At 69.9% G+C, this 55,900-nt stretch carries 50 protein-coding genes (2 of these 50 running past the window's edge); 16 read left to right on the top strand and 34 right to left on the bottom strand.

Annotated elements, in window-relative coordinates; genetic code table 11:
- Together ABVN73_RS23690 and ABVN73_RS23685 are read right to left on the bottom strand one after the other, a co-directional pair.
- Positions 1-687 carry the 5' portion of a response regulator transcription factor gene (locus ABVN73_RS23690; protein WP_353861041.1) on the bottom strand. The gene continues 186 nt to the left of window position 1, outside the view, so the window shows 687 of its 873 coding nt (coding positions 1-687); the start codon lies at positions 685-687; its stop codon lies beyond the left edge, outside the window.
- A gap of 355 nt (positions 688-1,042) precedes the next feature.
- Positions 1,043-2,560 (bottom strand): right-handed parallel beta-helix repeat-containing protein, encoded by a 1,518-nt coding sequence (locus ABVN73_RS23685; protein WP_353861040.1) that lies wholly within the window; start codon positions 2,558-2,560, stop codon positions 1,043-1,045.
- Positions 2,561-2,765: 205 nt separating this feature from the next.
- Between ABVN73_RS23685 and ABVN73_RS23680 the strand changes: the two genes are divergently transcribed.
- Positions 2,766-4,562, top strand: a complete 1,797-nt coding sequence (locus ABVN73_RS23680) for a glycoside hydrolase family 15 protein (protein ID WP_353861039.1) — start codon at positions 2,766-2,768, stop codon at positions 4,560-4,562.
- A 72-nt stretch (positions 4,563-4,634) separates the two neighbouring features.
- On the opposite strand, the gene ABVN73_RS23675 is transcribed toward ABVN73_RS23680, so the two are convergent.
- Complete coding sequence (locus tag ABVN73_RS23675) at positions 4,635-5,948, bottom strand: BON domain-containing protein (RefSeq protein ID WP_353861038.1); 1,314 nt, start codon at positions 5,946-5,948, stop codon at positions 4,635-4,637.
- A gap of 531 nt (positions 5,949-6,479) precedes the next feature.
- Between ABVN73_RS23675 and ABVN73_RS23670 the strand changes: the two genes are divergently transcribed.
- Both ABVN73_RS23670 and ABVN73_RS23665 read left to right on the top strand, forming a co-directional pair.
- Positions 6,480-8,090 carry a ribonuclease J gene (locus ABVN73_RS23670; protein ID WP_353861037.1) on the top strand — a complete coding sequence of 537 codons (1,611 nt, stop codon included), beginning with the start codon at positions 6,480-6,482 and terminating at the stop codon, positions 8,088-8,090.
- Positions 8,091-8,215: 125 nt separating this feature from the next.
- A complete protein-coding gene (locus tag ABVN73_RS23665; protein WP_353861036.1) occupies positions 8,216-8,545 on the top strand; it encodes a hypothetical protein in 330 nt (109 codons plus the stop codon).
- A 46-nt stretch (positions 8,546-8,591) separates the two neighbouring features.
- Here the strand turns inward: ABVN73_RS23665 and ABVN73_RS23660 are convergent, their stop codons facing one another.
- A complete protein-coding gene (locus tag ABVN73_RS23660; protein WP_353861035.1) occupies positions 8,592-8,921 on the bottom strand; it encodes a hypothetical protein in 330 nt (109 codons plus the stop codon).
- A gap of 146 nt (positions 8,922-9,067) precedes the next feature.
- On the opposite strand from ABVN73_RS23660, the gene ABVN73_RS23655 reads away from it, so the two are divergent.
- The gene (locus tag ABVN73_RS23655) at positions 9,068-9,682 is read left to right on the top strand and encodes a class I SAM-dependent methyltransferase (protein ID WP_353861034.1); all 615 of its coding nucleotides are present in this window, start codon (positions 9,068-9,070) and stop codon (positions 9,680-9,682) included.
- A 45-nt stretch (positions 9,683-9,727) separates the two neighbouring features.
- Here ABVN73_RS23655 and ABVN73_RS23650 read toward each other — a convergent pair whose 3' ends face one another.
- The 3 genes from ABVN73_RS23650 to ABVN73_RS23640 all read right to left on the bottom strand — a co-directional run bounded on the left by ABVN73_RS23650 (position 9,728) and on the right by ABVN73_RS23640 (position 14,276).
- A complete protein-coding gene (locus ABVN73_RS23650; protein ID WP_353861033.1) occupies positions 9,728-10,690 on the bottom strand; it encodes a hypothetical protein in 963 nt (320 codons plus the stop codon).
- Between the two features lie 174 nt (positions 10,691-10,864).
- A complete protein-coding gene (locus ABVN73_RS23645) occupies positions 10,865-11,053 on the bottom strand; it encodes a hypothetical protein (RefSeq protein WP_353861032.1) in 189 nt (62 codons plus the stop codon).
- A 157-nt stretch (positions 11,054-11,210) separates the two neighbouring features.
- Positions 11,211-14,276, bottom strand: a complete 3,066-nt coding sequence (locus ABVN73_RS23640) for a PAS domain-containing protein (protein WP_353861031.1) — start codon at positions 14,274-14,276, stop codon at positions 11,211-11,213.
- On the opposite strand from ABVN73_RS23640, the gene ABVN73_RS23635 reads away from it, so the two are divergent.
- Positions 14,217-14,354, top strand: coding sequence for a hypothetical protein (locus ABVN73_RS23635; RefSeq protein WP_353861443.1), 138 nt, complete (start codon positions 14,217-14,219; stop codon positions 14,352-14,354). The two genes, ABVN73_RS23640 and ABVN73_RS23635, sit on opposite strands and share 60 nt — an antisense overlap.
- 189 nt (positions 14,355-14,543) lie before the next feature.
- Here ABVN73_RS23635 and ABVN73_RS23630 read toward each other — a convergent pair whose 3' ends face one another.
- Together ABVN73_RS23630 and ABVN73_RS23625 are read right to left on the bottom strand one after the other, a co-directional pair.
- Positions 14,544-15,944: an amidase family protein gene (locus ABVN73_RS23630; protein ID WP_353861030.1), complete on the bottom strand. Its 1,401-nt coding sequence runs from the start codon at positions 15,942-15,944 to the stop codon at positions 14,544-14,546.
- Complete coding sequence (locus tag ABVN73_RS23625; RefSeq protein ID WP_353861029.1) at positions 15,935-17,164, bottom strand: MFS transporter; 1,230 nt, start codon at positions 17,162-17,164, stop codon at positions 15,935-15,937. Before ABVN73_RS23625 ends, ABVN73_RS23630 begins: the two co-directional genes overlap by 10 nt.
- 29 nt (positions 17,165-17,193) lie before the next feature.
- Between ABVN73_RS23625 and ABVN73_RS23620 the strand changes: the two genes are divergently transcribed.
- Entirely contained in the window at positions 17,194-17,550 is a 357-nt protein-coding gene (locus ABVN73_RS23620; RefSeq protein WP_353861028.1) for a hydroxyisourate hydrolase, read from the top strand.
- 16 nt (positions 17,551-17,566) lie between these two features.
- On the opposite strand, the gene ABVN73_RS23615 is transcribed toward ABVN73_RS23620, so the two are convergent.
- From ABVN73_RS23615 to ABVN73_RS23595, 5 genes are all read right to left on the bottom strand, one after another.
- Positions 17,567-18,382, bottom strand: a complete 816-nt coding sequence (locus tag ABVN73_RS23615) for an ABC transporter permease (protein ID WP_353861027.1) — start codon at positions 18,380-18,382, stop codon at positions 17,567-17,569.
- Positions 18,375-19,265, bottom strand: coding sequence for an ABC transporter permease (locus ABVN73_RS23610; RefSeq protein WP_035679668.1), 891 nt, complete (start codon positions 19,263-19,265; stop codon positions 18,375-18,377). The genes ABVN73_RS23615 and ABVN73_RS23610 overlap by 8 nt, the downstream gene beginning before the upstream one ends.
- 137 nt (positions 19,266-19,402) lie before the next feature.
- Positions 19,403-20,449, bottom strand: coding sequence for an ABC transporter substrate-binding protein (locus ABVN73_RS23605; RefSeq protein WP_353861026.1), 1,047 nt, complete (start codon positions 20,447-20,449; stop codon positions 19,403-19,405).
- A 43-nt stretch (positions 20,450-20,492) separates the two neighbouring features.
- The gene (locus tag ABVN73_RS23600; protein ID WP_353861025.1) at positions 20,493-21,680 is read right to left on the bottom strand and encodes an ABC transporter ATP-binding protein; all 1,188 of its coding nucleotides are present in this window, start codon (positions 21,678-21,680) and stop codon (positions 20,493-20,495) included.
- 263 nt (positions 21,681-21,943) lie between these two features.
- Positions 21,944-24,364 carry a protein arginine N-methyltransferase gene (locus ABVN73_RS23595; protein WP_353861024.1) on the bottom strand — a complete coding sequence of 807 codons (2,421 nt, stop codon included), beginning with the start codon at positions 24,362-24,364 and terminating at the stop codon, positions 21,944-21,946.
- A gap of 232 nt (positions 24,365-24,596) precedes the next feature.
- Between ABVN73_RS23595 and ABVN73_RS23590 the strand changes: the two genes are divergently transcribed.
- The 3 genes from ABVN73_RS23590 to ABVN73_RS23580 are packed head-to-tail and all read left to right on the top strand — an operon-like array spanning position 24,597 to position 27,348.
- The gene (locus tag ABVN73_RS23590) at positions 24,597-25,778 is read left to right on the top strand and encodes an OpgC domain-containing protein (RefSeq protein WP_353861023.1); all 1,182 of its coding nucleotides are present in this window, start codon (positions 24,597-24,599) and stop codon (positions 25,776-25,778) included.
- Positions 25,775-26,536: a hypothetical protein gene (locus ABVN73_RS23585; RefSeq protein ID WP_353861022.1), complete on the top strand. Its 762-nt coding sequence runs from the start codon at positions 25,775-25,777 to the stop codon at positions 26,534-26,536. Before ABVN73_RS23590 ends, ABVN73_RS23585 begins: the two co-directional genes overlap by 4 nt.
- Positions 26,533-27,348: a GDSL-type esterase/lipase family protein gene (locus ABVN73_RS23580; protein WP_353861021.1), complete on the top strand. Its 816-nt coding sequence runs from the start codon at positions 26,533-26,535 to the stop codon at positions 27,346-27,348. Before ABVN73_RS23585 ends, ABVN73_RS23580 begins: the two co-directional genes overlap by 4 nt.
- 55 nt (positions 27,349-27,403) lie before the next feature.
- Here the strand turns inward: ABVN73_RS23580 and ABVN73_RS23575 are convergent, their stop codons facing one another.
- The 7 genes from ABVN73_RS23575 to ABVN73_RS23545 all read right to left on the bottom strand — a co-directional run bounded on the left by ABVN73_RS23575 (position 27,404) and on the right by ABVN73_RS23545 (position 35,204).
- Complete coding sequence (locus tag ABVN73_RS23575) at positions 27,404-28,819, bottom strand: amidase (RefSeq protein WP_353861020.1); 1,416 nt, start codon at positions 28,817-28,819, stop codon at positions 27,404-27,406.
- A 31-nt stretch (positions 28,820-28,850) separates the two neighbouring features.
- Positions 28,851-30,287 carry a dihydropyrimidinase gene (gene hydA, locus ABVN73_RS23570; RefSeq protein WP_353861435.1) on the bottom strand — a complete coding sequence of 479 codons (1,437 nt, stop codon included), beginning with the start codon at positions 30,285-30,287 and terminating at the stop codon, positions 28,851-28,853.
- A gap of 144 nt (positions 30,288-30,431) precedes the next feature.
- Complete coding sequence (locus ABVN73_RS23565; RefSeq protein WP_353861019.1) at positions 30,432-31,163, bottom strand: aspartate/glutamate racemase family protein; 732 nt, start codon at positions 31,161-31,163, stop codon at positions 30,432-30,434.
- Positions 31,164-31,180: 17 nt separating this feature from the next.
- Positions 31,181-32,512 (bottom strand): amidohydrolase family protein, encoded by a 1,332-nt coding sequence (locus ABVN73_RS23560; protein WP_353861018.1) that lies wholly within the window; start codon positions 32,510-32,512, stop codon positions 31,181-31,183.
- On the bottom strand, positions 32,509-33,291 hold the full coding sequence (locus tag ABVN73_RS23555; protein WP_145673763.1) for an ABC transporter ATP-binding protein: 783 nt from the start codon (positions 33,289-33,291) through the stop codon (positions 32,509-32,511). Before ABVN73_RS23555 ends, ABVN73_RS23560 begins: the two co-directional genes overlap by 4 nt.
- 3 nt (positions 33,292-33,294) lie before the next feature.
- Entirely contained in the window at positions 33,295-34,101 is an 807-nt protein-coding gene (locus ABVN73_RS23550) for an ABC transporter permease (RefSeq protein WP_353861017.1), read from the bottom strand.
- Between the two features lie 89 nt (positions 34,102-34,190).
- Entirely contained in the window at positions 34,191-35,204 is a 1,014-nt protein-coding gene (locus ABVN73_RS23545) for an ABC transporter substrate-binding protein (protein ID WP_353861016.1), read from the bottom strand.
- A 225-nt stretch (positions 35,205-35,429) separates the two neighbouring features.
- On the opposite strand from ABVN73_RS23545, the gene ABVN73_RS23540 reads away from it, so the two are divergent.
- The 3 genes from ABVN73_RS23540 (at position 35,430) to ABVN73_RS23530 (ending at position 37,828) form a co-directional block, all read left to right on the top strand.
- The gene (locus ABVN73_RS23540; protein WP_353861015.1) at positions 35,430-36,194 is read left to right on the top strand and encodes a GntR family transcriptional regulator; all 765 of its coding nucleotides are present in this window, start codon (positions 35,430-35,432) and stop codon (positions 36,192-36,194) included.
- 581 nt (positions 36,195-36,775) lie between these two features.
- Positions 36,776-36,943: a hypothetical protein gene (locus ABVN73_RS23535; RefSeq protein ID WP_353861014.1), complete on the top strand. Its 168-nt coding sequence runs from the start codon at positions 36,776-36,778 to the stop codon at positions 36,941-36,943.
- Between the two features lie 150 nt (positions 36,944-37,093).
- Positions 37,094-37,828, top strand: coding sequence for a proteasome-type protease (locus tag ABVN73_RS23530; RefSeq protein WP_353861013.1), 735 nt, complete (start codon positions 37,094-37,096; stop codon positions 37,826-37,828).
- An 11-nt stretch (positions 37,829-37,839) separates the two neighbouring features.
- Here ABVN73_RS23530 and ABVN73_RS23525 read toward each other — a convergent pair whose 3' ends face one another.
- From ABVN73_RS23525 to ABVN73_RS23465, 13 genes are all read right to left on the bottom strand, one after another.
- The gene (locus ABVN73_RS23525) at positions 37,840-39,954 is read right to left on the bottom strand and encodes a molybdopterin oxidoreductase family protein (RefSeq protein WP_353861012.1); all 2,115 of its coding nucleotides are present in this window, start codon (positions 39,952-39,954) and stop codon (positions 37,840-37,842) included.
- A gap of 27 nt (positions 39,955-39,981) precedes the next feature.
- Positions 39,982-41,124 (bottom strand): class I SAM-dependent RNA methyltransferase, encoded by a 1,143-nt coding sequence (locus tag ABVN73_RS23520; protein ID WP_353861011.1) that lies wholly within the window; start codon positions 41,122-41,124, stop codon positions 39,982-39,984.
- Between the two features lie 42 nt (positions 41,125-41,166).
- The gene (locus tag ABVN73_RS23515) at positions 41,167-41,844 is read right to left on the bottom strand and encodes a GDSL-type esterase/lipase family protein (protein WP_353861010.1); all 678 of its coding nucleotides are present in this window, start codon (positions 41,842-41,844) and stop codon (positions 41,167-41,169) included.
- Complete coding sequence (locus ABVN73_RS23510; protein WP_353861009.1) at positions 41,841-43,049, bottom strand: hypothetical protein; 1,209 nt, start codon at positions 43,047-43,049, stop codon at positions 41,841-41,843. The genes ABVN73_RS23515 and ABVN73_RS23510 overlap by 4 nt, the downstream gene beginning before the upstream one ends.
- Positions 43,050-43,205: 156 nt before the next feature.
- Positions 43,206-44,246, bottom strand: coding sequence for an SIS domain-containing protein (locus ABVN73_RS23505; protein WP_353861008.1), 1,041 nt, complete (start codon positions 44,244-44,246; stop codon positions 43,206-43,208).
- Between the two features lie 65 nt (positions 44,247-44,311).
- Complete coding sequence (locus tag ABVN73_RS23500; protein WP_353861007.1) at positions 44,312-45,511, bottom strand: peptidoglycan bridge formation glycyltransferase FemA/FemB family protein; 1,200 nt, start codon at positions 45,509-45,511, stop codon at positions 44,312-44,314.
- Between the two features lie 70 nt (positions 45,512-45,581).
- A complete protein-coding gene (locus tag ABVN73_RS23495; protein ID WP_353861006.1) occupies positions 45,582-46,703 on the bottom strand; it encodes an acyltransferase in 1,122 nt (373 codons plus the stop codon).
- Between the two features lie 437 nt (positions 46,704-47,140).
- A complete protein-coding gene (locus ABVN73_RS23490) occupies positions 47,141-47,881 on the bottom strand; it encodes a beta-ketoacyl-ACP reductase (RefSeq protein ID WP_174440711.1) in 741 nt (246 codons plus the stop codon).
- Positions 47,882-48,172: 291 nt separating this feature from the next.
- Entirely contained in the window at positions 48,173-48,742 is a 570-nt protein-coding gene (locus tag ABVN73_RS23485) for a hypothetical protein (RefSeq protein WP_353861005.1), read from the bottom strand.
- 70 nt (positions 48,743-48,812) lie between these two features.
- Positions 48,813-49,664: a hypothetical protein gene (locus ABVN73_RS23480; RefSeq protein WP_353861004.1), complete on the bottom strand. Its 852-nt coding sequence runs from the start codon at positions 49,662-49,664 to the stop codon at positions 48,813-48,815.
- 76 nt (positions 49,665-49,740) lie between these two features.
- The gene (locus ABVN73_RS23475) at positions 49,741-50,211 is read right to left on the bottom strand and encodes a hypothetical protein (RefSeq protein ID WP_353861003.1); all 471 of its coding nucleotides are present in this window, start codon (positions 50,209-50,211) and stop codon (positions 49,741-49,743) included.
- Between the two features lie 132 nt (positions 50,212-50,343).
- Positions 50,344-51,201 carry a ParB/RepB/Spo0J family partition protein gene (locus ABVN73_RS23470; protein WP_353861002.1) on the bottom strand — a complete coding sequence of 286 codons (858 nt, stop codon included), beginning with the start codon at positions 51,199-51,201 and terminating at the stop codon, positions 50,344-50,346.
- Positions 51,191-52,219, bottom strand: coding sequence for an AAA family ATPase (locus ABVN73_RS23465; RefSeq protein WP_353861001.1), 1,029 nt, complete (start codon positions 52,217-52,219; stop codon positions 51,191-51,193). Before ABVN73_RS23465 ends, ABVN73_RS23470 begins: the two co-directional genes overlap by 11 nt.
- 216 nt (positions 52,220-52,435) lie before the next feature.
- On the opposite strand from ABVN73_RS23465, the gene ABVN73_RS23460 reads away from it, so the two are divergent.
- The 4 genes from ABVN73_RS23460 to ABVN73_RS23445 form a co-directional block, all read left to right on the top strand.
- Positions 52,436-53,071 carry a methyltransferase domain-containing protein gene (locus ABVN73_RS23460; RefSeq protein WP_353861000.1) on the top strand — a complete coding sequence of 212 codons (636 nt, stop codon included), beginning with the start codon at positions 52,436-52,438 and terminating at the stop codon, positions 53,069-53,071.
- Positions 53,072-53,197: 126 nt separating this feature from the next.
- The gene (locus ABVN73_RS23455; protein WP_353860999.1) at positions 53,198-54,469 is read left to right on the top strand and encodes an ABC transporter substrate-binding protein; all 1,272 of its coding nucleotides are present in this window, start codon (positions 53,198-53,200) and stop codon (positions 54,467-54,469) included.
- Between the two features lie 65 nt (positions 54,470-54,534).
- On the top strand, positions 54,535-55,368 hold the full coding sequence (locus tag ABVN73_RS23450; protein WP_353861434.1) for a sugar ABC transporter permease: 834 nt from the start codon (positions 54,535-54,537) through the stop codon (positions 55,366-55,368).
- A gap of 4 nt (positions 55,369-55,372) precedes the next feature.
- A protein-coding gene (locus tag ABVN73_RS23445) for a carbohydrate ABC transporter permease (RefSeq protein ID WP_353860998.1) crosses the window boundary here: on the top strand, positions 55,373-55,900 show its 5' portion. 306 nt of this gene lie beyond the right edge of the window; the window shows 528 of its 834 coding nt (coding positions 1-528); the start codon lies at positions 55,373-55,375; its stop codon lies off the right edge, out of view.

Below are 55,900 nucleotides of genomic sequence, written 5' to 3'. Positions count from 1 at the left end.
GGTCAGGTGGGGCTTGCCGTTGACCGCGGGCGCCGGCACGGATAACGCGGCGTGAAGCAGCGGCTCCGTCACCGTGCCCTGCTCCAGGATCAGCCGGTGCAGGATGGTCGCCGGAACGAAGATGCCGCCGGCCGCCACCAGACGGATCGCCTCCAGCGCCATGGTGAGTCCGACGGTGGTGGAGATGTAGCCGTGCGCGCCCTGCCGGATGGCCTCCAGCGCGGTCGCCGTCTCGTCGGAATCCGACAGCATGATGAGCGGAATGCCGCCCAGCACCTCCAGAAGCTCGGCCAGCCTCGGCCGGAACTCCGGATCGGAGGCGAGCCGCCCGCTGAAATTGGCCAGCGCCACGTCCGGCGCGCCGTCCCGCCGCACCACGCTTTCCAGATCGGCCAGGGACGCCGCCGTCAGCACCCGTACCCCCCGGCCGCACAGGTTCAGGCTGGTGGACAGGCTTTCCCGGGTGAGCGGCGTCTCGTCGTGCAGGATGGCGGTGACGATCTGATCCTCCCCCAGGGGCCGTCCGCCGCCGGACATCCGGTAATAGGAGCCGAGCGGGCCGGAATCGTTCATCGGGGCGGCGGCCAGGGGAAAGGCGGCCAGGATGCGGTTGGGCGTGATGGTCGTGAAGGATGGGGTGCGGCGGGCGGCGTCGGGCGAGCGCGCTCCGTCTTTGCACGGCAACATACAAGACCTCCTTCTGCCACACGCCATGGACACGCCGAACCGCGGAGCTGGCCAGGACCGCCGCCAACATCGCCGTCAACATCACTGTTGCGAAGACTTTGGCCCTGTTCGGTCAAGTGAACCGGATCGCGAGGGAAAGCGATGCCGCGAGAGGATCTTGCGACTGCTTCCATGCTATAACATCCCAGGAGTTTTTGACCGTCAATCGCAAACAAGATCATAATACTGTACGCTGATATCCGCAAAATACCTCCAAATTAGTAAGTTTTTCAAAATTGTAACAGTGCTTTGCGGATTTTTGATTGATGGGTCCTGATAGACTTTCTCTCTATGGAAGTAAAATGGAGGCGCTCGATCAGCGTTTTCCTTCCGTCAGCATCCCCGAGGGGCAGGCCAGCGGCGTCTTCGGGGGAAGGCCGCCCTGGACGACGCTTGCCGTCTCCTGCCCCTGGGCGCGGATGGCGTTCCAGTCGGCCTCCGCGTCGTTCCAGAACCAGACCCGCTCCCCCGGATCGGCCAGATGGTAGCGGTTGCCGTAGAGCCGGTTGCCGGCGGCGACCGCCGCGTTGTCGGTGTCCACGTCGGTAACGGCGCCAACGCGCGCGTCGGCGTTGCGGATGACGATGCGGTTGTCGAAAATCTCGTTGCCGACCGCGGGGGTGTAGGGCGCGCGGTCCTGGGACACCACCGTCACCGCGTTGCCGTAGCCGGCCGGCACGTCGATGTCGTTGCCGTAGACCTTCACGCCGCGCGCGCTGGAGATTAGGATCTGGGCCCCCCAGAACCAGCCCTGGCCGCGCTGCCCGTTGTCGGCGACCCGGTTGCCGCGGATCACCCCGTCGTAGCTGATTTCGTAGGTGATGCCGTTGTCGGCGTTGCCGAAGACCAGATTGTCCTCGATCACCAGCCGGTGGACATCAATGTCGGCCCAGAGTCCGGCCCCCACATTGTCGTGGACGCAATTGCCGCGGAGGAGCCCGCCGCCAGCGGATTCGGTGATCTTGCCGCCGCCGCCCTCCCAATGGAAATCGACGCCGGCATAGCCGTTGCGGGCGATCTCGTTGCCGGCGATCAGAAAATCCGTCCCCGAACCGGAAAAGCCGGCGTGGCCGTTGTCGAGGATGCGGTTGCCGAGGATGCGGCTGCCGTTGCCGGCGTTGACGCCGACCCCGTGGTTCAGGCGCAGGACGCTGTTGCGGACGGTCCAGCCGGGGCCGAACTCCGCGTCCACGGCGGCGGCCTGGATGGGGGCGGCGTATTTCTCGATGGTCAGCGCCTCGATCACGACGCCCGACGCCGTGCCCCCGAAGGCGCGGGGGGTGACGCTGGTCTCGACGGTGCGCCCGGCGGGATCGTCGCCGATCACGATCTCGTCGGCGCCGTAATCGAAGAACCAGCGTCCCGGCCCGACGGCGGCCCGGCTGCCGACATGCAGCAGCGGCGCGTCGTCGATGAACAGGTCCTCCGGGCGGGCGCAGCGGGGGAAGCCCGGGCGGCAGAACTCCGCCGCGTTGACCCGGCCCTCCTGGGTCTGTCCGCGGGCGATCCAGACGGAGCCGTGGCGGACGAAGGCGGTGAGCCGCCGCGCGCCGCTCAACACGGCGCCGGGTGCGCCCGAGAAGCGGTTGCCGTCCTTCGGAACGATGGATTGCAGGCGGTGGACGCCGGCCTCCAGCCGGAAGCGCGTGCCGGGAGGATGGCGGTCCACCGCCGCCTGGATGTCGGCGCCGGGCCGCAGGGAGACGGTGGGAGGCTCCGTTCCCGCCGCCGCCGTCGCAAGCCCGGCCAGCACAAGAGCGGCACAGAGAGGAATCGTCGCGAGGCGGGCAGGGCGGGGTGCGTGCCGCCGGGCTGTGGCGCGTCCGGTGTCCATGATGGCCTCGCGGCGTCGTCCGCGGCGAGGCGGATCGGAGGGGCGGATCGGAAAGGCGGGCGAAAACGCTACCACGCGGGACCGGCGGCCAGAATCGTCAAACCGGATGACCGACCTTGGTCTGGGCGGGGCCTCGGCCGAAGGGAACCGGAACCGCCGCGGGCCGTTGCCCAAGAGCACATCCCCAATCGTTCGAGAGCGTGCCATGGCCTCCCGCATCGAGGATTATGCCCTTCTGGGAGACTGCGAAACCGCAGCCCTGCTGTCCGCCGAAGGTTCCATCGACTGGCTGTGCTGGCCGCGCTTCGATTCCGACGCCTGCTTCGCGGCACTTCTCGGCACGCCGGAGAACGGGCGCTGGCTGCTGCGCCCGAGCGACCCCGACGCCCGCACGACCCGGCGCTACCGCGGCGACAGCCTGATCCTGGAGACGGAGTTCGAGACGGCCGAGGGCGCCGTCACCATGATCGACTTCATGCCGCCGCGCGGCGAGGCGTCGGATGTCGTGCGCATCCTGCGCGGGCGGCGCGGGCGCGTCGCCATGCGGATGGACCTGACCCTGCGCTTCGGCTACGGGCACGTCGTGCCGTGGGTGACGCGGATCGGCCCGAGCACGCTGCGCGCCATCGCCGGGCCGGACATGGTCGTCCTGCACACCAGCGCCCCGATCCACGGCGAGGATCTGAGCACGGTCGCCGATTTCACCGTGGCGGATGGCGAGAGCCTCAGCTTCGTGATGACCTATTCTCCCTCGCACCTGCCTTTGCCTGAGCCGGTCGACGCCGAGCAGGCCCTGGCGGAGACCGAGCGGTTCTGGGAGGAGTGGAGCGGGCGCTGCGCCTACGGCGGCCCCTGGCGGGACGCGGTGGTGCGTTCCCTGGTCACGCTGAAGGCGCTGACCTACCGGCCGACCGGCGGCATCGTCGCGGCGCCGACCACCTCGCTTCCCGAGCAACTGGGCGGGGTGCGCAACTGGGACTACCGCTATTGCTGGCTGCGCGACGCCACCTTGACGCTGCTGGCGCTGATGAACGCCGGCTATCTGCAGGAGGCGCGCGACTGGCGCGACTGGGGCATGCGCACCATCGCCGGCAGCCCGCAGCAGATCCAGATCATGTACGGCATCGCCGGAGAGCGGCGCCTGCTGGAATGGGAGGTGCCGTGGCTGCCGGGCTACGAAGGCGCCAGCCCGGTCCGCGTCGGCAACGCCGCGGCCCCGCAGCTCCAGCTCGACGTGTATGGCGAGATGATGGACGCGGCGCACCAGGCGCGGATGCGCGGCATCGAGATCCAGCCGGAGGCCTGGCACGTCCAGTGCGCCTTGCTCGACCACATGGAATCGGTGTGGGACCAGCCCGATGAGGGAATCTGGGAAGTGCGCGGCGGGACGCAGCATTTCACCCATTCCAAGGTGATGGCCTGGGTCGCCGTGGACCGCATGGTGAAGAGCGCGGAGAAGTTCGGCCTGGACGCCCCGTTGGAGCGCTGGAAGGCGCTGCGGCAGGCCATCTTCGAGGATGTCTGTGCCCACGGCTTCTCGAAGGAGCGAAACAGCTTCGTTCAGCATTACGGGGCCAGCCATGTCGATGCGGCTCTGCTGATGCTGCCGATGGTCGGCTTCCTGCCGGTGGACGATCCCCGAATCCAGGGCACGGTCGCGGCCATCGAGGAGGAATTGCTTCAGGACGGGCTCGTCCTGCGCTACCGGACGGAGAGGACCGACGACGGGCTGCCCAACGGGGAAGGGGTGTTCCTCGCCTGCTCCTTCTGGCTGGCCGACGTCTATGTGCTGCAGGGGCGCAAGGCGGAGGCCGAGGCGCTGTTCAACAGGCTGCTCGCCCTGCGCAACGATCTGGGGTTGCTGTCGGAGGAGTACGACACGTCGGCGAAGCGGCTGGTCGGCAACTTCCCGCAGGCCTTCTCGCACATCGCGCTGATCAACACCGCCTTCAACCTGACCCGCGCCGAGAAGCCTGCGGAGCAACGCCAGGACGGCGACTGACGCCGGACAGGAAAAGCCCCTCCCGCCGGTGAAGGCGGGAGGGGCGCGTCGGGTACGGTCAGGCGGGAACGGTCAGCGGATGTTGCTGCCGGTCGTGCTGCTGCCCGTGGTGGTGCCCGTGGTGGTGCTGGAGGCGCCGGTGCGGCTGGTGCTGTCCGAACTGCCGGAGGTTCCGCTCATCCCGGTGCCGGACATGCCGGTCCCGGAGGTGCTCGACGTGCCCGTCGTGGACCCGCTCATGCCGGTGCCGCTCATGCCAGTGTTCGAGGACCCGGTGGTGCCGAGCCCGGCCATCGCCGACGCACCGGCGGTGGTGCCGGTGCCGCCGAAGGTCTGCTCGCGGACGCGCAGGTTGTTCTGCACGTGGCGGACGCCGGAGATGGTCTCGGCCATGTCCTCGGCGCGGCGCTTGGTCCGGCGGTCGCCCACCGTGCCGCTCAGCGTGACCTCGCTGTTGCTGACGGTCACGTCGATCTCCGACGCGTCGATGTAGGGATCGTCGGTCAGGCGGTCGTTCACATCCTCGCGGATGCGGTCGTCGGAGCGGGTGTAGCCGCGCGGCCCGCGGCCCCGGTGGTGCTGGGCGCCGGGATCGTCGTTGCGGGCGTCCATGCGGCGGCGGCGTTCCGCGTCCTCGTCACCGAACCAGGAGGCCACCTCGTCGCCCGCCCGTTCGAAGAATCCGCGGTCCTCGTTGCGGCCGTAGCCGCTTCCGCCGCCGTAGCCCATCCGGCCATAGTCGCGGTTGCCGTAATCGCGGCTGCTGTAGTCCCGGTTCCCATAGCCGCGGGAGCCGGAGCCGTAGTCCATGCCGCCGTAGTCGCGGCTGCCGTAATCGCGGCCGCCATAGGCCCCGCTGCCGTAATCGGAGCGGCCGAAGCCGCCGCGGTAACCGAAGTCCTGGCCGTAGTCGCCACGGTCTTCGTAGTTCTGGCGGTCATCGCGGGAGCGCCAGTCGCGCTGGCCCTGGCCGAAGGAGCCTCGGGACCCGTAGTCGCGGCCATAATCGGAGCGGCCATAATCGGAGCGCCCGTAATCGCGGTTGCCGGAGCCCTGACCATAGGAGCCCTGGCCATAGGAACCCTGGCCGTAGTCGCCCCGGCCTTCCTGCTGGCGCCAATAGTCGCGGCCGTAATCGAAGCCTTCGCGGCCCTGGCCCTCATAACCATAGCCCGGCTGGCGGCCGCCGCCCATCATGCCGGAACGGCCGGCCTGACCTGATCCGGATTGGCCCCAATTCGATTGACCGAACTCGTCCCGGCCGCGGTTCTGGTGGGAACCGGCGCTCCACTCGCGGCTTTCGCCGCGTCCGCGGTCGCGCTCCCACCGGTCGTCGTCGCGGCGGGCGCCCTGGTCGTTCCTCCACCTGGATTCATAGTCGGACATGGGATGCTCCCCATTTGGACAGTGCCCGTTCGCCGGGCGTCCGCAAACAACAGGGCAGGCGCCGAAGGATCGCGGGCCGGCGCTGGCTTTGCCATCTCTTTGCCATGCGCTCCGCACAGGCCAGCCAACCGGAAGCCGTCCGGGAGCCCGCAACCCCGCAATCCGCGCGGCCCATGCCGTTTCGCGCCGACGCGGCGATTTCCGCGCGCGAACCGTCTCCTGAACGGCCCCTTGAACGCCGCCGCGAAGGAAACATATGTGCAACACCGCCGGCGGATGGCCGTAACCTTCGGGTGACCGACCGGCGAAGCCCTTTCCGGGTCGTGATTCAGCGGTTGACCGGCGTCGCCATCTGGATTACTGGCTCGAACACCGCTCTCCCTGGCCGGTTCGGCCGGCTGCCTCGACCCATCCCCACGGTCCTGGCGCCGCCGATGGCCGGGGAGACCCCGAGATCCGCATCGACACGCGATGCACGCCCGTCCGGCAGCGTTGAATGCCGGCTGAGATGTTGTGAAGCAAGAAGGACGTATGACGTTTGATAACAAGCGCCGCCGCGCGGCGCCCAAGGGCGGCAACCGCCCGAACTCGAATTTTGGCGGCAACCGCCCGAACACGATTGTTGGTGATGTGCGCAGCGGCAAGTCCGGCGGCCCGCGTTTCCAGAAGAACCAGAACCCCAAGCCCTACGAGCGTCCCAAGGCGACCCGTCCGCCGGGCGCTCCGGTTCCCGGCCCGGTGCCGGGCCACGACGAGATCCTGTTCATCCCGCTCGGCGGCTGTTCGCGCATCGGCATGAACATGGCGCTCTACGGTCATGCCGGAAAATGGCTGATCGTGGACGCCGGCGTCGCCTTCATGGGCGACGAGGCGCCGGGCATCGACAGCCTGATGGCCGACCCCTCCTTCATCGAGGAGCGGATGGACGAGGTGGTCGGGCTGGTCGTCACCCACGCCCATGAAGACCACATCGGCGCCATCCACCATCTGTGGCCGGGGCTGGAATGCCCGATCTACGCGACCCCCTTCGCCGCGCACGTCATCCGTGACCGGCTGAAGGAGACCGGCGGCCTGCGCCATGCCCGCATCCGGGTGTTCGAGCCGGGCGCCTCCTTCGAGATCGGCCCCTTCGGCATCGAGACCATCACCGTCACCCACTCGATCCCCGAGCCGGTGTCGGTGGCGATCCACACCAAGGCCGGCACGGTCCTGCACACCGGCGACTGGAAGTTCGACCCGCACCCGCTGGTCGGCCCGACCATGGACCTGGACGCGCTGAAGCGGCTGGGCGACCGCGGCGTGCTGGCGATGATGTGCGACAGCACCAACGCCAACGTCGACGGCACCACGGGGTCGGAGGCGGATGCCCGCGCCGGCCTGATCGAGGCCTTCGCCGGGCGCAAAGGCGCCATTGCGGTGACCGGCTTCGCGTCCAACGTCGCCCGCATGCAGGCGGTGGCGGAGGCCGCGGCGGCCCACGACCGCAAGGTGGTGCTGGTCGGCCGCTCGATGCTGCGCATGGAGAAGGCGGCCCGCGCCAGCGGCTATCTGGAAAAGGCTCCGGAGTTCATCTCCATCATGGAGGCCTCCTGGACGCCGCGCCGGAACCTCGTGTTCCTGTGCACCGGCAGCCAGGGCGAGGAGCGGGCGGCGCTGAGCCGGCTCGCCCGCGACGGCCACCGCGACCTGTGGCTGGAGAGCGGCGACACGGTGATCTTCTCCGCCCGCGCCATCCCCGGCAACGAGGTGGTGCTGGCCGACGTGCAGGACCATCTGAAGGCCAAGGGCGTGACGGTGGTGACCCCCGCCGACGCGCCGGTGCATGTGTCGGGCCACCCGAAGCGGGACGACCTGATCCGCATGTACGACCTGATCCGCCCGCGCTTCTCCGTGCCGGTGCACGGCACGATGGAGCATCTGGAGGCCCACGCCCGCCTCGCCCGCGCCTGCGGCGTGGAACGGGCGCTGGTTCCGGAGGACGGCGACATCCTGCGGATCGCCCGGGAAGGCACCGCGGTGATCGGGCACATGGAGGCCAAGCGCCTCGCCAACACCGGGCGCGAGCTGATTCCCTGGACGGGCCTGCCCGTCGCGGAGGACGCCGACGTCCTGGCCGACGCCGTGGAGCCGATGGCCGCCTGACGCGGCCATCTTCCCTCGCCGCCACGTTTCATCGGGCCACGAATCACCAGAAGGGGGACACCCGCCCTCCGTTCGCGCGCACCAGGGGCCGGTTCACGGCCCTGTTTTTTCTTGGAGAGTTGCCAATGGCTGGCTATCCCGCCGACCGGCTTTCCTTTCCCGACATCCTCGATCCGGTGCTGGAAGCGCCGGAGGGGGACGACACCGCCCTCGACCTGGCCATCAACGAGGTGGCCGAGGCGCTGGCCGACAGCGGGACCCTGATCGTCGACGCCCTGGGCCAAGCGGCCTATGGCGTGACCGACGAGGAGGCCGTTCTCGGCCTGATCGACACATACATCCGCGTCCTCCTGCATCTCGGCGAGGTCGAGGAGGCGGCCGACATGGGCGAAGTGATCGAGCGCATCCAGAGCTTCCAGCGCCGACGCAAGCGCCGCGGCTCGCGCGCCTCCTGACCCCGTCTCCCCTCGGACCGGCCTTCTCCGCGGACCGGCCCTTTCCTCAGACCGGCGGAACCGTCCCGCCGGTCAGCCAGCGGTTCGCCAGGGCGCGCAGCCGGGCGGTCTGCTGCCGCTGGCGGTAGACGGACACGGCGTAGCCGATTCCGATGAAGCCGACGATCACCACCCAGAAGCCGAACAGGTAGCGCCAGTCCGCCCCGGCGGTCAGCAGCACCAGCAGGACCAGAGTCACCACACCCGCCACCACCCCGCCGATGATGCGCATCCGCAGGAAGGCGGCCTCGTCGCTCTGTTCGAAATCCTCGGCCAGCGCCTGGATTTCCAGGCCGGCCTGACGGCGGGCCTCCGCCGCCGGGTTCAGCGCATCCATGCCATCTCCATTCCGTTTCGGGCTTTGGACCCCAGGCGCGATGATCCGTCACATTCGCCTGCTATGAAAGGAAGAACAGGCGAAACGCGCTTCCGGCCCTCCGCGCCATCGCTGCGGGCCGGCCGCGCCGGCGGAGGCTTCGAACCATGCAGACCGGCTATGTGCGTACCTACGAACGCATCGCCCCGCTCTACGACGCGTTGGACCTCGGCTATGAGGTGATGTGGAAGCGGCGCCTGCGGCGGGGCACGTTCCAGGGCCTGTCCGGGCGCATCCTCGACGCCGGGGCCGGCACCGGCTGCAACATCCCCTTCTACCCAGCGGGCGCCCACGTGACCGCGGTGGACGCCAGCCCGGCCATGCTGGGCCGCGCCGCCCGGCGGGCGGACCGGCTGGGGCGGGCGGTGGAGTTCCAGGTGCTGGATCTCGCGGCCACCGGCTTTCCCGATGGCCACTTCGACCATGTGGTGGCGACCTTCGTCTTCTGCGTCCTGCCGGAGGAGCTTCAGGTGCCGGTGCTGCGCGAGATGCGGCGCATCCTGAAGCCGGAGGGGACGCTGCGCATCCTCGACTACACGCAGTCGGAGCGGGCGGCGGCCCGTCTGTGGATGCGCGTGGTGTCGCCCTGGCTGAGCTTCGCCTTCGGCGCCCGCTACACCGCCGGCTACGAGGCCCATCTGCCGCGGGCCGGCATGGGGGCGGTGGAGAGCCGCTTCGTGATGGGCGATTGCGTGAAGCTGGTGGAGGCCCGCGCGGCCTGAGCCGCCGGGCCCAAGTCCGGACGCACGCTCGACGGCATCACCCGGTCAGCCGGCGCGCCGCCGCTCGTGCGCCGGGCCGCCGAAATGGTCGAGCGCCTGGGCCAGCGCGTCGTCGAACACCTCGGCCTTCTCGGTGAAATAGTCGAAGTAGCCGTAATGGCGGCGCAGCGGCAGTTCGGTCAGGGAGCGGATGCGGTAGGCCGGGTCGTTGAGCGTGCCGCGCTCCATCAGCTCGATCACCCGGCGCAGCCGCGCGACCTCCGCCTTGTAGGAGTTGGCGAACCACTGGCGGATCTTCCAGTTCTCCACCTCCAGCTGGTTGCGCGGCACCGGCCCGATCCACGAAACCGGGAAGGGGGCGGCCACCGTCACCTCGTCGAAGCCGTGCAGCTCCGACAGGACGATGCTGCGGTGATACGCGCCGTCGATCAGCCCGCCGGGCGCCTCCTCGAAGCCGTAGAGATAGAGCCAGAGGGCGCTTTCCACCGCCTCGGCGGTGATGTCCTCCAGCCCGACCTCGCCGGCCATCAGGCGGCGGGCGGCGGCGTTGCCGTGGAGCAGCCCGTTGCCGGAGCGGAAGTCGTAGGTGTTGAAGACGACGCCGACCTCGGCCTCGTTCAGGGTGCGGGCGATCTCGGCCACGGTGTCGCGGTCGCGCACCGGGGCGTATTGGCGGGCCGGCATCAGCCGCTCCAGAACCGCCGAGGGCGACAGCGGGACATCCAGCCAGCGCCGCGCATGCTCGCCCAGCACCGGACGGAACACGCCCTTGTGCCCGAACAGGGCGGTCTGCCACGCCTGGAGCAGCCCGCCGGACGCCCCCGTGTGTTCGAGAAGCAGGCGGCGCACGTCCTCGCCGCGCAGCCAGGCGGCCAGCACGACGATCTGCCCGGAGGTGACCGTGAACAGGTCGGGCATCCGCTCCAGGCGGTCGAGCGCCGTCAGCACGCCCGCGCCGTGCAGGTTGAATCCACCGAAGCCGCCCAGGGCGACCGCTCGTTTCTGCATGTCAAAAACTCCAACCGAAGAACAACCGGCCCGCGCGGCGCCGCTGTCGCGAACCGCCGCCGGGCCGGCGCCGCCGCCTTGCGCCCGCAAAAGGGGTGCGCCCCCGAAAGGGCCTCCCGGGCGTGGCGGGGCGTTACTGCCGCTGTGTCAGGGAAAAATCCGGGATGGCCGTCGTCAACCGGCGGCCCGGCCGCCACCGAGGTGGCGGGGATCGATGTCCGCCGTCCGTCCTTTGACGAACGCGGCCAGCCGGCCCAGCAAGGCGCGGAGATGGTCGGCGCGCAACCGTGCCGCCTTGCGGCGGATGCGCTGCAGCTCGCGTTCGGAGGGAAGGGCGGAAGCGAAGTTCGAAGGCGTGTTCATAAGGGACCTCCTCAAAGGATTGAGAAGGCGTCTCCCCCTGGAGAAAGGGCTTATCGTTATGTTGCAGTGCACAATATAGGGCAGCGCCACTGCCCCGTCAAGGCTGGTCCGCTTTTTGTCCACCGCCCCCGGCTACGGCCGCCGGTCGGGAAGCGGCTCAATCCCCGGTCTGGCTCAACGGGTTGTGGTTCAGGAGATCCTGGATGGCGCCTTGCAGCTGCCGTGGCGTGATCGGCTTGCGCACCACGGCGAGTCCAAGCGCCGCCGCGTCGCGGTCGCAGTCCGTGCCGATCTCGCCGGTCAGGATGATGGCGGGAACCGGCGAGCCGACCTGCCCGCGGATTTGCACGATGGCGTCCGTGCCGATCCGGCCGTTGCGCAGCCGGTAATCGGCGATGATCAGGTCGGGCCGGCGGGCCAGCCCGCGCAACCGTTCCAGCGCCTGCTCGGCGGAGCCGGCCACCACGACCTCGTACCCCCATTCTTGGAAGATGGTCCGCAAGCCCATCAGGACGATCACGTCGTCCTCGACCAGAACGGCCAGCCGGCCGTCGCCGGACGGGGCGGCCTCGGCCTCGGGGGCGGGAAGGGGCATGGCCGGGGCGGCGGCGCGCGGCGCCTCGATGGAGAAGACCGAGCCGTGGGCCGGCTCGGAGCGGACCGACACCGGATGGTTCAGCAGCCGCGACAGCCGCTGCACGATGGCCAGCCCCAGCCCGAGCCCCTGGCTGCGGTCGCGTTCCGGGTTGCCGACCTGATGGAACTCCTCGAACACCTTGGTCTGCTGCTCGGCCGAGATGCCGATTCCGCTGTCCTGCACGGTGATGCGGACGGTCCCGTTCGACGCCTGGCAGGACACGCGGACATAGCCCGCCTCGGTGTAGCGGATGGCGTTCTCCACCAGATTGCGGAGCATCCGGCCGAGCAGCAGCCGGTCGCTGCGCACCGCCAACTCCGGGGCGGGTTGGGCGACGGCGAATTCCAGCCCCTTGCTGGCGGCGATGGGGGCGTAGGCCGCCTCGATTTCCTCCAGCAACGGGCGCAGGGGCAGCGTGCCGACCTGCGGTGTGATGACGCCGGCATCCAGGCGGGAGACGTCGAGCAGGCTGTCGAGCAGATTCTTCAGCGTCTCCAGCGCCCGCTCCAGGGAGGCGAGCGGGCCGCGCCCCTTTTCGGGATCGACGTGGCGTTGCAGGACTCCGGCGAACAGCAGGGCGGATTGCAGCGGCTGGCGCAGGTCGTGGCTGGCCGCGGCCAGGAACTTCGACTTCGACACATTGGCTTCGTCGGCCTTGGCCTTGGCGTCGCGCAGAGCCTCCTCCATCGCCTTGCGCCCGGTGATGTCGAGGTTCAATCCGCTGAGCCGGACCAGACGGCCATTCTCATAGACGGGGCGCCCGATCGCCATGATCCAGCGCACCCCCTCGCGCGGGTGGAGGATGCGGAACTCCCCCCGGTAATCGGAGCGCCGGGCCTCCAGCACGTCCTTCGTGAAGCGGCGCACCGTGTCCCGGTCGGCCGGGTGGACCAGCTCAAAGAAGCTGTTCTCGCCGGGCGTGAAGGTGTCCGGGGTGACCCCGTACAGCCGGTACATGCCGTCCGACCAGGCCAGCGTCCGGTCACGCAGGTCGAAATCCCAGATGCCGGCTTCCGACGCGGCCAGCGCGATGGTCAGCCGCTCCTCGCTGCGGCGCAGCGCCTCCTCCAGCGCCTTGCGCTCGGTGATGTCGAGGTTCAGGCCGCTGAAATGCAGCGGTGTGCCGTCGGGGCCATAGCTGACGCGCCCGATCGACGAGACCCAGCGGATGGCGCCGCCGGGCTGGATGATGCGATACTCCAGGCGGATGTAGGCGCGCCGCTCGGCGAGCATTTCCGTCTGGGCCTTCAGCGTGGCGATGTCGAAATCGTCGGGATGGACCACCGACCGCCAGACGGCGCTGGTCGGCTCGTGCACGGCGGGATCGAGCCCGAAGATGAAGAAGGTCTCCTCCGACCAGTGGCCCTGGCCGGTCGTCAGGTCCCAATCGAAGGACCCCGCCCTGGCCGATTCCAGCGCGAGGCTCAGCCGGTCCTTGCTCTTGCGCAGGTCGTCCTCGGCCTGGCGCCGCCGGGTGATGTCGAGAAGATAGACGGACATGCCGTCGGCGTTGGGAAAGGCCCGCATCCAGAACCAGCGTTCGGTGCGCGCGCCCCGGAACTCGGCGTCGGTGGGCGTCTGATCGACCATCGCCTGATGGGCCTTGTGCCACAGCGGGGTGTCGACCAGCTCCGGAAAGGCGTCCCACAGCGACCGGCCGCGCAGGTCGCGGCCCTGAGCGATCAGGGAGATCGCCTTGTCGTTCAGGTAGGTGAAGCGCCAGTCGCGATTCAGCTCGATCACGCCGTCCACCGTGCTGCCGAGCACCGCGGCCATGCGCAGCGCGTTGCTGCGCGCCAACTCGTGCGCGCGCAGGAAGCGCCACAGGCTCCAGCCGACGGTCAGCCCGGCGAACAGGAAAAGCCCGCCGAAGATCACGAGGGTGCGCCGTGCCGCCTCGTTGACCGGCGTCATGGAGCGGTCCTTGTCGAGGCTGACATGGACATAGAGGTTGGGGACGCCGGCGGCCAACGGAGACACCGCGGTGACCCGCATCCGGCCGTCCGGTCCGGGCGCCTCGACCACGCGCCGCTCCCCACGGTCCAGCATGGCCTGGTAGGGCGTGGTCAATGGCTTGCCGACGGTGTCCGGCGTGTCCGGCTGGTGCGCCAGGACGATGCCGGACCGGTCGGCGATCACCACCTCCGAGTCGTCGGGCAGGTTCTTCTGGCGCAGGAACAGGTTCAGCCAGGTGGTGTCGAGCAACACGGCGACCACCCCCGCCGGAGCGCCGGTCTCGTCCCTGTAGGCCAGGGCGAAGGGGATGGAGGGGCGCCCGGTGGTGCGGGACGTCAGGGTGGCTCCATTGGCCTGCTTGCCGCTGGCCAGCGCCTCCTGCCAATAGCTGCGGTCGGCGACCGACAGGCCGCGCGCCTGCGGTTCGGTGGAGCACCAGATGGTGCCGGACCGGTCGCTGACGCTCACAGCCAGGTAGGGGGGGTACTTGGCCTTGATCCGAAGAAGTGTCTCCTGGCAGGCCGCAGGAGGCAGCCGGCCGACTCCCATTTCGGTAAGAGCAACCAGGACGTGTTCAATGTCATCCGCGATGCGCTGCTGTTCGGACTCGACCTGATCCAGAAGTTGCATCGAATCCGCGCGGATTTCCGCTTCCCGGGACTTGCGCAATTCCAGGATGCTGTGCACCTCAAAGGCGATCAGTGGTAACGCAACCAGAAGGAAAAGAATCGACAACCGACGCGCTGACCATCCAGGCCGCTGGTCCGGCTCGCTGGTCTTCACCCGTATCTCCTTACTCCACCCCTCTTGAGGCGAAGATTGCCAGAATACGATGGTAATGGAAACAGGCTGTCCGCTCTATCCCGATCGCCCTTTCTCCTTTTCTTCAAAAGGCTGTCATGTAACGGGGGCAGCGTAACCGCAGGTGGCCTCCACCGCGGCCGCCAGCCGCAGAACCGCCATGTCGCCCAGGCGCGGCCCGGCGATCTGAAGCCCCACGGGAAGCCCGCCGCTCGCCGTCAGCCCGCAAGGGACCGAGCAGGCCGGCGCGTAGCAGTGATTGAACAGCGGGGTGAAGACCGCGTGGCCGCGCGGCGACACCGGACGCCCGTCGATGGTGGCGGGTCCGAGCCGGTCGAACGGCCAGGCGGTGACCGGAGTCGTCGGGCAGACCAGCAGGTCGTAGCGCGCGAAGAGGGCGGCGAACGCGCGGTACGCCTCCTCCCGCAGATGCAGGGCGCGCGCGACCTCCGCGCCGCTGGTGCGCAGCCCGGCCTCGATCTGCTGACCGATGTCCGGGTCGAACAGCTCCGGTGTCGCGCGGTAGCGCTCGCCGTGGAGCGCGGCGAGGCCGGCGAACTGCAGGGGCATCAGGCCGCTTTCCCCGGCCCCTTCGGGCCAGACCGGGTCGGCCTCCTCCACGATGGCCCCGGCGTCGGCGAGGCGGCGGACGGCGCGCTCCACGCAGGCGGCGACCTCCGGATCGACCGGGACGTCCAGCCCGAGCCGCCGGCTGTAGGCGACGCGCAGGCCCGCCGGGTCGGGAGTGGCGGCGGCGCGGACGAAGGAGCCCGGCAGCGCCACCGATTGCGGGTCGCGCGGGTCCGGCCCGGCCAGCGCGTCGAGCATCAGCGCCGCGTCGGCGACGGAGCCGGCCATCTGGCCGATCACCGAATTGCCGAACACCGGCTCGGCGAAGCCGATGGGGTGGGGCACGATCCCGGCTGACGGCTTCATGCCGACCACCCCGACATGGGCCGCCGGCCGGCGCGTGGAGCCGCCGCCGTCGGTGCAGAGCGCCAGCGGCGCCAGGCCCGCCGCCACCGCGCTGGCCGCCCCGCCGGAGGAGCCGCCGGGTGTCAGCGACACATCCCAGGGATTCCGCGTCGGGCCGTGTAGCAGATTGGTCGTCACCCCCTTGCAGGCGAATTCGGAGCAGTTGGTGATCCCCGCGAAGACGGCGCCCGCGGCGCGCAGCCGGGCCACCGCCACCGCGTCCTCCGGCGCCACGAAGTCCTCGAACAGCCGCGATCCCTGGCGGACCGGCTGGCCGCGCACCCAGATGTTGTCCTTCACCGTGAAGGGCACGCCGAGCAGGGGCAGCGCCTCGCCCCGGGCGGCGCGTTCGTCGGCGGCCCGCGCCTCCGCCCGGCCGGCCTCCGGGTCGAGATGGACGATGGCGTTCAGCCGCGGATTCTCCGCCGCGATCCGCTCCAGCAGATTGTCGTAGAGGGCGACGGCGCTCACCGCGCGGGCGGCGACCTGTTCGGCGATCCGGCGGGCGCTCATCAGGCGCATGGGGTGTCCTCGGCGGCGGTGGAAAGGTCCGGGGTGGAGGCCGGCGGCAGGGGGACGACCAGCGCCGCGGCACCGGCCAGGGCGACGGCGGCGGCGGCCAGATAGCCGGCGGAGTAGCCGAAGCCTCCGGCGACCAGCAGGCTGAACAGCGCCGGCCCGATGACCAGCCCGGCGTAGGCGATGGCGAGCATGCCGCCGGTCGCCTCGCCCGCCCGGCCCGGCGGGGCGAGACGGGCGACCTCGGAGACGAACAGGCCGTTCCAGCCGCTCGCCGACAGGCCGAAGGCGGCGCAGACGGCCAGGAAGGCGGGCGCCGGCCAGCCGGGGGTGGCGATGGCGACCAGGGCGGCGGCGATGCTCATGGCGATGCCCAGCCCGGCGAGGATGACGCGGGGCGGCGCCCAGCGCGTCGCCACGAGGCCCCAGCCGACGCGCCCGACCAGCCCGGCGCCCTGCGCCACCGCCAGCGCCGTTCCGGCCAGCGGCAGGCTCCAGCCCAGCCCCGTCACCGCGAAGCTGACCAGGAAGCCGTTCAGGCAGAGCTGCATGGCCGAGAAGGCGCAGACCGCCATGGCCAGCCGCCGCAGCGCCGGTTCTCCGGCGACCAGATCCAGCGCGCGCTTGAGCGTGCCGCGGCCGGCGGGACGGGGGGCGGCGCGGTCGTCGCCGTCGTGGCGGCGGGCCAGCGGCTCCAGGATGAGCGCCAGTACGGCGGTGGCGCCCGCCACGACCAACAGGCTCGCCTGCCAGCCGATGGACAGGACCAGCAGCGGCACGGCGAAACCCGCGGCCATGCCGCCGAACTGGTTGCCGGTCTGGCGGAGCGAGAAGACCAGCGGCCGCTTCTCCGGCGGGGTCAGGCGGGACAGCAGCTGCGTGCTGGCCGGCGTCTCCGGTCCGAAGGCGAAGCCCAGCGCCAGCGCCCCCAGCAGGAAGGCGATGGGAAGGGCGCTGGCCGACAGCAGAGCGGCCCCGGCGGCGGCGAGCAGGCAGGCTTGGCAGGTGCGGATCGCCCCCCAGCGCGCGATCAGCCCGCCCGCCCCCAGCGATGCGGGGATGGCGGCGGTGAAGACGACCGCGGTATAAAGGCCGAGAAGCCCCGGATCGACCCCAAGGTCGGGCGCCGCCTGCGGCGCGATCACCGGAATGGCGAAGAGACACAGCCCGACGAACGCCTGCACCGCCGCCATGGCGATCAGAGGCAGCAACCAGACGTTCATGGGGACTCCACAGAGGAAGGGACGGGCCGATGGCCGGCGGGATTTCGTTGCATGCGGTGGATGTGGCGCGCGGGGTGCCCGCCGGGGGGATGCGGGTGGAACTCTATGCTTTGCGGGACGGACAGCGGAGCAGGCTAGCGGAAAGCTGTTTGTGTGCCAATGGTGCGCTTGACCATCCGGTGGTCGGCGGCGCGGGCGTGACGGCGGGCGTCTACGAGGCGGTGTTCCACATCGGCCCCTGGCTGCGCGCGCAAGGCGTGGGCGCGGCGGAGCCGGCCTTCCTGGAGGAGGCGCCGTTCCGCTTCACCGTCACCGACGTGGACCAGCACTATCATCTGCCGCTGAAGTTCACCCCCTGGGGCTATTCCCTGTTCCGCGGGGCGTAAGTCTCGGGCCTTGGGCTTAGCGGAGCTGGCGCGACAGGCCGGCGACGCGCTCCATCACCACCATCGCCAGGACGGTGACGGCGATCAGCACGCCGGACACCGCCGCGGCGCGGACGTCCAGGCTGTTCTCCAGAATCTGCCACATGCGGATCGGCAGCACCTCGTTGCGGGCGTCGGCCATGAACAGCGACACCGGGATGTTGTCGAAGCTCGACATGAAGGCGATGAAGGCCCCGGCGCCGATGCCGTTGCGTATGGTCGGCAGCGTCACCCGGCGGAAGGTGTAGACGCGTCCGGCTCCCAGGCTCTCGGAGCTTTCCAGCAGCGCCGGGTCGAGCTGGGCGAGGCTCGCCAGCGTGGTGCGCAGGACGTAGGGCACGCTGACCACGATGTGGCCGATGGCCAGCGTCAGGAAGGACAGCTCCACCCCCGCCGTGCTGAAGAACACCAGCGAGGCGAGGCCGAAGGCCAGCGCCGGCAGGACCAGCGGCGACATGAACAGCGCGTCCAGCCCGCGCGCCCAGGCGCGGCGGCTGCGCCCGATGGCCAGCGCCGCGGCGGTACCCAGCACCACCGACACGGCGGTCACCACGGCGCCCAGCTTCAGGCTGACCAGCGCGGCGTCCTGGAGCTGCCACGCGTCGATCAGCGAGGCGTACCAGCGCAGGCTGTAGGACGGCGGCGGGAACTTCAGCGAGTAGCCGTCGGTGAAGGAGGTGACGAGCACCACCAGCGTCGGCGCCGCCAGCAGCAGCAGCGCCGCGCCGGCGAGCGTTCCCATGACGAGGCCGAAGGAGGCGCTTCCCAGGGTCGGGCGCTGCATGTCAGGCATGGACGTACCCCTTGCTGGCGCGGCCCAGCAGGTTGAACAGCATCACCACACCCAGCACCGACACCATGAAGACGATGGAGATGGCGGCGGCGAAGGGCCAGTTGTGGAGCGTGATCGTCTGTTGATAGATGTATTGCGGCATGAACAGCATCTGCCCGCCGCCGACCAGCGACTGGGTGATGAAGGCGGTGACCGCGGCGGCGTAGGTCAGCAGGCACCCCGCGACGATCCCCGGCAGGCTCAGCGGCAGCGTCACCTTCAGGAAGCCCCGCCAAGGCCCGGCGCCCAGCGCCGCCGAGGCGTCGAGCAGGTTGGGGTCCAGCCGCGACAAGGTGGTGATCAGCGGCAGCACCATCAGCGGCATCTGCACCTGCACCAGGGCGGCGACCAGACCACCCTCGGTGTAGAGCAGCCGCAGCGGCGTTTCCGCCAGACCCAGCGACAGCAGCAGGTTGTTGACGATGCCGTCCCGCCCCAGGATGACGATCCAGGCGAAGGTGCGGACCACGACCGAGGTCAGCAGCGGCAGGATGATGACCAGGATCAGCGCCGACTGCATCCGCGGTCCGCTGCGGGTGTAGAGCCAGGCCAGCGGATAGCCGAACAGCAGCGTCAGCGCCGTGACCTTCACCCCCAGCAGCAGCGTGCTGCCGAGCACGGCCAGATTGAAGGTGTCGCCGAAGAAGCGGATGTACTGGTCCAGCCCGAACCGCGTCATCTCCGCGTCGGCGTAGAGGCTGACGGCGACCAGCAGGAGCAGCGGCGTCACGAAGAACACCGCGAAGAAGGCGGCCAGCGGCAGCGCCAGCGTCCATTCCCGCCCGATGCGGGGCCGTGCGGCGGTCGCGGGTCCGGCGAGGCCGGGGGCGGTGATGGCGGTCATGGGGTGGGGTCCTGTGGGGTGTGGGGGTGGTCGCAGTGGGCCCCCGCCTGCCGACCTCCCCCCGCTGCGCAGGGGGAGGAGGAGAGCCATCCCCTGCGAGAGCGGGGGAGGGTTGGGTGGGGGCCCGTCTCCCGCCCTTACACCTTGATTTCCTTGTTGAACCGCTCGATCCAGCCGGCGCGGTTCCGGTTGATCACCGACCAGTCGTGGAACACGAAGGACGCCTTCAGCTCCTCCTGGTCCTTGGCGATCATGCGGGCGATGTCGCCGTCCATCTGCACCTTCGAGTTCGTCGGGATGACGTAGAAGGGCGCCTGCATCAGCTTGGTCTGGACCTCCGGCGCCATGGCGGATTCGATCAGCGCCGCCGCCAGCTTAGCGTTGGGGGAGTTCTTGGTGATGTGGGCGGTGGTCAGGAAGGCGATGGTGCCGGTCTTCGGCTTGGCGAACTCCACCGGCACGCCGCGGGCGCGCAGGATCTGGATGGCGTTGAAGTTGCCCGGCGAGATGTCGATCTGGCCCTGCTGGAACAGGGTGGCGAGCGCGCCGGGGTTGGGCGCCACGGCGCCGAGATTCGGCTGAAGCTCCTTCAGGGCGGCGAAGGCCGGCTCGATGTCGTTCTCGCCGCCGCCGCGGGTCTTGGCCAGCTCCACCATGAAGGCGGTGCCGAGCGTCGAGTTCATGTTGGTGATGCCGACGCGGCCCTTGTACTCCGGCTTCCACAGGTCGTCCCAGCTCGTCGGCGGGGTCTTGACCTTCTCCGGGTTGTAGGTGATGCCGACCGCCTGGAAGAAGATGCCCGGCCCTTCGGGAAGCTGGGCCACCGGCAGGAGGTCCTTGTAATTCTTGCTGTCATCGGCGGGGAAGGGGGCGGCCAGATCCTGGCCGATCACCGACAGGCGCGGGCCCGGGTCCATCAGCATCACGTCGATCGGCGGGTTCGCCTTGGCGGCGGACACCTTGGCGATCATGTCCACCGACAGCATCGGGTCCAGCGCGATGTCGGCGTTGCCCGTGGCCTTTCGGAAATGCGGGACGATGACGTCGCGGTGGGCTTCCTCCCAGCTTCCGGTGAAAGTGGCGAACACCAGCTTGCGCGCCTGCGCCCAGCTCATGCCGGGGAACAGGGACATGGCACCGAGCGTGAGGCCGGCGGCGAGGATCTGGCGGCGGTGGAGGGTCATCGGCGGGCACTCCAGGGGGAGGAGAGAAGGGGGAGGGGAGGAATCAGGCGCCCGCGGGAACGGCGAAGGCGCGGCAGGTCTGGGGGGAGACGGGCTGCAGCCGGACCGGCGTGCCGGGCGCGCGCAGAGCGGCGCCGGCGACGCGCGGCTCGGTCACCTTCACCTGCCCGCCGTCGGCGGTGCGCACCTCGTAGACGACCACGGGGCCGAGCGGCAGGGCGAGGTCCACGGTGCCGGCGATCTGCTGGGGCGCCGCCTCGGTGGCGAGCCTCAGATTCTCCGGGCGCACGCAGAGGATGGCCGGGTCGCCGGCGGACAGCGCGGCGTCGGGCGTGACGGCGGTGAGCACGGTGCCGGCCTCCAGAGCCACCTCGGCGACGCTGCCGGAGGCGCGGACGACGCGGCCCCGCAGCTGGTTGGCGCTGCCGACGAAGCCGTTGACGAACAGGGTGCCGGGACGGTCGTAGACGTCCTCCGGCGTGCCGAACTGCTCCAGCCGGCCCCGGCTCAGCACGGCGATGCGGTCGGCCATGCTCAGCGCCTCCTCCTGGTCGTGGGTGACCATGATGGTGGTGATGCCGAAGCGGCGCTGGAGCTGCTTGATCTCGATCTGCATGTCCAGCCGGAGATTCTTGTCGAGCGCTGCGAAGGGCTCGTCGAGCAGCAGGATGCTCGGCTGGATCGCCAGGGCGCGGGCCAGCGCCACGCGCTGCTGCTGACCGCCGGACAGCTGCCTGGGGAAGCGGTCGCGCATGGCGTCGAGCTTCACCAGCCCCAGCATCGCCTCCACCCGCGCCCGCACTGCGTCGCGGGCGGCCCCCCGCGCCTCCAGCCCGTAGGCGACGTTCTGCGCCACGGTCATGTGCGGGAACAGGGCGTAGTTCTGGAACACGATGCCGACGCCGCGCCCGGCGGGGGGCAGGCTGTCCACCACCCGGTCGCCGATGACGACGCGGCCCAGCGTCTGCGCCTGGAAACCGGCGAGGATGCGCAGCAGCGTGGTCTTGCCGCAGCCGGACGGTCCGAGCAGGGCCACCAGCTCGCCCGCCTTGATCTCCAGCGTCACGTTGTCCACGGCGGTGGAGGCGCCGAAGCGGTGGGTGATGCCGTCCAGCGTCACCGCCACGCCCGCGGGTTTCGCGGTGGCCTCCGTGGCGGTCCCAGCGGCGGTCTCAGCGGCTGTCTGCGGTTCCGTGCTGCGATGCGGGCGGGCGGATTGGAGTGCGGCCATGGGGCGTATCCTGGTAGGGCGCACCGGCGGAAACCCCGGTGGCACGGCGCAGGACACTGGGAGAGCAACCCGCGTGCCACTCCGGCGGATGCTGCGATGAACCTGGCCGGAGCCCCCACATACTCTGGTGTTCAACCAGAATTGGCCGTTCGGGCACGGCGCGAAGCTGGGCAGGCTGCCCGCTGAATGTGCCTAAAATTTCAGCGAAGCCTTGGTCTTCACCATGCTGCCCGACGTGTGGACAAGAGGAGACGGCGCTGGGATCAGGCGGGCTTGGCGGCCTCGCGCCAGGACTGGCCGGGCCCGGTGACCGGCGGCAGCGTCGGCAGCGGGCAAGGGCGTCCCTCCGGCAGGCCCAGGAGGTTCACGGACACAACGCCGGGGAAGGCGTTGAACGCATTGCCTGCATGGTTGGCCGGGTTGTAGATCGGCACGATGTGCCACCACAGCCGGTAGCCCAAGCCCTGGAGCAGGGCGATGAGGTCGGCGGAATGCTCCTCACGGTCGTTCTCCAGATAGAGCGCCGGTCGAAAACGGGAAATGCTCCGCGCGGCGCCTTCGATCACCAGCGCCTCCATGCCCTCCACATCGGCCTTCAGCAGAGCCAGCCGATCCAGGCCGAGGCCGTCGATCGTCTCCACCGGCACCGGCTCGCCGTCGATGGCGCCCATGCTGACGGCGCCGAAGTTCCCGTGCTGGCCATAGTCGGGGATCGGGACGGTCACCTGGCCGGGTGAACCGCCGACCGCCGCCCGGTGCAGGATGACGTTGTGAAGGCCGTTGGCGGCGAGGTTGTGGGCCAGCAATTCATGCACCACGCGCTGCGGTTCGAAGGCGTGAAGCAACCCGGTGGGGCCGACCGTCCGGGCCAGCGGGACGGTGTGCGCGCCGATGTTCGACCCGGCTTCGACCACCACGTCGCCGGTGTCCACCAGCATCGCGGCGAGGCGATGCTCATCGTCGGAGTATTCGCCGTAGAGCGCGAGCGAGCGCCCGACATAAGCGTCCTTCGGGAAGAAGCGCATCATGCCGTGGCGTCCCGGCCGTTCGGCGAGCACCGGACGCCCGGGCTGGGCCGGCAGGAAGACGACCGAGGGCGGAAAGTCGGGCAGGTCGGCGGCAGCGGAGACGCGGCCGCTGAGCGGCAACTGCAGAATCTTTGCACCGACGTGCGACGACACGGGATCGTCCGGGGCCGGCGGGAAGGGCTGACCGGCCTCGGGATGGACGCTGTCATGGGCAAGCACGCGCCCCTGGATGCGCGGCCACACCCAGTCCGCCAGAAAGCGCTGGTCCTGCCAGCGGTCGGCCGTCCGGTCGGCGGCGGCGTCGATGGCCGGCCCCAGCGGCGGCAGCCGGCCGGCCATGCCGCCCCACATCCCGGCCAGGATCAAGTCGGTGTGCAGCACATGGTCGCGCATGACGTGGAAGGGCAGGCCGGAGGCGATCCAGGCGTCTACGGCGGCCTTCTCCCGCGCGGTCGGTCGGGAATCGCAGTCGCGGCAGAGGAAACGCGCCACCGTCGGGTCGTCGGAGGCGAGGAAACGCCAGAACAGCCCGTGCGACGGGCCGCTGCCCGCCGGCATTTCAATCGTCTCGGCGCCGAGCCGCGCCAGTTCGTCCAGCACCGGGCGGGGAACCGAATCGTCGTGGTAGAAGCGGCAGGTCCAGCCGGGAAAGACCGCGGGCACCGCCCTGGCGTTGGCGAGCGCGCCCCGCGTGTAGATCTCCCGCGTCCCCCACAGGCTGAAGGCGACGATGTTGCGGGTCCGCGCGCCGTCGGAGCCGGGCGATGGCGGGGCATCGGAATGGGCTTCGGCGGTGGGGACCATGGCGGAGGCCCGCGTCCGCTTGAGGGCCAGGGCCTCGCTGGACCACCGGGCGGCCTCCGCCGGGTCGCGCTGCTCCAGCACCTGGACGAGGGCGTCGCGCACCGTCACATGGCCGGGGTCGAGACGGGCGGCGCGGCGGAGAACGGCCAGCGCCTCGTCGGTGCGGCCGCTGCGGCTCAGGGTGATCCCCAGATTGTGCAGGGCGAACCCTTCCGCCGGGGCGAGGCTCAGCGCCCGGTGGTACATCCCGGCCGCCGCGTCGAAGCGGTTGGAATCCAGAAGCGCGGTGGCGAGCAGGAACGCCGGTTCGGCCTCCGCCGGGCTCAAGGCGACGGCGCTCTGGAAGTCGGCCAGGGCGAGGCTCTGCCGGAACCGCCGCAGATGGTCCTGCCCGCGCTGCTGGTGGAGCAGGGCGAGCCGGCCGGTCATGTCCTCCCGTTCCGGGGCCAGGGCGCAGGCGCGCCGCAGGGCCGCGATGGCGGCGTCCGTATCGCCGGCGTGATGGTCGGCCAGGGCCTGGAAATACCAGGGGTCGGGGATGTCGGGCGCCAAGGCCAGGGCGGCGCGCAGGGCCGTGCTCGCCGCGCTCCACTCCCGCGCGGCGAGCAGAGCCTTGGCGTGGTCGATGCGGTAGGCCGCGGCGCCGGGAGCCTGCGCGACCGCGCGGCGCAACCGGCCGAGCGCGGTGTCGAGACGGTCCGTCTGGCAGGCGAGCACCCCGGCCAGATGCAGGGCCGGCGCGTGGTGCGGGTCGGCCTCCAGGATGCGGGCGTAGATGATCTCGGCTTCGGCGAGGCGACCGGCCGAGTGGTGATCGACCGCGATGTCGAGCGCTTCTTCGATGGTCGCCATTCTGGGTCCTTCGCTTGACCGGCAGCGGACTGGTGCGCTGAGACGGAACCGGTTGCGCGCGGTGATAGCACAACACGCGGTGCCGCGCATGAGGCGTTCGCCGGGGTGGCACGCCGGTTCCACCAACGGCGGGCCGACCTCTGTGCCGATTGCCAAAGGCGGACCGCCCGTGCCACGGTGCGGCGCACGCGAAACAAGGGCGGTGGCGTCGGGCGGGATGCGCGATCTTCGGTTGGATTTTTTTCGTGGGCTGGCCCTGTGGTTCATCTTCGTCGACCACATTCCAGGCAACCAGATCGCCTGGGTGACGATGCGCAACTTCGGTCTCAGCGACGCGACCGAGGTGTTCGTGTTCATCTCCGGCTACACGTCGTCGCTGGTCTATTCGCGGATCCTGGAGCAGCACGGCTGGCGGTTCGCCGCGGCCAAGGTGCTCGACCGCTGCTGGACGCTCTACATCGCCTACCTCTTCCTGTTCATCGCCTTCACGGCGCAGGTCGCCTACACCGCGCGGGTCTTCGACAACCCGCTGTTCACCGAGGAAATGGGCATCGCCGGTTTCTTCGCCGATCCCGCGGTGTCGCTGGTGCAGGCGCTGGCGCTGAAGTTCCGGCCGGCCAACCTGGACATCCTGCCGCTCTACATCGTGCTGCTGCTGTCCCTCCCGGTGGTGCTGCCGGTGCTGCGGCGCTGGCCGCTGGCTCTGCTCGCCGGGTCGGTCGCGCTCTACGCGGCGGCACGTTTCCTGGACTGGAACCTGCCGACCTACCCGGACGGCGGCGTCTGGTTCTTCAACCCCTTCGCCTGGCAGCTCCTGTTCGTGCTGGGCGCCACCATGCAGCGGTTGCCCAAGGTGGCGGCGGCGCTGACGAAGCGGCGGACCGCGCTGCTGTGGCTGGCGGGAGGGTACCTGTTCGCCTCTCTGCTTCTGGTGATCTCCTGGCAGGTCGCGCCGATGGCCGCGCTGATGCCGATGTGGCTGGCGGAGATCCTCTACCCGATCAGCAAGACCGACCTCGACCTGCTGCGGCTCGCGCATTTCTGCGCGCTGGCCTACGTCGTCCTGCAGATCGCGCGGTTCGACAGCGCGTGGCTGCGCTGGCCGGCGCTGGCCCCGGTGATCCTGTGCGGGCGGCAGTCGCTCCAGGTCTTCTGCCTGGGCATTTTCCTGTCCTTCGCCGGCCAGACCGTTCTGAACCACTGGTCCGCCTCGCTTTTGGCCCAGTTTTCGGTCACACTCGCCGGCATCGCCGTGATGGTGGCCGCCGCGCGGGTGCTGACTTGGTATCAGTCCGTGGGACGGCCGCCACGCCAACCGGCGTCCGCCCCGCCCGCGGCCCCCGCCGCTCCACTGGCCCCCGCCGCCCCCATGGCCCCTTCCGCCGCAGCTTCCGCCAAGGACCCGAGTGCATGACGCGCGCGACCGCCTTGGCCCTGGCCGTCCTCGCGGGACTGACCGCATCCACCGCCATGGGCGTCGCGCAGGCGGCGTCGGAGACGCCCGGCGATCCCTGCGCCGTTCCGGAATCCGTCTACACGGTGGACGGCGCCCTTCCGCGGGCCTGGGAGCGGCTGAAGCGCGGCGGCGCGCTGCCCATCCTGGTGCTGAATTCGGCGAGTTCGCGGTCCGACACCGCCTATCCGGCGCTGCTGGAGAAGGAACTGGCGGCCCGGTTGCCCGACCGCAAGGTGAGCGTGACCGTCCGCAACGCGCCGGGGGCGACCGCGCAGGAGATGCTGCCCATCCTGAGCCGGGAACTGGCCGCGTCCTCCGCCTCCCTGCTCGTCTGGCAGGTGGGCACGGCGGACGCCATGAGGAACATCGGGCCCGACAGCTTCGGGGAGGCGCTGGGCCGCGGCATCGCGGCGGCCCAGGGGCGCGGCGCCGACGTGATCCTGATGGACATGCAGTACAGCCCGCAGACGAGCCAACTCATCACCTTCCAGCCTTACCTGGACTATGTGGAATGGATGTCGCAGAACAGCGACGTGGTCCATTTCCCCCGTTTCGAGATGATGCGGCATTGGTTCGAGGAAGGCCGCGTCGGCTTCGCCCCCGATTCCAAGGAGGACAAGCTGCAGGCCTACCAGTTCGTCCACCGCTGCCTCGGCCGCATCCTGGCCGACACCGTGTCCACCATGATCGACCGCGCCGGGAGACCCGCTCCGTGACAGGCACGCCCGCCCCCCGGACCCGCGGCCGGAGGGCCGCCGTCCTCTCCGCCGCCCTGCTGTCCCTTGTCCCGTTCCTCGCCGGCCTGACCGCCAGGCCCGATCCGGTGCGGGCGGCGGCCTGCGCCGTGTCCGTGCAGACCGCCGATCTGGCCGTGCCGCTGCCGCGCAGCGCGCGGGCGCTGGCCGCCGGCGGGCCGCTGCGCATCGTCGCCATCGGTTCCTCCTCCACCGCCGGGGCGGGGGCGAGCGCGCCGGAGCACAGCTACCCGGCGCGGCTGGCCGAGCATCTGGGCGCGCGTTACCCCGGCCTTGCCCTGACCGTCCTCAACAAGGGCGCCAACGGGGAGACCGGACCGGACATGCTGAAGCGGTTCCGGCGCGACGTGCTGGACGAGGCCCCCGATCTGGTGATCTGGCAGGTGGCGGCCAACACCGTCCTGCGCGGCGACGATCCCGACGCGGCGGAGCGGGTGATCCGCGACGGCGTGCGGACGCTGAAGGCGGCCGGGCTGGATGTCGTGCTGATGGACCTGCAATACGCCCCGGCCATGCTGGCGAAGCCCCGGCACGCGGAGATGGAGGAACGCATCGCCCGCGTCGCGGCGGAGGAAGGGGTCGGCCTGTTCCACCGCTACGCGGTGATGCGCCAGTGGGTGGAGACGCGGCAGGCCGCCATGGACGATCTGGTCGGGCCGGACGGCATCCACCAGAACGACTTCGGCTACGACTGCGTGGCCCGCACGTTGGCCGCCTCGCTGCACGACGCGTTCAGTTTGCGGACCGCGGGGACTGTGTCCGTAAAGCCGTGAGGGTGATTGCCCCCTCCCCTGCGTCAGCGGGGGAGGGCTTAGGGTGGGGGCACCATCACAGCCCTTCCGGCCAGCGATGGCGGAACCCCAGTTCACGCTCCAGGAACCGCGCGCAGCGCAGCAGCCGGTCCTCTTCGTAGGGACGGGCGATCAGTTGCAGGCCGATGGGCAGACCGTCGGCCGTCCAGCCGCAGGGGATCGACAGGCAGGGGAAGCCGATCAGCGACACCGTATAGGTGATCGCCAGATAATCGATGATGGTGGACAGGCGGAAGCCGTTGATCTCCGTCACGTCGCCCTGGGCGTTGGGGAAGGGCGGCACGCTGGCGCTCAGCGTCATCAGGATGTCGTGGTCGCGGAAGAAGGCGGCGAAGCGGCGGTAGAGGGCGCTGCGCTGGGCCTCCGCCCGCAGATAGTCGGCGGCGGTCAGCCCCTTGCCCCGCGCGATGTTCCAGGCGACCGACGGACTCAGCCGGTCGCCGTCCTGCTCCAGCGTCCGGCCGTAGGTGTGGAAGATGTGGGCGGCGCGCAGCGTGCCGAAGGCGGCGCCGGCCTCGCGGCAATCGGGCGTGGCCTCCGCGAAGTCCCCGAAGCGGCCCTCCAGCCCGCGCATCACCGCCTCGAACCGCTCGGCCAGCCCGAGGTCGATCAGGGCGGAGCCGAGATCCGTGCTCCAGGCCACCCGCAGCGACATCGGATCGAGCGCGTCGAGGTCCGGCACCGTCCAGGCGGGCATGGGCAGCGAGGTCGGGTCGCGCGGGTCCGGCCCGCTGACGGCGGCCAGGGCCAGCGCGACGTCGGCCACGTCGCGGGCGAGGAACCCCTGGGTTGCCAGCCCGTCCCAGGCCAGCGCGCGGCCCGGGCTGGGGATGCGTCCCGGCGTCGGGCGCAGCCCGACCACCCCGCAGAAGCTGGCCGGCGTGCGCACCGACCCGCCGAAGTCGGTCCCCTGGGCCAGCGGCACCAGCCCGGCGGCCACCGCGGCGGCGCTCCCGCCGCTCGACCCTCCGCTGGTCTTGTCGAGGTCGTAGGGGTTGGCGGTCGGTCCGCACAGCTCGTTGCCGGTGACGGCGCCGAAGCCGAACTCCGGCGTGTTGGTCTTGCCGACGATGATGGCGCCCGCCACCTTCAGCCGGGCGACGCTGAGGTCGTCGGTGTCGGGGATCAGGTCGGCATAGAGGGTGGAGCCGTAGGTGGTGCGCAGTCCCGCGGTCAGCGTCAGGTCCTTCACGCCCACCGGCACGCCGTGCAGCGGGCCGAGCGGCGCCCCGGTCTCGACCCGCCGGTCGGCCTCCTCCGCGGCGGCGAGGGCCGCGTCGGGGGCCACGGTGATGAAGGATTTCAGCCCGCCGTCCAGCGCCGCGATGCGCTCCAGGCTCGCCGCCACGAGGTCGCGCGCCCGGAAGCGGCGGCTGCGCACGCCCTCCGCCATCGCGGCGGCACTGAGGCGGAACAGGTCGGGTGTGCTCACGGGCAGGGTCTCCGGTTGCGGCGGGCGGAGTTTAGAACGGCAGAACGGGGGCGGGCGAGCCCTTGGGGCGCGCCGGGGCGGGCAGGCCGCAGGGCAGGAACTCGCCGCGGCCCGGCTCGGCCAGCAATTCGCCGTCGCGGCAGATCACCGCGCCGCGGGACAGCGTGACGACCGGCCAGCCGGTGACCTCGATCCCTTCATAGGGCGTGTAGTCCACATTGTGGTGCAGGATGCCGTTGGTGATGGTGACCTTGCGCGACGGGTCCCACAGGGCGATGTCGGCGTCCGCTCCCACCGCGATGGTGCCCTTGCGCGGGTGCAGGCCGTACATGCGGGCGGGGTTGGCGGCGGTCAGCTCGACGAACCTGGTCAGCTCCATCCGGCCCTTCATCACGCCCTCGGAGAAGAGCAGCGGAAGCCGCGTCTCGACGCCTGGGATGCCATTGGGGACGCAGCGGAAGGGCGCCTGCTCGCCATGCACCTTCTTGCCACCCGGCCCGTCGAAGCGGAAGGGCGCATGGTCGGAGGAGAAGACCTGGAAGGCGCCGCCGGTCAACCCGTCCCAGATCACCTTCTGGTTCGCGGCGTCGCGCGGCGGTGGCGAGCAGATGCACTTGGCGCCCTCGAAGCCCTCGCCGCCCAGGTCGTCGGCGGTCAGGAAGAGATACTGCGGGCAGGTCTCGGCGTAGATTCGCAGGCCGCGCCCCTGCGCCCAGCGGATCTGCTCCACCGCGTCGGCGCCGGAGACATGGACGATCAGGATCGGCACGTCGACCAGCTCCGCCAGGGAGATGGCCCGGTGGGTGGCCTCGCGCTCGGCCACGCGGGGGCGGGAGACGCCATGGAAGAAGGGAGCGGTCTGGCCGGCGCGCTCCAGCTTCTCGGTCAGCCAGGCGATGCAGTCGGCGTTCTCCGCGTGCATCATGACCATGGCGCCCTCGGAGCGGGCGATGTCCAGCACCTCCAGGATCTGGCGGTCGTTCAGCTTCAGCGCGTCGTAGGTCATGTAGATCTTGAAGGACGTGTAGCCCTCGCGGATCAGCGCCGGAAGCTCCTGGCCCAGCACCTGCTCAGTGGGGTCGGTGACGATGAGGTGGAAGGCGTAGTCGATCAGCGGCTTCCCGGCAGCGCGGCGGTGATAGTCGTCCACCGCGGCGCGCAGCGTCTTGCCCTTCTCCTGGCAGGCGAAGGGCAGCACCGTCGTGGTGCCGCCGAAGGCCGCCGAGCGCGTGCCGGTCAGGAAATCGTCGGCCATGACGGACCCGTCGCCCGTCGGCTGGTCGAAATGGACGTGCCCGTCCACCCCGCCCGGCAGGACGAGCAGGCCGGCGGCGTCGATCTCCTCCCGTCCGGCGGCCAGCCCCTCGCCCAGCGCGGCGATCCGCCCGCCGCGCACGCCGACGTCGGCCTTGAACACGTCCGACGCGGTGGCGACGGTGCCGTTGCGGATGACCAGATCGAAGTTCATCGTCGTTTCTCCCATGGTGACGTTCTTGCCCCGCATGACGTACCGGCCCCCTCCCTAACCCTCCCCCGCCGATGGCGGTGGAGGGGACCAATCTCCCTCTCCCGCGGAGCGGGGGAGGGTCGGGGAGGGGGCAAAGGCACGGCCTCAGCCATGCAGCTCGCGGAACAGGCTGCCCCAACCCTCGACGCGACGGGTGTCCACGCCGGTCATGCGCAGCGCCTTCCACACCACCGTGGACACCGTGTCGTAGACGGGGATGCCCAGCGCCTTTTCCATGCGCTCCGCCACCGGGGCGCCGCGCATGTTGGTGCAGATGATGGCGATGGCCTCCGGCTTCGCCTCGGCCACTTCCATGCACATCCGCTCGATGGTCTCCTCGGTCACCTCGGAGAAGGAGAAGTTGCCGCGGTCGTTCAGGTGCCGCTCCGCCACCACCTCGAAGCCGGCGGCGTTGTAGTTGGCGACCATCTTGTCCTGGATCTCGTCCAGATAGGGGCTGACGATGGCGAAGCGCTTGCGCCCGGTCGTCTCCAGAACCTCGTTCAGCGCGAGCATGGAGGTGCAGGCGGGAATGCCCGTCTCCGCTTCGATGGAGGCGCACAGCTTCTCGTCGGCGGCGAAGCCCAGCCAGCCGGCCGAGGTGCCGTTCCAGCCGATCACGTTCAGCCGGGCGTCGGCCAGCAGCCGGGCGGCGTCCAGGAAGGGCGCGTCGGTGAACTGGTCCAGCGCCGCCGCGCGCAGCGAAATCTCCTTCACCGTGAAGCGCCCGAAATGGGCGGTCACCTCCGGCAGGCCGCTCAGCATCGCGGAGGTGACGGGCTCCAGCACCGTGTTGGAGGAGGGGGTCAGCATGCCCAGAAGGACGCGGTTGCTCATATCCATGGTTCTTTCGGTCAGGCGCGCGCCCACAGCGCGCGGGCGGCCTTGTCGGCCTCGGTGCAGATCTCGTTCAGGTCGGCGCGGACGGGGCGCCCGTCCTCGACCAGCGTTTCGCCGTCCACCAGCACCATCTCCACGTCGCGCCCCTGCGCGGTGTGGACGAGCGTGCCGAGCGGGTTGATCAGCGGGCGGAGATGCGGGCGGCGGGTGTCGAAGACGACAAGGTCGGCCTTCTTGCCCAGGGCCAGCGTGCCGATCGCGTCGGCCATGCCGACCGCCCGCGCGCCGCCCAGCGTCGCCATGCGGAAGACGTCGGCGGGCTGCCAGTCCGCGGTGACCCCGCCCTGCTGGATGCGCGCGGTGGCGAGCGCCCAGCGCATCGCCTCCACCATGTCGCCGTGCTGGGTGTCGGTGCACAGCGCCAGATTGACGCCCGCCTCCTTCAGCTTCGGCGTCGGCGCCAGCCGGCCCGAAGCGGCGTTGCATTTCGGCACATGGACCGCGTGCGCCCCGGCGCGGGCGAGCCGCGCGATGTCGGCGTCCTCGACATAGAGGCAGTGGGTGGCGAGCAGCCGGTCGTTCAGCAGCCCGCACTCGTCCAGCAGTTCCGCCGGGGTCAGGCCGGTGGAGGCCTTCACCCGCTCCACCTCCACCCGGCTCTGCGCCAGATGGGTGTTGACGCGCATGGAGCGCGCCGCGGCCTCGTCCGCCAAGGTGCGCAGGAAGGCGGGGGAGCAGGTGTCCGGCGCGTGGGCGGCCATCTGCACCTGGATGCGTCCATTGTTGGCGCCGTTCCAGCGGGCGTGCAGATCCAGCGTCCGCAACAGCAGGTCGCTGCCGATGGCCGCGTCGAAGCGCCATTCGCCCTGGGCGACGCGGGCGAAATCCACGTCGTGGACGCGCCAGCCCGCATGGACGCGCAGGCCGAGGTCGGCGATGGCGTCCAGCGTCGCGTCGGCGTGGACGAAATGGTCGCAGATCAGCGTCGAGCCGGCGAGCAGGGCCTCCACCGCGCCCAGCCGGGCCAGCGCGCGGGCCTCCTCCGGCGTGGCGTCGGTGCCCTTGGGAACGCCCGCCGTGTAGGAGGGGGCGAAGCCGAGATCGGCGGCCACGCCGCGCACCATCACCAGGACGGCGTGCAGGTGGGCGTTGACGAAGCCCGGCGTGACCACCCGCCCCGGCAGGCGCCGGACCTCGGCGGCGGCGGGAAGCCCATCCGCTTCCGGGGCGAGGTGGGCGATGCGGCCGTCGCGGATGCCGATGGCGGCGTCGTCGATGACGCTGCCGACCGCCTCCCCGGTCAGGACGGTGACGCCGGTCAGCAGCAGGTCGAGACGGCCGGTCACGCGACGGCGGCCTGCCGTTGCTGCAGGCCCTCCTCGCGGATCAGGTTGAGGATGTGACGCTTGTGGTCGTTGAAGCGCGGGCCGGTGGTGTCGCGCGGGCGCGGCAGGTCGAGCGCGATCAGCTCGCGGATGCGGCCCGGACGGCTGGTCATCACGGCGACGCGGGTGCCCAACACCAGCGCCTCGTCCACGCTGTGGGTGACGAAGACGACGGTGCAGCGCTGCTTCTGCCAGATGGCGACCAACTCCTCCTGCATGTCCATCTTGGTCTGGGCGTCGAGCGCCGCGAAGGGCTCGTCCATCAGGATGACCTGCGGGTTCAGCAGCAGGGCGCGGGCGATGCCGACGCGCTGGCTCATGCCGCCCGACAGCTCCGCCGGGAAATGGTTCTCGAAGCCGCGCAGGCCGACCATGTCGATGTATTCCTGGGCGGCGTCGCGCCGGTCGGCCTTGCGCCAGCCCTTCAGGCGCAGGTGGAAGGCGACGTTCTCCCACACCGGCAGCCAGGGCATCAGGTTGGCCTGCTGGAAGACCATGCCGCGGTCGGCGCCGGGGCCGTCCACCGGCTTGCCGCCGACCGTCACGCTGCCCTCCGTCGGCTTCTCGAAGCCGGCGATCATGTTCAGCAGGGTGGACTTGCCGCAGCCCGACGAGCCGAGCAGGCAGAGGAACTCGTTCTTCTCCACCGACAGGCTGACGTCGTCGATGGCCAGCAGGTCGCGCTTGCGCTTGGCATCGCGGAAAATCTTGGTGATGTTGCGAAGCTCGATGGAAGCCATCGCTCAGCCCTCCCGGCTCTGGAGCGTGGAGCCGTGCTGCCAGTGCAGCGCGGCGGACATCAGGACCTTGATGAGCGCGTCGGTCGCGTAGCCAAGCAGGCCGATGCTGGCCATGGCCGCGAGCACGAGGTCGTAGCGCAGGAAGTAGTAGCTGTCCCACAGCACGTAGCCGAGGCCGCTCTTCACCGCGACCATCTCCGCCGTCACGGTCAGCATCCAGGCGGCGCCGATGCCGATGCGCAGGCCGGCGAAGATGCTGGGCAGCGCCGCCGGGAACACGACGTGGCGCAGCAGCTGCTGCTCCGTGGCGCCCATCATCGAGGCGGCGCGGATCAGGTTGCGGTCGGCGGTCTTCACCCCGTGGATGGTGTTCATCAGAATCGGAAAGAAGGCGCCGAGGAAGACCAGGAAGATGGCCGGCTTGTTGGCGATGCCGAACCAGATGATCGCCAGCGGAATCCACGACACCGGCGGCACCGGGCGGAGCATCTGGATGGTCGGTTCCACCGTGCGCTCGACCCAGCGCCACCAGCCGATGGCGATGCCCAGCAGCACGCCGCTGACCACCGCGATGCCGTAGCCGGCGGCGACGCGCGTGGCGCTGGACAGGGCGTCGGCGAACCAGCGGCCGGTGTTGCCCTGCGAAGTCTCGTCGAAGCCGAACATCCAGTCGCCCCAGGTGTGCAGCACCACCGACGGGGCCGGCAGCAGAGCCGCCGGCAGAAAGCCGGACCGGGAGAACACCTCCCAGGCGGCAAGGATGAAGAGGGGAACGACGGCGCGCTCCCAGGATTTCGACAATGCCGTCATGGCCCGGTTTTCCTATCCCGTCGAAAAGCAGTCGTAGGTTTCGCCCTGAGCCCTCGCCCCAGAGGAGAGAGGGCATTGAGCGGTTGCTCTTAGAAGCCCAGCTCGCTCTTCGGCTTCTTGGTCACGGCTTCGAGGAACGTGTAATCGAGGTTCTTCTCCGCGGCGGCGGTGACGTCGTTGGAGATGTACTTCAGCTCGCGCATCATCGTGGCGATGGCCAGCGTGCTGTCCTTGTGGATGGCGTAATCCGGGGAGGCGTTCTTCAGCGCCTCGGCGGCGACGGCCTTGTCCATGCCGGTGTATTTGTTGATGACGTCCACCCACACGGTCTGGTCGGACTTCAGCTTGTCGACCAGGGCGACGACCGAGCCGACGGTGGCCTCGACCGCCTTCGGATGCTCCTTGATGACGTCGGAGCGGGTGACGATCAGGTTGGTCAGGTTGCCGGCCGCCTGGTCGTAGGGCAGGGCGAAATGCGTGCCGACGCCGGTCTGGCGGATCTGCGAGGCGAAGGGCTCCACCGTGCAGATCACGTCCACCTCGCCGCGCTGCAGGGCGGCGGCGTGGTCGGACGGGTTCGGGATGTTGATGAACTGCACGTCCTTGTTGACGTTGATGCCGTGCTTCTGGAGAGCGCCGCGCATGTGGATGTCCTGCGCGTTGCCGCGCGACGCCGCAACGCGCAGCGGCTCGCCCTTCTCCTTGCGCTCGGCGATCAGCTTTTTCAGCCCGTCCCAATCATCGGCCTTCAAGGTGATGCCCTTGCCGACGACGATCTCCGACCCGCCGTTCACTTGGCCGGACACGGCCACCACGTCGAAGCCCTTATCGAGCGCCGTGATGTAGTGCAGGTAGGTGACCTGCGCCATGTCGATGCTCTTCGACACCAGCGCGGTCAGCACGTCGTTGCCGGAGTTGAAGTTGATCGCCTCGATCTCAACGCCCTTGGCGAGTTCCGGGGTCAGCGCCATCGGCAGGCAATGGGCGCATTTGGCGAAGCCCAGCTTCACCTTGTCCGCGTCGGCGGCCTGAGCGGTGGCCGCGGCGGAGAGGGCGAGGAAGGCGGCGGTGACGGTCGTCAGGGTGAGGGACCGGAACGTCATGAAAGGAGTGCTCCCGATGCGGTTGCGTCCCCCCTCCTTTCGCAAGGGGCGTGCCAAATTGTATACAATATTATAAACGTCAATTTATTGGCTGTTTTCAGCCGTTTAGAGCATAGTAGCAAAGGCTGGTCGTGCGGGCGCGGGACTGCCTGAAATTTGGGCGCAACGCATCTTTTCGGCATGCATGCCCAAGTATGCAGCACTTTTGGGGAATGGTGGGTCAGGATGGACAGGATCAAGACCATGAAGGCACCGGCCCGGCCAATCCGCCGGGCGACGCTGCACCATTCCGCGGTGGAGGAATTGCGGGCGATGATCCTCGACGGCGAATTGCCGCCGGGCGTCCGCGTGCCGGAGGTGCAACTGTGCGAGCAACTCGGGATCTCCCGCACGCCGCTGCGCGAGGCGCTGCGGGTCCTGTCGTCGGAAGGGCTGGTGGAGCTTCGCCCGCACCGTGGCGCCATCGTCGCGCCGGTGGACGCCAACGAGATCGGCGCGATCTTCGAGGTGATGGACGCGCTGGAGCGGTTGGCCGGAACGCTCGCCTGCCGCAACGGCTCCGACGCGGAATTCGCCAAGCTCGACCGGATGCACGACCAACTGGTCACCCAGCACGAGGCGGGGGAGCGCGCGGCTTACTTCCTGACCAACCGGCAGATCCACACCCAGATCGTCGCCATGGCCCGCAACCCCGCCCTGGAGGCGACCTACGCCGGCTTCGCCGCCAAGATCCTGCGCGCCCGCTCGCTGGCCAACTACGACACCGGCCGCTGGCAGGAGTCGGTGGACGAGCATGAGGGCTTCATGGCGGCCTTCCGCCGCCGCGACGCCGAGGAGGCCGGCGCTTTGCTGGCCGACCACAGCCGCCGCACCGCGGTGGCGGTCATCCAGGCTTTGCGCCACCCAGCGGCTCAGGGGGCAGTGGGGCAGGGGCCAGTGGATCAGGAAGGCGGGGCGGTCGGCGACCCCATTCCGATGGACGCGAAATGAATCGTTCGATTAAGGCTTGAATTATGCTGCGGTGCGGAATATATTAGTTCCACTGACGCCTTTTCGGGCGTTTCCTCCCTAGACTCGGGCCGCCGGAGCAATCCTGGCGGCCTTTTTCTTTGCCTGAAGCGCGTCACGGCGCCGTGTGCGCCGCAGCAATGGCCCGCAACGTTTGATCGCGAAGCAAGGCCCTGAAAGTGAAACACGCTGCCGCCGTCAAAGCCCTGCGGGTGTGCAAGGGCTTGAGGCATGCAGCGTGTCGCAATGTGTGCGCGCCTTTGTTTTTATGCGGCGCGCCCCTGCTTTCACGGACTACCGAGTCCTCCCTAGACTCCGGCCTGACGCTGTTCGCAGCGCTACGAAAGATAGACCATACGTACCCGCATGATGTCAATGGGCACGGTGACCGGAGGTGTATGTTTTTCAGCCTATGACCTTGCGCGGAAGCCGTTGAGCCCCATGCGAATCGGGACATGATCGACTGCCAATGTAGGATCGGGCCGATCGCCGCGCGTACCATCGCCGTCTTGGTTCACGTCATGCCCGCCGGGCATCGGAACCGACACTGCGGAGGAAGCACCATGGCCGACGAACGGAACCCGAACCAGATGGGCAGCCAGGACGAGCGGAAGCAGGGGCAGCAGACCCAGGACAACGCGAAGAACCGGCAGCAGGGGCAGGACCAGGCGAACCGGCAACAGCAGGGCATGGACCGCGACCGGGACGAGAAAGGCGGGCAGCAGCGCTGACCACAAGCGCGGCGAGGCGGGACATGATGTCCCGCGTCCCGCGATGGGTTTGCGACGTGCTGGTTTTTTCGGCATACACTGGGGCGGCCGGACGGCCGCCCTTTTTCGCGTGGGCGGTCCGGCTTCCGCTGGGAGGAGAGAGGACGGACCATGACCTACTGCGTCGCCCTGTACCTGAAGGACGGCTTGGTGATGCTGTCGGACACGCGCACCAACGCGGGGGTGGATCACATCTCCATCTTCAGCAAGATGCACGTCTTCGAAGAGCCGGGCGACCGCATGATCGCCCTGATGACCGCCGGCAACCTGTCGCTGACCCAGTCGGTGATCGCGCTGATCCAGGAGGGGGTTGAGCTGGATGGTGAAATCCGGACCATCTCCAGCGTGAACGGCATGTTCCAGGCGGCCCAGCTCGTCGGCGCCGCCGTGCGTCAGGTGTGGAAGCGGGACGGCCATGCGCTGAAGGAGCAGCGGGTGGATTTCGACCTGTCCATCATCCTGGGCGGCCAGATCCGCGGCGACCGGGTGCGGCTGTTCCACGTCTACGCCGCCGGCAACTTCATCGAGGCGACCGCCGACAACGCCTTCTTCCAGATCGGAGAGCACAAATACGGCAAGCCGATCCTCGACCGGGCGCTGAACCACGGCACGCCGCTGGAGGAGGGGATGAAGCTGGTGCTGATCTCCATGGACAGCACGCTGCGTTCCAACCTGACGGTCGGTCTGCCGCTCGACCTGATCGCCTACCGCCGCGACTCCCTGAAGCTGGAGACGCGGCGGCGGATCGGCGAGGACGACCCCTGCTTCAAGGAGATCAGCGACGGCTGGTCCCAGGCGCTCCGCGAAGCCTTCCGCTCCCTGCCGCCGCCCAAATGGGCGGATTGAGAATGAGCTGATTAGGCGACGTCCGCCTTCCGCACCCGCACATGGCTGTCATGGAAGGCGGCCCCGCCGAAGGGGGCCACCGGGTCGGCGCCGGTCAGGCTGTTGATGCCGCGCCCGCCCTCGTGCGCGGCGTTGGGCCAGATGGATTCGGCGATGACCACGCCGCGACGCACCCCGTCGAACAGCCGCGCGTGCAGCAGGACCGCGCCGCGCCCGTTGGCGGCCTCCACCCGGTCGCCCTCCGCGATGCCCAGCGCCGCCGCGTCCTCGGGGTGCAGCATCAGGCTCGGGCGGCGCTCCCGCCCCGCCGAGGTCGGGGTCTCGGTGAAGCTGCTGTTCAGGAAGTTGCGGGCCGGCGCGGTGACCAGCCGGAAGGGATGCTCGGCGTCCGCCTCCTCCGTCACCGCCCAATGGTCGGGGAAGGCCGGCATGGCATCGACCGGGCCGAAGGTGGACGGCGCGGCGTAGGGCACCTTCGGCCAGTCCGGCTTCAGGCGGAACTTGCCGTCCGGCCAGCGGAAGCCCTTCACGAAATGCGCCTCCTCGAAGGCCGGCTGCACATCAAGGAAGCGCTGGGATTCCAGCGCCTCCAGCGTGCCGTGGCCGGACGCGCGCAGCGTGGCGTCGATCAGCTCCCGCTCGGTCATGCCAAAGCCGGGGTGGGAGTCGCTGCCCAGCCGCCGCGCCAGCTCGCCGATGACGGCGTGGTTGGGCCGGCAGTCGCCGGGCGGATCGACCAGCTTGGGTCCGAGCAGGATGTGCTGGTTGCCGCCAGCCTGATAGAGGTCGTCGTGCTCCAGGAACATGGTGGCGGGCAGCACGATGTCGGCCATCCGCGCCGTCTCGGTCATGAACTGCTCGTGCACGCAGACGAACAGGTCGTCGCGGGCGAAGCCGCGGCGCACGCGCGCCTGATCGGGGGCGATGGTCACCGGGTTGGTGTTCTGGATCAGCAGAGCCGTCACCGGCGGGCCGCCGGCCAGCGCCTCCGGGTCGCCCTCCAGGATCGGGCCGATGCGCGACTGGTCGAGCATGCGCACGGTCGGGTCGCGCAGGTCCAGCCCCTCGATCAGCGTCTTGTTCCAGCCGTAGATGCCGCTGTTGGAATGAAAGGCGCCGCCGCCCTCGACCTGCCAGGCGCCGCTGACCACCGGGATGCAGGAGGCGGCGTGCATGTTCACCGCCCCGTTGCGCGAGCGGGTGAAGCCGTAGCCCAACCGGAAATAGCTGCGCGGCGTCCGCCCGACCAGCCGGGCAAAGGCCTCGATCTCCGCCGCCGGCAGGCCGGTGATGGCTTCGGCCCATTCCGGGGTGCGGCTGGCGAGATGCGCCTCCAGCCCGGCGGGATCGTCGGCGTGGCTGGCGAGATAGGCGCGGTCGGCCAGCCCGTCGCGGAACAGCACATGCATCACCGCGCAGGCCAGCGCCCCGTCGCTGCCCGGACGGATCAGCAGGGGGATGTCCGCCTGCTCCATGGTCGGGGTGCGGTAGACGTCGACCACGGCGATCTTCGCCCCGCGCTCCTTGCGGGCGCGGACGGCGTGGGTCATCACGTTGACCTGGGTGGACACGGCGTTGGTGCCCCAGATGACAACGAGGTCGGATTTGGCCATCTCGCGCGGGTCGGCCCCGGCCAGCTTGCCGGCGCCGGCCAGCCAGCCAGCCCAGGCCGGGTTGGTGCAGATGGTGGCGAAGAAGCCCGACCAGCGGCGGGCGTGGCGCAGCCGGTTGATGCCGTCGCGCTGCACCAGCCCCATGGTGCCTGCGTAGTAGTAGGGCCACACCGTCTCCGGCCCGTGCCGGCGCTCCGCCTCCAGGAACTGGTCGGCGACGATGTCCAGCGCCTCGTCCCAGGAGATCGGCGCGAACTGGCCGGAGCCCTTGGGGCCGGTGCGGCGCAGCGGCTGGGTCAGCCGGTCGGGGTGGTGCACCCGCTCGGCGTAGCGGGCGACCTTCGCGCAGATCACCCCCGCGGTGTAGCTGTTGTCGGCCGCCCCGCGGATGCGCCCGATGCGGCGCTCGTCCAGCACCTCGACCTCCAGCGCGCAGGTGGACGGGCAATCGTGCGGGCAGGCCGAGGCGTGCAGGCGGGGGGCGTGCAGGCGGGGGGCGGTGCGGTCGGGCATGGCTTCACAAATGGGTTTAAAGCGGGGTCAGGGAAGGGCGGCGGTGCTGTGCAGCGTCACGCGCAGGCCGCCGTGCGACACCGACGGGCCGGAGGGCTGGAAGGGCAGGCCGGTCGCCTGGGCCAGCGACGCCTCGTTGGTGACAAGACCGACCCGCCAGCCGGAGAAGCGCGACAGCAACGTCTGGCCCAGCGCGCCGTAGAGGGCGAACAGCGGCTTCTTCTCGCCGATCCGCGCGCCGTAGGGCGGGTTGACGATGACGAGGCCCGGCGGCCCCTCCGGCGGCATCAGGTCGCTGACCGCGTGCTTCTGGAAATCGGTCAGGGCGGCGACGCCCGCGCGCTCGGCGTTGGCGCGGCTCATGGCGATGGCCCCGCCGTCCCGGTCGCTGCCGTAGAAGCGAAGCGCGGGCGCAGGGTTCGCGCCGCCTGCGGAACGCATCGCCTGCCACGCCGCGTCGTCGAAGGCGGCGAGCTGCTCGAAGGCGAAGCGGCGGCTGCGTCCGGGGTGCAGCCCGGCGGCGATCTCCGCCGCCTCGATGACGAAGGTGCCGGACCCGCACATCGGATCGACCACCGGCTCCGTCCCGTCGTAGCCGCAATGGCGCAGGAACAGGGCGGCCAGCGTCTCGCGCAGCGGGGCCTTGTGGATCTCCTCCTTGTGGCCGCGCTTGTGCAGGGACTCGCCGGAGGTGTCGACGCTGATGGTGCACAGGTCGTCGTCGATGCGGGCCTTGATGGAGATCGCGGCCTCGGCCGAGATGGGGGCGCCCAGCTCCTCGGTGATGGCCCGCTCGATGCGCTGGGCGGTCGCCCCGGCGTGGTAGATGCGCGAGCCCTTGCAGGACGCCTCGACGCGGACCGGCACGTCGGGGCGCAGGACCTCGGCCCAGGGCACCCGGCGCGCCCGCTTGTCGAGCTGGGCGAGGTGGAAGGCGCGGAAGGAGACGACGCGGGCCAGCACGCGGGTCGCCCCGCGCAGCTCCAGGTTCGCCCGCCAGACCTCCGGCCAGTCGCCGCGGACGGTGACGCCGCCCTTGATGGCGGTGGCGTCGCGGAAGCCCTTGGCCTTCACCTCCGCGCAGAGCACGGATTCCAGGCCCGGCGCGGTGACGATGAAGATCTCGAAATCGGTGCCGGTACGGTCGGCGGCGGCGGTGTCGCTGGTCATGGCCCCTAGATATCCCGAAGCCCCGCCGCCTTCGACATCTTTCTAGCAGCCGGCCTTGCCGACGATGGCGGTCAGACGCTCGTAGCCGGCGCGGCTCAGATGCACCGGGTCCTTGTAGAGCGGGCAGGAACCCTCCGCCGGGCAGGCGGCGCGCAGCGGGGTGTCGGCGTCCACCACGCGCAGGCCGGGGCCGGCGAGGGCGGCCAGCCGCCGGTTCACGTCCATGATGCGCTCGGCGAACACGGCGTTGCCGTCGCGTCGCGGCAGCAGGCTGAGCAGCGTGACGCACACGCCGGGAGCGGACCGCTTCACCTCCGCCGCGATGGTCCCGATGGTGCCGGCGATCTCCGCGGCGGAGCGGTTCGGCAGGTCGTTCGTCCCGACCAGGACCAGCGCCGACTCCAGTCCCATGCCCGGCCCGAAGGCCTGCCGCACCCGCCACAGCAGGTTGCCCGTGGTGTCGCCCCCGGCCCCGAAATTCATCGGCTCCGCGTCGAACAGCCGGCGGGCGAGGTCGGGCGGCCAGCCGGCGACCAGGGAATCCCCGAGCAGCATGGCCTTCGGGTCCTGCCGGCGCAGCATCTCCATGCGCTTGACCAGCCACTCCGGGTAGGGCGGCTGCGTGCGCGGTCCGATGGCCGTGTCGCTAAGCGCCGGGACGGCCAGAGCTGCCAGCAGGACGGCGACCCCGGCCCATCCCGCCCGGGTGGTCCGCCTCACGCCGCCTTCGCCGGCAGGGCGACGGCGGGACAGTGCTCCGGATGCAGGGCGGGCGGCGACAGGTCCAGCACGGCGCGCTCCCCCTCGGCCAGCGGGCGCACGGCGTTCACCGTCAGCGCGACGGCCAGCGGTCCCTTCGTGGCGGGGGCGTCCAGCACGAGGTCGGTGGCCCGGCCGGGATGCACCTCGAAGCGCTCCTCGGCCAGCGTCGCGCCGTCCGCGGCGATGGAAACCGCGACGCGGAGCGGGACGGAATCCCGCAAGGGGCAGCGCAGGGTGGCGCCGAGATGGAAGGGACCGGGCGCGTGGACCCCCGTCCAGCGCAGCGTGGTGCCGGGCTTCTCGGGATCGGGGCCGTGCAGGCGGAACATCCCCTCGTAGGGGCGGCACCAGCTGTTGCCGTTCAGCAGACGGGCGGTGCCGGCGCGCAGGTCACCCGCGATGGGCTTCCCCATGTCCTGGTCCGGAGCGAAGGGGAAGCGCAACTGCACCAGCGCGTCCGGCGCGCCGATGCGCAGGGCGGCGTGGCGCTGGGCCCAGTCGTGACAGGGGAACAGGCGCAGCGCGCCCTGGACGATGGAGAACCACGCCGCGGCGTCGATGGCGTCCGCCTGGTGATAGGGGGCGAAGCGGGTGACGTAGCCGCGCATCAGGCCCGGCCGCTGCCAGTCCACGCGGCCGATGCGGGCGGCGTCGTCGCTCGCCTGGACCTCCAGCAGGGCGAAGTCGTCGTGGCCGGCCAGGGCGGCCAGCGCCTCATGCAGCCCATCGATGGTCGCGGGGGCGATGCCGGGGTTCGACTTCACGACGAAGATGAGGCCGCCCAGCGCCGCGCGCGCGGTGAACTTGGCCTGGAGATACTGGATCTTGCGCGTTTCCCGGCGGTGCAGGGCGCGCCGCGTCGCCTCATCGTCGCGGAAGACCAGGCGGCCGCCGGTCACGTCGGACTTCATGTCGCTGTGCCAGCCGATGCCGTAGGCGGAATCCAGGACCATGCCGGTGCGCAGCGGCGACAGATTCTCGAACCGGTACATGCCCGCGAAATTGGCGCGCAGCTTGGTCAGAAGCTGGTCGGGCTTCATGGAAGCCCAGCGGAACAGGCTTCCCGCCTCGCAGGACAGCCGGCGCAGGACGAAGCCGAATTCGCAATTGTCGCCCAGACTTTCGAACCGCAGAAGGTCGTCCGCGCCGATGCCGATGGTCATGCTGCTGTCCCGTTTCGCTGCCAAGCCGAGGTTTCGGCAAGCCTAGCGCGAGCCGGTCGGGCCGCGTCAACGGGCGGTGGCGGCGGCGCCGAAATGATCACCGCGAAATCGAGGCAATTCGTTCGGACTGTCCGAGCGTTCGGGCTGGCCGGCCTTTCAGACCGTCCGGGTGACCTTGCGCAGATGGCGGGGGCGGTCGGGGTCGAAGCCGCGCGCCACAGCCAAACGGGCCATGAAGGGGTAGAAGGCCTGGATCGCCGCGATCGGGTCCAGCACCGGGTGCAGCGGCGGCGGCAATGGCAAGGGCGTGTCGGCCAGTCCGAGCGCCCGCTCCTCGGCGGAGGCGACCAGCAGATGGGCGCCGGCCTCTTTCAGCGCGCGGGCGGTGTCCAGCACGCCGTCCAGCGTCTCGTCCCGCACCGCCACCACCAGCACGGGGAAGCCCGGCTCGACCAGCGCCATGGGGCCGTGCATCACCTCCGCCGCGCTGAAGGGTTCGGCGTGGGCGGCGGCGGTTTCCTTGAACTTCAGCGCCATTTCCTGGGCGATGGGATAGCTGCGGCCCCGCGCGACGATCAGCAGGCTGGACGCCACCTCCAACACCGGCAGCGCCGGCGACCAGTCCGCGTCACCAGCCCGCTCCAGCCAAGAGGGCAGTTGTGGAAGTGCGTCGAGAAGCGTCCGATCCTCCGTCCAGACGGCGGTCAGCCGGGCGATGGCGGCGAGGCTGGCGACGAAGCTCTTGGTCGCGGCGACGCTCAATTCCGGCCCGGCGTGAAGGGGCAGGGGATGAGCGACGCGCTCCGCGAGCGGCGAGTCCCCGGCGTTGACCAGCGCCGCCGTCAGGGCGCCGCCCGCACGCGCCGCGTCCGCGACGCGCAGCAGGTCGGGGCTCTGGCCCGATTGGGAGATGGCCAGGACGAAGGCGTCTTTCACCCGCAGCCCTGCCCCATAGGCCGTGACCACCGAGGGCGCCGCCGAGGCGGTGACCAGCCCCAGCGCCGTCTCGAACAGGTAGCGGGCGTAACCGGCGGCGTGGTCGCTGCTGCCCCGCGCGATGGTCATCGCGAACGGCGGCGGCACGGCCCGCAGCCGGTCGGCCAGAGCCGCCACCGCCGCGGCGTCGGACTCGAGCAGGCGCCGCACCGCCGTGGGGGCGGTTGCGGCCTCCTGCATCATCAGGGGAGCGCTGGTCATGGGTCGGCCTCCGTTCCAGGCCGATCATAACATGCCCCAGCGGCCAACCTCACGGTGGGTTGAGGTCAGGCGGGGCCGGTCGGGGCCTTCGCCAGCACGGCGGCGTCGGCGGGGTCCATCTCCTCCGCCGGGGTGGGCTCGGCCTGGGTTGGCTTCCAGTTGCGCAGCCGGTTCACCACGGCGCCGGCCTGGGTCTTCCAGCGGTCGGCGTGTATGCGCATCGATTCGCCACTCTGGACCAGCAGGCGGCTGGGCAGGGGACCGGGCGTCTCGAAGGTGCCGAGATGAACCGTCTCGACCGGATTCTTGCCGGCAAGCCCGCGCTTGAACTGGTAGACGCCGGGGTTGGTCTGGGCGTTGACCCCGTGCAGGTCATAGCGCAGCCCGCCGTTCGCCTTGATCCACAGCAGCGCCCGCCATTGCAGCAGATAGGCGGCGTTGACCCGCAGACCGGCCTCCAGCGTCGCGGAGTTCTGCATCTGGCCGGTGGTGCCGAACAGCGACACGACCACCCCGGCCACCGGCCGCCCCTCGTGCATGGCGAGGAAGGCGCGCATCTTTCGCCGCGGCGGCAGCGCCTCGTTGATGCGGGTGAAGGTGCGGCTGTCGTAGGCCTTGAAGCCCTTGCGGCGCTGCGTCTCGACGAAGATGTCGTCGATGGTCTCCAGCAGTTCGGCGTGGGAGCCCTCGACGACCTCGATCCCCATCCGCTCGGCCTTGTTCAGCCCGCGCCGCCAGTGGTGGGACAGGTTGGAGCGCAGGCCCGCCTCGTCGGCGTTCAGATCGGTGATGAAGGTGCGGTAGGGGGCCTTCTCCTCCCGGAACCGCATTCCCAGCGCGGCCAGGGCCTCCGTCACCGCCGCGCCGTCCGCCTGGGAGACATGGGGCAGCAGGCGCAGCATCAGGCCGCGCCGGTCGGTGTATTCCGCCTTCAGGGCGTGCAGGGCGGTGGTCAGGGCGGCGTGGTCCGGCCCCTGGCCGCGCGGGTGCCACATCGGCCCCCACATGACCAGCGCCAGTCCGCCGATCCCCGGCACGCGGCGCAGCAGCACCTGAACCGCGGCCACCGGACGCCCGTCGCGCCGCACGACGAGGTGGCTCAACTCGCGCCCGGCGTGGGCGATGCGGCCATAATCCCAGGTTTGGAAGATGTTGGCGTCGTCGAAGGAATCGAGGATGGCGTACCAGCCGCTGCGATCGACCCGGTCGATCTCGATGGAGGACGCGGGGCACAGGACATCGCCACCAAGCGCGTCGGTGTACATTCAGGTTTCTCCCCTGGAATTCACGGCGATCGTTTTTTGTGGAAGCGTTTGGTAACGGTCGGATGCTTGGTCAGACGGTTCCGCCGGAGCGGTAGAAGGTGCTGAAGGCGGGGCGGGCCGAGAAGGCGGCCTGCGGGATGTCGAGCAGACGGCGCAGCCGGTCGCGCACCGCCGGTTCCAGGACCGCGGCGACCAGCAGGGCCACGGCGATGGACAGGGCGCCGCCGGTCACCGCGCCGGCCATGGAGGAGGCCCCGGCCTGCATCGCCAGCGCCTTGGCGGAGCCGCCGATGACCTCGTGCAGCAGGTAGAGCGGGTAGGTGGCCAGCCCGACCACGCGCAGAAGCGACAGGAGGGACGCCGGCAGCGTGGCGATTTCCGCCCGCCAGCGCGCCGAGGCGGCGATGGCGAGGAGCGACACGCCCCAGATCAGCAGCGGGTTCATCCACAGATCGGCGAGGTTCAGCGGAACCGGCGAGCGTTCCACGAACTCCACCGACCGGGCGGTGATCTCCAGCGGCGCTGCGACCAGGGCCAGCAGGGCGGCGGCCATCCCCGTCCGGGTCAGCTTGCCGCGCGACCACAGCCACAGGAAGATCCCCAGCGCGAAGAACACGCCGTGGCGCAGCAGCGTCATGTTCAGCATGCCGTACTCGAACTCCAGGAACGGCATGTTGACGACGCCGAAGACGTGCAAGCTGTAGACGCCGAGATAGGCCGAGCTGGCGGCGGCCAGCGCCAGGGCGAACTGCGGCAGCCTGTGGAAGTGGCCGCTCAGCAGCAGCAGGAACACCGCGCCGTAGAAGGCGATCTCGACCGGCAGCGTCCAGTAGGCCGAGGCGATGTAGGGGCCGGCGGGCGCCAGCGTGAAGGAGGCGATGAAGCGCCGCGCCAGATCCGGGTCGGGACCGGGCATGAGCACAAGGGCGACGAGGCACAGGATGGTGCAGACCCACGCCGCCGGATAGAGGCGCAGCAGGCGCGACCGGATGAAGGCGACCGGGGTGGCGTTGTTGGCCGAATTCGCGATGACGAAGCCCGACACCACGAAGAAGACCTGCACCCCGGCCCAGCCGGACCACATGGCGTCGGCGACCGCGGGGTCGCGCCAGGTCAGATGGAAGCCGGTGACCAGCAAAGCCGCGGCGAACCGGACCATGTCGATCCCGTAGACGTAATCGGCTCCGGACATCCGACGGGCGTGCCCGTCTCCTGGCAGAGTGTGCGTTATCGGCGTTTCAGGCACGATTCCTCCCTTCCTGCATGGGGCGCGCCCATGTGCAGGTTCTCGACGTCTGTTGATTCCGGAAGACGAGCGCGGTGCGGCCTCAGGACGCAACTTGCGTGCTGCTGGGGAGCATACTCGCTGGTGGGCGCGGATACAGGGGCCCGAACGGATTCAACAGGAAATCTGCGGGAGTATACTGTTCAGATGAGCGGCCGTTACCGAAGCCATGGCACAAAGGAGAGGGGTTTGGCGCGAACGGTCCGCCCGATCCCGGGCGTTTTACCGTGAAGGGATGCTCCGGAGAGCGAATGGCACACGGCCCGCGCCCGGCTTGGAGGCCGGAGGCGGGCCGTGTGCTTGCCGGCTGGGCGGTTTGCCGCCGGCGCCAATCGGCCGGTGCCTTACTGGTAGTTCAGGCCGCCGTTGATGTTCAGGGTCGAGCCGGTGACGTAGCCGGCGATCTCCGAGGCGAGGTAGGACACCGCGCCGCCGATCTCGTCCGGACGGCCCAGGCGCTTCATCGGGACGCTGTCGATGATGGTCTGGCGGATGTCCTCACGGATCGCCATGACCATCTCGGTGCCGATGTAGCCCGGCGCGATGGCGTTGACGGTGACGCCCTTGGTCGCCAGCTCGGCGGCCAGCGCCTTGGTGAAGCCGATCACGCCGGCCTTGGCGGCCGAGTAGTTGGTCTGGCCGGCCTGACCCTTCACGCCGTTCACCGAGGAGATGTTGATGATGCGGCCCCAGCCGCGCTCGGCCATCTTCGGCGACACCTGCTGGGTGACGTTGAACAGGCTGCTCAGGTTGGTGGCGATGACCGCATCCCACTGCGCCTTGTCCATCTTCGCGAAGAACTTGTCGCGGGTGATGCCGGCGTTGTTCACCAGAATGTCCACCGGGCCCAGGTCGGCCTCGATCTTGGCGACCATCGCCTTGCAGCTTTCGAAGTCGGAAACGTCGCCTTCCGCCACGTAGAACTTGAAGCCGAGGGCTTCCTGCTGGCCCAGCCAGGCGGCGGCCGGCTCGAAGTTCGGCAGGCAGTTCGCCGCAACGATGCAACCGTCCTTGGCCAGGGCCTGGCAGATGGCGGTGCCGAGACCGCCCATGGCACCGGTGACGAGCGCGATCTTCTGAGACATTACAATCGCTCCAGTAATAGAAACGGCCAGCTCCTGGTGAGGCAAGCCCGCTGGTGAACCGCAGAAGCAAAGGGGTTGCTTCTTGTTACGGATGCTGTCGTGCCGATGGTCCTTATGGGGGGGCCATCAACCGCGGCGGCAGACATAACATAGAACAAGTCCGGCTCCGGGCCAATGCGCTGCAACATCGCAGATGCGAGCGGGTGCGATTTTTCACAGGAATGTCAATAAGAAATGGCTTTTCAGAGCCTTACTGCACCGCACCAAGTGGTGTGACCAGCCGATTTCGGCTCAAATCCGCAGGATTCGTCCGCCGGCCTTGAGCGCGAGCGGGAACAGCTTGGGCGCCACCGCCCCCAGGAGCCAGGGCCGCAGCTTCGCCAGAGCGGCCGGCGCCGCCAGCAGGACGAGCGTCGCGCCGCTGTGCGCCCATTGGCCGGCAGTCATCTCCTCGAACCCGTTCCACAGCAGGACCGCACCGCTGCCCAACCCGGCCACGGCGGTGACGGCCTCCCCCAGCGCCTGGAGCGCGTCGATCCCCCACAGCGGGTTCGCCGTGGTGACACGGCCGACCAGACGGCGCAGCTGCGCGGTCAGGCGCGCCGCTGACACCGCGTCGAACCGCCCGCTGTCGACCGCGTCGCGGGGCAGGGCGACCAGGACGTCGCCGTCGGGCTGGATCGAGACGCGGACCGGGACGGTGCGCAGGCCACCGCCCCCGCTACCGGGCGAGGGCGGTGCCAGGGGCACGCGCAGGCCGATCGTCCGCCCACCCTGGGCGAAAAACCGAAGCGCCAGGGCGATGCCGCGCCCGCGCCGCGGGATCAGCCCCGCCTTGCCCCGGCGCAACCGCCCGACCATTTCGGCCAGGGCGTCGCGCCGCCACTTAATGCCATGCGGAAGGTCGCTCAGGAGGCGCCGGCGCAGCGGGCTACCCCGTATCTCCCACCAGGGTGTTCACGGCTTTTCCGGCGAACCGGCCCAACGCGTCGATCAGGAAGCTCCAATAGCGGAAGGAGACGTCCACCGCGTCCTTGTGGACGCCGATCATGACGCTGTTGCCGACATTGTCCCGGCCCTTCAACAGGCGGGTGACCACGTCGCCGTCGATCTGGATGGTCGACTGCATGACCACCAGCTCGGTCCCCACGTCCCACGCCTTGCGGATGGTCACCACGTCCGCGGTTTTCAGCGCCGGCATGCGGCGGACCGCCTCGTCCATGCCGCGCCGGTAGCTGACGGTGTCCAGCCCGCGGCGCCTCAGCACGTCGTTGATCTGGTCGGAGTTGCGCTGGATGCGCATGAGGATCGGCAGCGCGTCCGGGTCGATCAGCGCCGCGGCGGACACCAGCTCGGCGGTGGCGTCGGGGCGCCGGGCGGTGTCCAGGGTGCGGTCGATCATCTCGCGCAGCCAGCTCGCCACCTCGCGCTGGTCGTCGAAGACCTTCAGCGTGGTGCCGCGGGCGGGGTCGTTGCCCGGCAGGTCGCGGCTGAGGAAGAAGGGGTCGTAGCGGTCGGGCCGGGCAGCGTCGGACGGCGGGACGAACGGCGCCAGCCCCCAATCGAAGGTTTCCGAAATCCGGCCGGCCCAGGGGGCGAGGATCGCCGTCTCGCGGCTGCCGAAGACCTCCAGCTGTTCGCACAGGAAGACATAATATTCCTGCGCCAGATCGATCAGGGCGTCCCCCGCCATCGGCATCTTCTCCGCCGAGATGCCGGTCTTCAGCACGGTGTTGATTTCGAGCGCGAGAAGGTTGCGCGCCAGATCGACGAACTGGGACATCGGCCACCGTGCTGGGTTGGGGAGGGCGTCAGGGGCGGCGGGGGAAGGGAGCGGCCCCCGCCGGACCGCAGGCGGGTCAGTTCGGGCGGCCGGAGATCTGGACGGCCAGATCGCGGATCGCCTTCAGGTTGGTGCTGACGATGTCGCTGCTCTTGGTCACCTGGGCGAGGTGGAACTCGGTCAGGCCGTGGTAGGCGGCGTTGGTCGCGAAATCACGGCTGATCAGGTTCTCGATGTCGCCGGTGACCAGATTGACCTGGGTCTGGAAGGCCTCGATGGTGGTCCCGGACTTCGGGCGGCAGGTGAAGCCGACCTGATCGGGATTGTCCTGGACCACCTCGATGTCGGCGATCGCGGTCACGACCGTCAGCGTGACCAGCCGGTCCAGCTTGTCCGCGATGGTGTTCAGCAGGGAGTTCGCCTTGCCCTGCTCGTTCTGGATGACGGCGGCGCCGCTCGGCGGCGGCGCTGCGGGCGCCTGGACGGCCGGCGGTCGGGTGGCGGAAGCGGTCGGGTCGGCGGCGGTATCGGCGGCGGTATCGGACATGGCTGCAACCTTCTGGAGACGGATGGCGTGACACGGCCAAACATCGCGCAAGAGATGAGTTCTGTCCAATGACCTCTGCCATGGCGAAGTCGTGACGAAAAAAATCGCGTTCAGGAGGTTTTTTCCAAAGTCTCACTCGCGCAGAAGCGCATCGATGGCGTCGCGCAGGGCGCGCAGCTCCTGCCGCTGGTCCTCGGCCAGGGCATGGCCTGACGCGCGCAAGCTGTGGATCTTGTGCACATTGCTTCGCAATGCACGCAAAGCGGGTGCCGCGGACGGGGCGGCGGGGAGGGCCGCCTTGCGCTCCTGCTTGGCGTTGCGCACGTCCTTGACGGTCAGGCCGTCGCCGGCCCGTCTCCAGAGCGCGAGCTGGATCGCCTCGTCGGGCAGTTCGGCCAGCTCCATGAGCAGGGAAACGGAGACGGCGGGCCGGTCCGGAGCCTCCTCTTGGATGCGGGCGGGCAGGCGCAGGATGCCCAGCAGGCGGGCCACATACTCCTGCGACTTGCCGATCAGGACGGCGGCCTGCTCCTGCGTCAGCCCCTTGTCGCCGATCAGCTTGGCGAGCGTCAACGCGAGGTCGATGGGGTGCAGGTCGACGCGCTGGGCGTTCTCGATCAGGGCCAGCGCCTGGACGTCGTCGGTGTCGATGACCAGCGCCGGGATGGTCTCCCGCTCCAGGGCGCGGAAGGCCCAGTAGCGCCGCTCACCGGCCACGATCTGGAAGCGGTCGGGGGCGACCTCCCGGACGTTGATCGGCTGCAGCAGCCCCCGCTCGCCGATCGAGGCGGCCAGCGCGGCGATGTCGGCCGCGCGGGCGTTGCGCCGCGGCTGGTCGGGGTTCGGCTCCACCTGCTCCAGCGGAATCTCGCGGTGGCGCATCTTGCCGGACAGGCCGAACAGGGCGGCGTTGCTGCCCCCGCCGCTGCCGGTGCGGCTGAGCGCCCGCTTGAACAGGCCGGCGTTGGAGGTGTCGAGCTTACGCGCCATGGCGGATCTCCTCCCCGGCGAGCGCCAGCAGGGCGTCGGCGATTTCGCGGAAGCTCTCCGCGCCCGCGGAGTTCGGGTTGTAGGCGAGGCCGGGGCGCCCGGCCATCACGCTCTTGGAATAGTCGGCGGCGCGCTTGACCGGGGAGAAGAGGTGGAGCTGCTCCGTCGCGGCAAGCTCGCGCAGCTCCTTCATGACCGTCTCGTCCTGGAGGCGGCGCGGGCTGTACATGGTCGGCAGGATGCCGAGGATCTGAAGGCGCGGGTTCACCAGCTCGCGCACGCCGGCGATGGTCTCGAACAGCTGCGGGATGCCCATCATCGAGAGCATCTCCGTCTGGGTCGGAATCAGCAGTTGGTCAGCGGCGTTCAGCACCGAGACGGTCAGCTCGCCCAGATGCGGCGGGCAGTCCAGCACCACGAAGTCGTACTGCCCGGCGAGCTGCGCGATCTTGGCGCGCAGGATCAGCGTGCCGTTGGGCTGGCGCAGAAGCTCCCGATCCGTCGCCGCCAGCGAGATGGAGGAGGGCAGCAGGTCGAAGGCCCCGTCGCAGACCGGGGTCATGAACTCCATCATCGGCCGGCTGGCCTTCAGCGCGTGGGTCAGGGTCGCCTTGGCCAGTTCCCGCTCGTGCGGGTCGACGCCCAGATGCACGGTGGCGTTGGCCTGCGGGTCGCAGTCGATCAGCAGCACGCGCCGCCCCGATTGGGCGAGCAGCCACGCGACGTTGACGCAGGTGGTCGTCTTGGCGACGCCACCCTTCTGGTTGGCGGCGCAGAACACCACCGGGGCGGCCCGCACCGCCGCCGCCGCGGGGATGCCCACCGGCTCCGTCACGGTCTTCAGGGCGCCCGCGACGATCTGCGGAATCCGCTCCGCCCCGGTTTCCCAGCGGGAGATCTTGGCGCGGTCGTAGCGCCGGTTCAGCCGTTCGTTCAGCCAGCCGACCAGAGCCTGCTGGTTCATGCCGCGCTGTTCGCGGTAGCGGCGCAGCTCCTCGCCGCTCATCTCGTGGGCCACGGGGGCATCCCTTATTTGGGGTGATCGCGCGGGCACCATGAGTCATGTTGATGGTGGTGTCAACATCCGTGCCGCACATGTGATGACGCTTCGAAATGGACACGGACTTGCGGTCCGCCGTGGAACAAGGGGGGTGCGCTGCGGCTTTCCTGTGGTGCGAAAGGCCGCTATGGTCGCGGCCGAAAAACCTGCGCCAGGAATCGTGAGGGAGACCCAATGGACGCCGACTCCATCCGCGCCGCCTACCGGCGCTACGCGCGTTTCTACGACCCCGTCTTCGGAAACCTGCTGGCGTCCGGCCGGCACGCCGCCGTGAAGTGGATCAACCGGCGGGGCGGCTTGCGCGTTCTGGAGGTGGGCGTGGGCACGGGCATCTCCCTGTCCGACTACCGCAAGGACAACCGCGTGGTCGGCATCGACCTGTCCTCCGAGATGCTGCGCGTCGCCCAGGACCGGGTGGACCGCGAGCGGCTGGAGAATGTGGAGGGGTTGCTGGAGATGGACGCCGGCAAGCTGGCCTTCGCCGACGGCAGTTTCGACCTCGTGGTCGCCATGTATGTGATGACGGTAGTCCCCGACCCGCAGGGCACGATGAACGAGCTGGAGCGAGTCTGCCGTCCCGGCGGCGACATCCTGATCGTCAACCATTTCGCCGCCGACAAGCCGGGCATCCGCCGCTCGGTGGAGAACTGGATGGCGCCCTTCTCCAAGAAGCTGGGCTGGCGTCCCGACTTCACGCTGGACACGCTGATGTCCGGCTCCCGCCTGAAGGTCGAGGAGCTGCAGACCGTTCCGCCCTTCGGCCTGTTCAGCCTTCTGCATTGCCGCCGCGAGGCCGCCACAGCCGCCTGATGCCTGTTCCTTCTCCCCCTGGGGAGAGGGCTTTGTCGTTCGGCTGCAATTCCGCTCAGGGAACTCGACCGCGGCCATTGCAGTTTCCCTTCCGGACCTTGATCGACCGGGATTGGAAGGGGCTCCATGGCGCGGCGGTGCGCGTTGCTCATGGCGGGGATGCTGACGGCCGCCTCGGCGCTGCCCGCCGCCGGGGCGACGGTGACGCTGGCCTGCAGCGGGCTCGGAATCAGCTTCGACCTGTGCCGCGACGGCGCGCAGGAGTGGGCGCGGCGCAGCGGGAACGAGGTCCGCTTCGTCTCCCCACCCAAGGGGGCGAGCGAGCAGCTGGCGCTCTACCAGCAGCTTCTCGCCGCCGGATCGCCGGACATCGACGTGTTCCAGATCGACGTGGTCTGGCCGGGCATCCTCGGCAACTATTTCATCGATCTGAAGGACCGCGCCGGGCCGGACGTGGTTCGCCAGCATCTTCCGGCGATGATCGAGGCGGCGACGGTCAAGGGGCGGCTGGTCGCGATGCCCTGGTTCGCCGACGCCGGGGTCCTCTATGCCCGCAAGGATCTGCTGGGGGCCCACGGGCGTCCCGTGCCGCAGACCTGGGAGGAGCTTCAGGACACCGCCGCGATGATCCAGCGGGCGGAGCGCGCCGCCGGGCGCGACCGCATGTGGGGCTACGTCTGGCAGGGCCGCGCCTACGAGGGGCTGACCGTCAACGCGCTGGAATGGATCGCCAGCCGCAACGGCGGCACCATCGTCGCCCCCGACGGCGCCATCACCATCGACAACCCGCGCGCCGCCGAGGCGCTGGCCATGGCCCGCGGCTGGGTCGGCTCGATCAGCCCGCCCGGAGTCCTCAACTATATGGAGGAGGAGGCGCGCGGCGTCTTCCAGTCCGGCAACGCCGTCTTCATGCGCAACTGGCCCTACGCCTGGACGCTGGTCAACGCGGCGGACAGCGCGGTCGGCGGCAGGGTCGCGGTGGTGCCGCTGCCCAAGGGCGGGCCGGACGGGCGCCACACCTCCACGCTGGGCGGGCAGTTGCTGGCGGTCAGCAAATTCTCCGCCCATGCGGACGAGGCCGCCGATCTGGCGCTGCACCTGACCGGCCTGGCCGAGCAGAAGCGCCGGGCCATCCACGGCGCCTCCAACCCGACCATCCCGGCGCTTTACGAGGATGCGGAGGTGGTGGCCGCCAACCCCTTCTTCGCGGAGCTGGCCGAGTCCATCGCCAACGCGGTCAACCGTCCGGCCCAGGCGACGGGCATGCGCTACAATCAGGTGTCGGCGGAGTTCTACGCCAACGTCCACGAGGTGCTGACCGGGCGGCAGGACGCCAAGGCGATGCTGCCGGACCTCAAGGAGGCGCTTGTCCGCATCAGCCGGGGAGGGCGCTGGTGACCGGTCTTCCGCACTCCAGCCTGGAACGGCAGAGACGCCGCGCGGCGTGGCTGTTCCTGCTGCCGATGCTGATCGTGCTGGCGGGGGTGGCCGGCTGGCCGCTGTTCCGCACCGTCTTCTTCTCCTTCACCGACGCGACGCTCGCCACGTTGGACGGCTTCCAGGGCGTCGGGCTGGACAATTACCTGTGGCTGATGCGCGATCCCGTCTGGTGGCGGGCGGTGTGGAACACGCTGGTCTTCACTGTGGTGTCGGTGGGGATCGAGACGGCCTTGGGGCTGGGCATCGCGCTGATCCTGAACGCGCATCTGCCGGGGCGCGGGCTGCTGCGCGCCGCCGTGCTGATCCCCTGGGCGATCCCCACCGTGGTGTCGGCCCAGATGTGGGGGTGGATGTTCCACGACCTCTACGGTGTGGTGAACGCGATCCTGATGGGGCTTGGGCTGATCGCCGAGCCGCGGGCCTGGACCGCTGACCCCGATCTGGCGCTGCCGGTGGTGATCGCGGTCGATGTGTGGAAGTCCACGCCCTTCATGGCTCTGCTGATCCTGGCCGCCCTCCAGATGCTGCCGCGCGACCTCTACGAGGCGGCGCGGGTGGACGGGGTGCATCCGGTCACGGTGTTCTTCCGCATCACGCTGCCGCTGATCCGTCCGGCGCTGATGGTGGCGGTGCTGTTCCGCACGCTGGACGCGCTGCGCGTGTTCGACCTGATGTATGTGCTGACCGGAAACAGCCGCTCCACCATGTCGATGTCGGTCTATGCCCGGCAATATCTGATCGACTTTCAGGACGTGGGCTACGGCTCCGCCGCGGCGACGGTGCTGGTTCTGGTGCTGGCGGTGGCGACGGTGCTGGCGGTGACTTTCGGCCGCGTCCGCGTCGATGCGGGGAGGTGAAGGAATGGGCTTGAGACGCATGATCGGACGCGTTGCCTTCGCCCTGCTGGTTCTGGGAATCGTCGTCTGGGCGGTGTTCCCCTTCGCCTGGGCCATCGTCACCTCGCTGAAGGCGGGCAGCGCGCTTTTCACGGTGGAGGCCTGGCCGTCGCAGCCGTCGCTGGCCAACTACGGGGCGATCTTCAAGGAGCAGCCCTTCGGGCGGAACATCCTGAACTCCCTGCTGGCCGCCTCGGCGGTGGTGGCGCTGTCGCTGGGGCTGGCGGTGCTGGCCGCCTACGCGCTGGGGCGGGTGCGCTTCCGCGGGCGGGGGCTTCTGCTGTTCGTGGTGCTGGGCGTGTCGATGTTCCCGCAGGTCGCCGTCCTGTCGGGCCTGTTCGAGCTGGTGCGCTGGCTCGGCCTCTACAACCGGATCGGCTCGCTGGTGCTGTCCTACCTGATCTTCACGCTGCCCTTCACCGTCTGGGTGCTGACCACCTTCATGCGCGAGCTGCCGAAGGAGCTGGAGGAGGCCGCCATGGTTGACGGCGCC

This window comes from Azospirillum formosense (genome assembly GCF_040500525.1).
Taxonomy (GTDB): Bacteria; Pseudomonadota; Alphaproteobacteria; order Azospirillales; family Azospirillaceae; genus Azospirillum; species Azospirillum formosense_A.
The sequence above is the reverse complement of the archived record's forward strand: the minus strand, read 5'-3'. Positions and strand labels throughout refer to the sequence as shown.

Bases quoted from the DNA above. Each gene is read 5' to 3' on its own strand.
- ABVN73_RS23685 (WP_353861040.1), bottom strand. From the start codon at position 2,560: ATGGACACCGGACGCGCCACAGCCCGGCGGCACGCACCCCGCCCTGCC.
- ABVN73_RS23680 (WP_353861039.1), top strand. From the start codon at position 2,766: ATGGCCTCCCGCATCGAGGATTATGCCCTTCTGGGAGACTGCGAAACC.
- ABVN73_RS23675 (WP_353861038.1), bottom strand. From the start codon at position 5,948: ATGTCCGACTATGAATCCAGGTGGAGGAACGACCAGGGCGCCCGCCGC.
- ABVN73_RS23670 (WP_353861037.1), top strand. From the start codon at position 6,480: ATGACGTTTGATAACAAGCGCCGCCGCGCGGCGCCCAAGGGCGGCAAC.
- ABVN73_RS23665 (WP_353861036.1), top strand. From the start codon at position 8,216: ATGGCTGGCTATCCCGCCGACCGGCTTTCCTTTCCCGACATCCTCGAT.
- ABVN73_RS23660 (WP_353861035.1), bottom strand. From the start codon at position 8,921: ATGGATGCGCTGAACCCGGCGGCGGAGGCCCGCCGTCAGGCCGGCCTG.
- ABVN73_RS23655 (WP_353861034.1), top strand. From the start codon at position 9,068: ATGCAGACCGGCTATGTGCGTACCTACGAACGCATCGCCCCGCTCTAC.
- ABVN73_RS23650 (WP_353861033.1), bottom strand. From the start codon at position 10,690: ATGCAGAAACGAGCGGTCGCCCTGGGCGGCTTCGGTGGATTCAACCTG.
- ABVN73_RS23645 (WP_353861032.1), bottom strand. From the start codon at position 11,053: ATGAACACGCCTTCGAACTTCGCTTCCGCCCTTCCCTCCGAACGCGAG.
- ABVN73_RS23640 (WP_353861031.1), bottom strand. From the start codon at position 14,276: ATGCAACTTCTGGATCAGGTCGAGTCCGAACAGCAGCGCATCGCGGAT.
- ABVN73_RS23630 (WP_353861030.1), bottom strand. From the start codon at position 15,944: ATGCGCCTGATGAGCGCCCGCCGGATCGCCGAACAGGTCGCCGCCCGC.
- ABVN73_RS23625 (WP_353861029.1), bottom strand. From the start codon at position 17,164: ATGAACGTCTGGTTGCTGCCTCTGATCGCCATGGCGGCGGTGCAGGCG.
- ABVN73_RS23620 (WP_353861028.1), top strand. From the start codon at position 17,194: ATGGCCGGCGGGATTTCGTTGCATGCGGTGGATGTGGCGCGCGGGGTG.
- ABVN73_RS23615 (WP_353861027.1), bottom strand. From the start codon at position 18,382: ATGCCTGACATGCAGCGCCCGACCCTGGGAAGCGCCTCCTTCGGCCTC.
- ABVN73_RS23610 (WP_035679668.1), bottom strand. From the start codon at position 19,265: ATGACCGCCATCACCGCCCCCGGCCTCGCCGGACCCGCGACCGCCGCA.
- ABVN73_RS23605 (WP_353861026.1), bottom strand. From the start codon at position 20,449: ATGACCCTCCACCGCCGCCAGATCCTCGCCGCCGGCCTCACGCTCGGT.
- ABVN73_RS23600 (WP_353861025.1), bottom strand. From the start codon at position 21,680: ATGGCCGCACTCCAATCCGCCCGCCCGCATCGCAGCACGGAACCGCAG.
- ABVN73_RS23595 (WP_353861024.1), bottom strand. From the start codon at position 24,364: ATGGCGACCATCGAAGAAGCGCTCGACATCGCGGTCGATCACCACTCG.
- ABVN73_RS23585 (WP_353861022.1), top strand. From the start codon at position 25,775: ATGACGCGCGCGACCGCCTTGGCCCTGGCCGTCCTCGCGGGACTGACC.
- hydA (WP_353861435.1), bottom strand. From the start codon at position 30,287: ATGAACTTCGATCTGGTCATCCGCAACGGCACCGTCGCCACCGCGTCG.
- ABVN73_RS23565 (WP_353861019.1), bottom strand. From the start codon at position 31,163: ATGAGCAACCGCGTCCTTCTGGGCATGCTGACCCCCTCCTCCAACACG.
- ABVN73_RS23555 (WP_145673763.1), bottom strand. From the start codon at position 33,291: ATGGCTTCCATCGAGCTTCGCAACATCACCAAGATTTTCCGCGATGCC.
- ABVN73_RS23550 (WP_353861017.1), bottom strand. From the start codon at position 34,101: ATGACGGCATTGTCGAAATCCTGGGAGCGCGCCGTCGTTCCCCTCTTC.
- ABVN73_RS23545 (WP_353861016.1), bottom strand. From the start codon at position 35,204: ATGACGTTCCGGTCCCTCACCCTGACGACCGTCACCGCCGCCTTCCTC.
- ABVN73_RS23540 (WP_353861015.1), top strand. From the start codon at position 35,430: ATGGACAGGATCAAGACCATGAAGGCACCGGCCCGGCCAATCCGCCGG.
- ABVN73_RS23535 (WP_353861014.1), top strand. From the start codon at position 36,776: ATGGCCGACGAACGGAACCCGAACCAGATGGGCAGCCAGGACGAGCGG.
- ABVN73_RS23530 (WP_353861013.1), top strand. From the start codon at position 37,094: ATGACCTACTGCGTCGCCCTGTACCTGAAGGACGGCTTGGTGATGCTG.
- ABVN73_RS23525 (WP_353861012.1), bottom strand. From the start codon at position 39,954: ATGCCCGACCGCACCGCCCCCCGCCTGCACGCCCCCCGCCTGCACGCC.
- ABVN73_RS23520 (WP_353861011.1), bottom strand. From the start codon at position 41,124: ATGACCAGCGACACCGCCGCCGCCGACCGTACCGGCACCGATTTCGAG.
- ABVN73_RS23510 (WP_353861009.1), bottom strand. From the start codon at position 43,049: ATGACCATCGGCATCGGCGCGGACGACCTTCTGCGGTTCGAAAGTCTG.
- ABVN73_RS23505 (WP_353861008.1), bottom strand. From the start codon at position 44,246: ATGACCAGCGCTCCCCTGATGATGCAGGAGGCCGCAACCGCCCCCACG.
- ABVN73_RS23500 (WP_353861007.1), bottom strand. From the start codon at position 45,511: ATGTACACCGACGCGCTTGGTGGCGATGTCCTGTGCCCCGCGTCCTCC.
- ABVN73_RS23495 (WP_353861006.1), bottom strand. From the start codon at position 46,703: ATGTCCGGAGCCGATTACGTCTACGGGATCGACATGGTCCGGTTCGCC.
- ABVN73_RS23490 (WP_174440711.1), bottom strand. From the start codon at position 47,881: ATGTCTCAGAAGATCGCGCTCGTCACCGGTGCCATGGGCGGTCTCGGC.
- ABVN73_RS23485 (WP_353861005.1), bottom strand. From the start codon at position 48,742: ATGGTCGGGCGGTTGCGCCGGGGCAAGGCGGGGCTGATCCCGCGGCGC.
- ABVN73_RS23480 (WP_353861004.1), bottom strand. From the start codon at position 49,664: ATGTCCCAGTTCGTCGATCTGGCGCGCAACCTTCTCGCGCTCGAAATC.
- ABVN73_RS23475 (WP_353861003.1), bottom strand. From the start codon at position 50,211: ATGTCCGATACCGCCGCCGATACCGCCGCCGACCCGACCGCTTCCGCC.
- ABVN73_RS23470 (WP_353861002.1), bottom strand. From the start codon at position 51,201: ATGGCGCGTAAGCTCGACACCTCCAACGCCGGCCTGTTCAAGCGGGCG.
- ABVN73_RS23460 (WP_353861000.1), top strand. From the start codon at position 52,436: ATGGACGCCGACTCCATCCGCGCCGCCTACCGGCGCTACGCGCGTTTC.
- ABVN73_RS23455 (WP_353860999.1), top strand. From the start codon at position 53,198: ATGGCGCGGCGGTGCGCGTTGCTCATGGCGGGGATGCTGACGGCCGCC.
- ABVN73_RS23450 (WP_353861434.1), top strand. From the start codon at position 54,535: ATGCTGATCGTGCTGGCGGGGGTGGCCGGCTGGCCGCTGTTCCGCACC.